This is a genomic window from Algoriphagus kandeliae, from assembly GCF_004571135.1.
Classification (GTDB): domain Bacteria; phylum Bacteroidota; class Bacteroidia; order Cytophagales; family Cyclobacteriaceae; genus Algoriphagus; species Algoriphagus kandeliae.
In genome coordinates this window covers 1-57,671 of record NZ_SPSB01000005.1, presented here as the reverse complement: position 1 = coordinate 57,671, position 57,671 = coordinate 1, and the positions used below count along the sequence as shown (strand labels likewise).

44 protein-coding genes (1 of these 44 running past the window's edge) are annotated in these 57,671 nt (G+C 39.3%); 22 read left to right on the top strand and 22 right to left on the bottom strand.

Annotated features, from left to right (window positions below; translation table 11 throughout):
• The 6 genes from E4S40_RS16110 to E4S40_RS16085 form a co-directional block, all read left to right on the top strand.
• Positions 1–829, top strand: the 3' portion of a protein-coding gene (locus E4S40_RS16110) for a hypothetical protein (protein WP_135076642.1). The gene continues 59 nt to the left of window position 1, outside the view; only the last 829 of its 888 coding nucleotides appear in the window; its start codon lies off the left edge, out of view; it ends in the stop codon at positions 827–829.
• Positions 802–2,907 carry a glycosyltransferase family 87 protein gene (locus E4S40_RS16105; RefSeq protein WP_135076639.1) on the top strand — a complete coding sequence of 702 codons (2,106 nt, stop codon included), beginning with the start codon at positions 802–804 and terminating at the stop codon, positions 2,905–2,907. Before E4S40_RS16110 ends, E4S40_RS16105 begins: the two co-directional genes overlap by 28 nt.
• The gene (locus E4S40_RS16100) at positions 2,904–3,644 is read left to right on the top strand and encodes a DUF6503 family protein (RefSeq protein WP_135076636.1); all 741 of its coding nucleotides are present in this window, start codon (positions 2,904–2,906) and stop codon (positions 3,642–3,644) included. The genes E4S40_RS16105 and E4S40_RS16100 overlap by 4 nt, the downstream gene beginning before the upstream one ends.
• A gap of 5 nt (positions 3,645–3,649) precedes the next feature.
• The gene (locus E4S40_RS16095; protein ID WP_135076633.1) at positions 3,650–4,867 is read left to right on the top strand and encodes a bifunctional alpha/beta hydrolase/OsmC family protein; all 1,218 of its coding nucleotides are present in this window, start codon (positions 3,650–3,652) and stop codon (positions 4,865–4,867) included.
• Between the two features lie 176 nt (positions 4,868–5,043).
• Complete coding sequence (locus E4S40_RS16090) at positions 5,044–5,253, top strand: YgaP family membrane protein (RefSeq protein WP_135076630.1); 210 nt, start codon at positions 5,044–5,046, stop codon at positions 5,251–5,253.
• A gap of 138 nt (positions 5,254–5,391) precedes the next feature.
• Positions 5,392–6,804, top strand: a complete 1,413-nt coding sequence (locus E4S40_RS16085) for a Gfo/Idh/MocA family protein (protein ID WP_135076627.1) — start codon at positions 5,392–5,394, stop codon at positions 6,802–6,804.
• On the opposite strand, the gene E4S40_RS16080 is transcribed toward E4S40_RS16085, so the two are convergent.
• The 4 genes from E4S40_RS16080 to E4S40_RS16065 all read right to left on the bottom strand — a co-directional run bounded on the left by E4S40_RS16080 (position 6,801) and on the right by E4S40_RS16065 (position 15,979).
• Positions 6,801–11,939 (bottom strand): adenylate/guanylate cyclase domain-containing protein, encoded by a 5,139-nt coding sequence (locus E4S40_RS16080; RefSeq protein WP_135076624.1) that lies wholly within the window; start codon positions 11,937–11,939, stop codon positions 6,801–6,803. The two genes, E4S40_RS16085 and E4S40_RS16080, sit on opposite strands and share 4 nt — an antisense overlap.
• The gene (locus E4S40_RS16075) at positions 11,940–14,138 is read right to left on the bottom strand and encodes a carotenoid oxygenase family protein (RefSeq protein ID WP_135076621.1); all 2,199 of its coding nucleotides are present in this window, start codon (positions 14,136–14,138) and stop codon (positions 11,940–11,942) included.
• A 183-nt stretch (positions 14,139–14,321) separates the two neighbouring features.
• Entirely contained in the window at positions 14,322–15,170 is an 849-nt protein-coding gene (locus tag E4S40_RS16070) for a 3-keto-disaccharide hydrolase (RefSeq protein ID WP_135076618.1), read from the bottom strand.
• Positions 15,167–15,979, bottom strand: a complete 813-nt coding sequence (locus E4S40_RS16065) for an endonuclease/exonuclease/phosphatase family protein (protein ID WP_135076615.1) — start codon at positions 15,977–15,979, stop codon at positions 15,167–15,169. Before E4S40_RS16065 ends, E4S40_RS16070 begins: the two co-directional genes overlap by 4 nt.
• 49 nt (positions 15,980–16,028) lie before the next feature.
• Between E4S40_RS16065 and E4S40_RS16060 the strand changes: the two genes are divergently transcribed.
• Both E4S40_RS16060 and E4S40_RS16055 read left to right on the top strand, forming a co-directional pair.
• The gene (locus E4S40_RS16060) at positions 16,029–17,660 is read left to right on the top strand and encodes an AsmA family protein (RefSeq protein WP_135076612.1); all 1,632 of its coding nucleotides are present in this window, start codon (positions 16,029–16,031) and stop codon (positions 17,658–17,660) included.
• An 88-nt stretch (positions 17,661–17,748) separates the two neighbouring features.
• A complete protein-coding gene (locus E4S40_RS16055) occupies positions 17,749–20,007 on the top strand; it encodes a helix-turn-helix domain-containing protein (protein WP_135076609.1) in 2,259 nt (752 codons plus the stop codon).
• A 29-nt stretch (positions 20,008–20,036) separates the two neighbouring features.
• On the opposite strand, the gene E4S40_RS16050 is transcribed toward E4S40_RS16055, so the two are convergent.
• Positions 20,037–21,677, bottom strand: a complete 1,641-nt coding sequence (locus E4S40_RS16050) for a carboxylesterase/lipase family protein (RefSeq protein ID WP_135076606.1) — start codon at positions 21,675–21,677, stop codon at positions 20,037–20,039.
• An 87-nt stretch (positions 21,678–21,764) separates the two neighbouring features.
• Between E4S40_RS16050 and E4S40_RS16045 the strand changes: the two genes are divergently transcribed.
• Positions 21,765–22,469 (top strand): NUDIX hydrolase, encoded by a 705-nt coding sequence (locus tag E4S40_RS16045; protein ID WP_135076603.1) that lies wholly within the window; start codon positions 21,765–21,767, stop codon positions 22,467–22,469.
• Positions 22,470–22,471: 2 nt separating this feature from the next.
• Here the strand turns inward: E4S40_RS16045 and E4S40_RS16040 are convergent, their stop codons facing one another.
• The 9 genes from E4S40_RS16040 to E4S40_RS16000 form a co-directional block, all read right to left on the bottom strand.
• Complete coding sequence (locus tag E4S40_RS16040) at positions 22,472–23,992, bottom strand: M20/M25/M40 family metallo-hydrolase (protein WP_135076600.1); 1,521 nt, start codon at positions 23,990–23,992, stop codon at positions 22,472–22,474.
• A gap of 218 nt (positions 23,993–24,210) precedes the next feature.
• Positions 24,211–25,143, bottom strand: a complete 933-nt coding sequence (locus tag E4S40_RS16035; RefSeq protein WP_135076597.1) for a UDP-glucuronic acid decarboxylase family protein — start codon at positions 25,141–25,143, stop codon at positions 24,211–24,213.
• A 75-nt stretch (positions 25,144–25,218) separates the two neighbouring features.
• A complete protein-coding gene (locus E4S40_RS16030; protein ID WP_135076594.1) occupies positions 25,219–26,994 on the bottom strand; it encodes an acyl-CoA dehydrogenase in 1,776 nt (591 codons plus the stop codon).
• 2 nt (positions 26,995–26,996) lie between these two features.
• On the bottom strand, positions 26,997–27,557 hold the full coding sequence (locus tag E4S40_RS16025; protein ID WP_135076591.1) for a sugar O-acetyltransferase: 561 nt from the start codon (positions 27,555–27,557) through the stop codon (positions 26,997–26,999).
• Positions 27,550–28,728, bottom strand: a complete 1,179-nt coding sequence (gene uxuA / locus E4S40_RS16020; protein ID WP_135076588.1) for a mannonate dehydratase — start codon at positions 28,726–28,728, stop codon at positions 27,550–27,552. Before uxuA ends, E4S40_RS16025 begins: the two co-directional genes overlap by 8 nt.
• 26 nt (positions 28,729–28,754) lie before the next feature.
• Positions 28,755–29,573 (bottom strand): SDR family oxidoreductase, encoded by an 819-nt coding sequence (locus E4S40_RS16015; RefSeq protein WP_135076585.1) that lies wholly within the window; start codon positions 29,571–29,573, stop codon positions 28,755–28,757.
• A 2-nt stretch (positions 29,574–29,575) separates the two neighbouring features.
• Complete coding sequence (gene uxaC / locus E4S40_RS16010; protein ID WP_135076582.1) at positions 29,576–31,015, bottom strand: glucuronate isomerase; 1,440 nt, start codon at positions 31,013–31,015, stop codon at positions 29,576–29,578.
• A 107-nt stretch (positions 31,016–31,122) separates the two neighbouring features.
• Positions 31,123–32,472 carry a Gfo/Idh/MocA family protein gene (locus tag E4S40_RS16005; protein ID WP_135076579.1) on the bottom strand — a complete coding sequence of 450 codons (1,350 nt, stop codon included), beginning with the start codon at positions 32,470–32,472 and terminating at the stop codon, positions 31,123–31,125.
• Between the two features lie 11 nt (positions 32,473–32,483).
• Positions 32,484–33,869: a 3-keto-disaccharide hydrolase gene (locus E4S40_RS16000; protein ID WP_394345429.1), complete on the bottom strand. Its 1,386-nt coding sequence runs from the start codon at positions 33,867–33,869 to the stop codon at positions 32,484–32,486.
• A gap of 159 nt (positions 33,870–34,028) precedes the next feature.
• On the opposite strand from E4S40_RS16000, the gene E4S40_RS15995 reads away from it, so the two are divergent.
• Positions 34,029–35,186: a THUMP domain-containing class I SAM-dependent RNA methyltransferase gene (locus tag E4S40_RS15995; protein ID WP_135076817.1), complete on the top strand. Its 1,158-nt coding sequence runs from the start codon at positions 34,029–34,031 to the stop codon at positions 35,184–35,186.
• Between the two features lie 105 nt (positions 35,187–35,291).
• Here E4S40_RS15995 and E4S40_RS15990 read toward each other — a convergent pair whose 3' ends face one another.
• The 4 genes from E4S40_RS15990 to E4S40_RS15975 form a co-directional block, all read right to left on the bottom strand.
• On the bottom strand, positions 35,292–36,803 hold the full coding sequence (locus E4S40_RS15990) for a DUF4301 family protein (protein ID WP_135076576.1): 1,512 nt from the start codon (positions 36,801–36,803) through the stop codon (positions 35,292–35,294).
• 158 nt (positions 36,804–36,961) lie between these two features.
• A complete protein-coding gene (locus E4S40_RS15985; RefSeq protein WP_135076573.1) occupies positions 36,962–37,834 on the bottom strand; it encodes a 5-oxoprolinase subunit C family protein in 873 nt (290 codons plus the stop codon).
• On the bottom strand, positions 37,831–38,523 hold the full coding sequence (locus E4S40_RS15980) for a 5-oxoprolinase subunit B family protein (protein ID WP_135076570.1): 693 nt from the start codon (positions 38,521–38,523) through the stop codon (positions 37,831–37,833). Before E4S40_RS15980 ends, E4S40_RS15985 begins: the two co-directional genes overlap by 4 nt.
• Complete coding sequence (locus E4S40_RS15975) at positions 38,517–39,233, bottom strand: LamB/YcsF family protein (RefSeq protein ID WP_135076567.1); 717 nt, start codon at positions 39,231–39,233, stop codon at positions 38,517–38,519. The genes E4S40_RS15980 and E4S40_RS15975 overlap by 7 nt, the downstream gene beginning before the upstream one ends.
• Before the next feature lie 118 nt (positions 39,234–39,351).
• On the opposite strand from E4S40_RS15975, the gene E4S40_RS17330 reads away from it, so the two are divergent.
• Positions 39,352–39,477: a 30S ribosomal protein THX gene (locus E4S40_RS17330; protein WP_135076564.1), complete on the top strand. Its 126-nt coding sequence runs from the start codon at positions 39,352–39,354 to the stop codon at positions 39,475–39,477.
• Positions 39,478–39,672: 195 nt separating this feature from the next.
• Positions 39,673–40,827, top strand: a complete 1,155-nt coding sequence (locus tag E4S40_RS15965) for a methionine aminotransferase (RefSeq protein ID WP_135076561.1) — start codon at positions 39,673–39,675, stop codon at positions 40,825–40,827.
• A 60-nt stretch (positions 40,828–40,887) separates the two neighbouring features.
• On the opposite strand, the gene E4S40_RS15960 is transcribed toward E4S40_RS15965, so the two are convergent.
• On the bottom strand, positions 40,888–41,916 hold the full coding sequence (locus E4S40_RS15960; protein WP_135076558.1) for a sugar phosphate isomerase/epimerase family protein: 1,029 nt from the start codon (positions 41,914–41,916) through the stop codon (positions 40,888–40,890).
• A 233-nt stretch (positions 41,917–42,149) separates the two neighbouring features.
• On the opposite strand from E4S40_RS15960, the gene arfB reads away from it, so the two are divergent.
• A complete protein-coding gene (arfB, locus tag E4S40_RS15955; protein WP_135076555.1) occupies positions 42,150–42,581 on the top strand; it encodes an alternative ribosome rescue aminoacyl-tRNA hydrolase ArfB in 432 nt (143 codons plus the stop codon).
• A 2-nt stretch (positions 42,582–42,583) separates the two neighbouring features.
• On the opposite strand, the gene E4S40_RS15950 is transcribed toward arfB, so the two are convergent.
• A complete protein-coding gene (locus E4S40_RS15950; protein ID WP_135076552.1) occupies positions 42,584–43,249 on the bottom strand; it encodes a metal-dependent transcriptional regulator in 666 nt (221 codons plus the stop codon).
• 133 nt (positions 43,250–43,382) lie between these two features.
• Between E4S40_RS15950 and E4S40_RS15945 the strand changes: the two genes are divergently transcribed.
• Positions 43,383–45,665: a TonB-dependent receptor gene (locus tag E4S40_RS15945; RefSeq protein WP_135076549.1), complete on the top strand. Its 2,283-nt coding sequence runs from the start codon at positions 43,383–43,385 to the stop codon at positions 45,663–45,665.
• 340 nt (positions 45,666–46,005) lie between these two features.
• Here the strand turns inward: E4S40_RS15945 and proC are convergent, their stop codons facing one another.
• Positions 46,006–46,806, bottom strand: coding sequence for a pyrroline-5-carboxylate reductase (proC, locus tag E4S40_RS15940; protein WP_135076546.1), 801 nt, complete (start codon positions 46,804–46,806; stop codon positions 46,006–46,008).
• 184 nt (positions 46,807–46,990) lie between these two features.
• Between proC and E4S40_RS15935 the strand changes: the two genes are divergently transcribed.
• From E4S40_RS15935 to rfbB, 6 genes are all read left to right on the top strand, one after another.
• A complete protein-coding gene (locus E4S40_RS15935; RefSeq protein ID WP_135076543.1) occupies positions 46,991–47,413 on the top strand; it encodes a hypothetical protein in 423 nt (140 codons plus the stop codon).
• Between the two features lie 10 nt (positions 47,414–47,423).
• On the top strand, positions 47,424–47,879 hold the full coding sequence (locus E4S40_RS15930) for a hypothetical protein (RefSeq protein ID WP_135076540.1): 456 nt from the start codon (positions 47,424–47,426) through the stop codon (positions 47,877–47,879).
• The gene (locus E4S40_RS15925) at positions 47,876–48,082 is read left to right on the top strand and encodes a helix-turn-helix transcriptional regulator (protein ID WP_135076537.1); all 207 of its coding nucleotides are present in this window, start codon (positions 47,876–47,878) and stop codon (positions 48,080–48,082) included. Before E4S40_RS15930 ends, E4S40_RS15925 begins: the two co-directional genes overlap by 4 nt.
• Positions 48,083–48,191: 109 nt before the next feature.
• Entirely contained in the window at positions 48,192–49,358 is a 1,167-nt protein-coding gene (locus E4S40_RS15920; protein ID WP_135076534.1) for a glycosyltransferase family 4 protein, read from the top strand.
• Positions 49,359–49,396: 38 nt separating this feature from the next.
• A complete protein-coding gene (locus E4S40_RS15915; RefSeq protein WP_135076531.1) occupies positions 49,397–50,458 on the top strand; it encodes an NAD-dependent epimerase in 1,062 nt (353 codons plus the stop codon).
• Positions 50,455–51,507: a dTDP-glucose 4,6-dehydratase gene (gene rfbB / locus E4S40_RS15910; RefSeq protein ID WP_135076528.1), complete on the top strand. Its 1,053-nt coding sequence runs from the start codon at positions 50,455–50,457 to the stop codon at positions 51,505–51,507. Before E4S40_RS15915 ends, rfbB begins: the two co-directional genes overlap by 4 nt.
• A gap of 129 nt (positions 51,508–51,636) precedes the next feature.
• On the opposite strand, the gene E4S40_RS15905 is transcribed toward rfbB, so the two are convergent.
• The gene (locus tag E4S40_RS15905; protein WP_161971819.1) at positions 51,637–55,626 is read right to left on the bottom strand and encodes a hybrid sensor histidine kinase/response regulator transcription factor; all 3,990 of its coding nucleotides are present in this window, start codon (positions 55,624–55,626) and stop codon (positions 51,637–51,639) included.
• 272 nt (positions 55,627–55,898) lie between these two features.
• On the opposite strand from E4S40_RS15905, the gene E4S40_RS15900 reads away from it, so the two are divergent.
• Positions 55,899–56,405 (top strand): hypothetical protein, encoded by a 507-nt coding sequence (locus tag E4S40_RS15900; RefSeq protein ID WP_135076522.1) that lies wholly within the window; start codon positions 55,899–55,901, stop codon positions 56,403–56,405.
• A gap of 148 nt (positions 56,406–56,553) precedes the next feature.
• The coding region (locus E4S40_RS15895) for a right-handed parallel beta-helix repeat-containing protein (protein WP_135076519.1) at positions 56,554–57,671 on the top strand (1,118 nt) is incomplete at its 3' end.

Sequence of the window (57,671 nt, the reverse complement as noted above, 5' to 3'; positions counted from 1 at the left end):
TGGTCCCAATACCCGAGAAAGTATTGATGAAGAACGATTCGGTGCCTATTGGTATCAGGGAAAAGCGGAGATTAATGTTTTTGATTTGAAGCAAAGCCGATATGGCGAGGAACGGGAGGGAACATCAGTAATGATTTTTGTGACGGAGGATTTTTCTAGAAGAAAACAGGTAAAATTAGATAAACCGGAAAGTGCTGGAGGAGATGCCCGAAAAGTCCTTAAGCTGAATATGACCCGGGACTTCGTCACAGGTATTTACCCATATCATACCATGTTGTCGGTATTTACACCCGTTAAAGATGAAGTTCCATCATTTAAGATTACTCATTCGGTTTCGGAATGGTGTGGCCAAACCTTCGCTCAATTGAACTGGAAAAATGCTGCATATCAAGCCAAGCTCTATTCTTATTTTGAGTCTGAGGGAGATCAAGAACTAAAGGTGGATGCTCCGTCCGAAGATGAGATTTTTAATCTAATCCGTTTGAGTCCGGAATTAGTGCCTCAAGGAGATGTTCGCTTAATTCCATCCTTGACTTTTCAGCGTTTTGCCCATATTCCATTTAAGGCTTATAGAGCAAAGATTAGTTTCGAGGAATTGGGACAACAGACAAGTCAATTTGTAGTTGAATATCCTGAGTTAAACCGAACCCTACTGATTCAATTTATCAAAACCTTCCCTTACGAGATTGTGAGTTGGGAAGAGGTTCGAATTAGCCCAAGTGGTCGAGAGGAGCGGTCTATTGCCACGCGAAAGGAAAAAATGCTGGTTGATTACTGGACTAAAAATGGGGTAGAGGATGAATGGCTAAGAAAGCAATTAGGCTTGTGAAAGAAAGGAATAATCATATTCTAATTGCGATTTTTATTTTACTACTCCTTGGAGGGAACTATCTTTTAGGTTACCATATCCCTCGAGAAGATTTCCAATTTATCCTTCCTGTTTACTTTTTAAGTTTCTTGGGATTGCTAGGGCTTTTTTGGAAATGGAAGGGGTTAAAAAATTGGCTGGGTGTATTTATTCTAGGGCTTTTCCTTCGATTAATTCTTGTAAATGCCACGCCACTTTGGTCAGAGGACTTTGCCCGATTTCTTTGGGATGGAGAAGTGGTCTTGTCGGGTGAAAACCCCTATGAATTCACTCCAAATCAATGGATGCTCAATGAAGAGTTGGTTGATTCTACCCGATTTTTTGAGAAGAGTCTCCCTTTATTGAATTCACCTGATTATTTCTCGGTCTATCCTCCTTTAAATCAGCTGCTTTTCGCAACAGCCGCTTTTTTCTCAAAAGGAGATATCGATACTGGCATTAGAGCATTGAGGGTCATTTTATTGGTTGCTGAAATAGGCGTTTTTTTATTGTTTTTACGAATATTCAGACATTTAGCCATACCTGCTAGGCGGGTGATATTTTATTGGCTGAATCCTTTTGTGATACAGGAAATTACAGGAAATCTTCATTTTGAGGGTTTGGTTCTTTTTTTTCTTCTGGCATGTATTTGGGCTTTGACCCGGCATAAAAAATTTCTTTCAGGCACTTTTTGGGGACTTGCGGTTAGTACCAAATTACTTCCATTGATTTTACTTCCATCGCTATTTCTTTTTAGAAGAACCCGAGCTCATGCGTTTTTTTGGATAGGAGCTATTCTAGCTATCAGTATTTCATTTTTGCCATTGATTTGGGAAGATGCCTGGGGAAATTTTATTCAAACACTTCAGCTATATCAGGGGAAATTTGAATTCAATGCTTCTATTTACTATCTGGGAAGGGAAATCGGTTATTGGATCGAGGGATACAATACGATATACTATTTGACCAAAATTTTATCGGGAATAACTCTTGTTTGGATTCTCTACATGAGTATTAAGCGCAGGCCTCAGCGATTGATTCCTTTGATAGATCTTTGGGTAGGAGTTTATCTGCTGTATTTTTTATTTCAGCCTGTAGTCCATCCTTGGTATGTGTTACCTCTATTGGGGCTTAGTTTATTTGTCGATCGTATTTCGCCTCTAGTTTGGAGTTTTTCCTTGATTTTTTCCTATCAGGCTTATGGCGAAATGCAAGTTGAAGAGAAACCTATTTGGCTTTTCTTGGAATATGGTATTCTTTCAATTGCTCTTGCATGGGATTACTTCCCTATCTTCAAAGAAAAATTATCAAATAGCATGCATTTCAAAAAGCTGGTTGGTGGTCTTTTGGTGATGACTTTAATTGCATTTTGGGGATGTGAACCGAAAGAACAGCGGGACGCAAGAAGAATTATTGAAGAGGCAATTGAAGCACATGGAGGTCAGGAAAATTGGGATGGTTTGGCGGAAATTTCTTTTAGAAAATGGACCCAATTGTTGTTGGAAGATGGTTCTGTAGAGAAAGAGACAGACCAGTCGATCAGCTTTACATTTCATCCGGAGTTTTCAGGAAAAATATCCTGGATCCAAGATTCCGTAGAGCATGTGCTTTCCTTTTCAAATAGTAAAACTCATTATTCCATTGCCGGTAATCCTATTGAAAACCCTGATTTCTTGGCTTCCAAGAAAAAGGATTTTGATGCAGCATATTATGCCTTCGCTCAACCCTGGAAATTATTGGAAGAAGAGGGGTCTGTATTTAGTTCGGAGGGAATCCGCCAAACTCCTTTAGGGGAGGCGGCGGTGGTTCGTGTAGAATACGGAGAAGGAAATGATGTATGGTGGTACTATTTTGACCCCGTTACCAAGAAAATGATCGGAAATGAAATCCAATTAAGTGACCATCGAAGTTTGGTTGAAAACATTGATTTCAATCAGGTCTCACCTTTTACTTTTTATAGGACAAGAAAGAGTTATCGAATCAATCAAGCTGGAGAAAAGTTATATTTGAGAGCGGATTATCTTTATGATAACTTTGAATTTAAATTTGTAAACAAATGAAAATCAATAAATTAATAGTTTGTTTTCTGGGGTTGTTAATTGCCTGTTCACCTAGAACAGAAGCAGAAAAAATCGTTGATGAAGCTATTGAGGCTCATGGTGGAAAGCTATATGAGTCAGCAAGAATTGATTTTGATTTTAGGAATATCCACTATCAAATTTTCAAAAGCCCCAATCGATACGAGTATTCTCGGGAGTTTTCTGATTCTATTGGTCTTGTTCGGGATGTATTGAATAATGAGGGTTTCCTCCGTACAGTAAATGGTACTCCAATCGATACGTTGACAGATGAGCGAATTGGAGCATTTTCCCGGTCAGTTAATTCAGTCGCCTATTTTGCCTTTTTACCCTATGGCCTCAATGACCCAGCTGTAATCAAAAATTATTTGGGAGAAACGGAATTAAAGAGCGAGCCATATCACTTGATAAAGGTTACTTTCCAGAAAGATGGTGGAGGAGATGATTTTGATGATGAGTTTCTCTACTGGATCCATAAAGAGACATATTTTGTGGATTATATGGCTTATAGTTATCATACTGATGGAGGAGGAATTCGTTTTCGGGAAGTAAGTTCTGCTCAAACTGTGGGAGGTATTCGTTTTCAGAATTACCTGAATTATAAACCTGAGAATAAGGATGCTTCGGTAGAGGAGATGCAGGCGCTTTATGAGCAGGGAAAATTGGAATTACTTTCTGAAATCAATTTGGAAAATATTAAAGTGGAGATGGTAAAATAACCTGCATGGACCCTAAAGAAATCATTTTTAAAAATCGAAATGGTATAAACTTAAAGGCCAATTTGTACCACCCACTTGACAGTCAACCTTTATTTTTTGCCATTTTCGCTCATTGTTTCACCTGCTCTAAAAATTTTTCTGCCATCAGTACGATTTCAAGGGCTTTATCCAACGAAGGAATCGCTGTTTTAAGTTTTGACTTTACAGGGATCAAATCTCAAGAAGAAAATGGTTCCGGAACTGAATTCAGTTCAAATATTTCAGATTTGATTGATGCTGCGACCTATTTGGAAAGGCATTTCGATGGACCAAAATTATTACTTGGTCATTCCTTAGGCGGGACCGCTGTTTTGCATGCGGCAGCCTCGATCCCATCAGTTTCCGCTTTAGTGACCATTAGTGCCCCGGCAGATCCTGATCACGTGAAAGCTCTTTCCTCCAATTCAGAAAAAAATAAATTTCCAAAAGAAAAAATTCCTGTTTCAATTGGAGGTAAGCCTTTTTTTGTGGGGAATGATTTCGTGAAAGACTTGGAAAAAGAACCTTTAAAGGCACTACTTAAAGGACTTAAGAAATCCCTTTTGATTTTACACTCTCCTCAAGATAAAGCGGTTGAAATTGCAAATGCTCAAGAGATTTATGAATCAGCATTTCATCCCAAAAGTTTTGTTTCATTGGATGGGGCAGATCATTTGATTTCCAAAGAATCGGATGCAATCTATATTGGCCAATTGGTGGCTTCCTGGAGCATGCGATATGTGCCCTTGAGCCCAAAGAAGGAGAATGAAACCCAAGGCCATCCCGTTATGGTAAGGTTAAGTGCAGGTGATGGTTATACGACTGAAATTAAAACCCCACACCATCACTTGATTGGGGATGAACCGATTGAAGTAGGGGGTAAGAATTTGGGTCCTACTCCCTATGATTTTTTGATGGCTTCTTTGGGAAGTTGTACAGCGATGACTTTAAAAATGTATTCCGAGCGTAAAAAATGGCCCTTGAAGGAAGTTACTGTTTACCTTAACCATGAACGAGTTCATCGGGAAGATTCTGAACATTCAGAAAAGCCTGAATCCAAGGTTAGTCAGTTTACCCGTCGGATTTCATTAGAAGGAGATCTTGATTTTGAGCAGCGGCAAAGGCTACTTGAGATCGCTAATCGATGTCCTGTTCATCGGACTTTGGAAGATGATATTTTAATAAAAACAGAATTGATCAATTGATACATTTTTCTGCCAAACAGAATTTTTCGAAGGAATTTTTTAAAAGAGAGATAGAATTTTTTGCATGAATTTGAAAATCAGTTCTATCTGTGACTTTTGTCATGGTATTACCATAGGAAATTGTGGACCTTCAACATATTATTTAATTCATTTCCAATCATTTAACCCAAAAGGCCATGAAAAAAAATATGGGTAATACCGATAGAGCTGTTAGACTTGTTATAGCAGCGGTGTTAATCGGGTTATACTTCTCAGAAGTACTTGTAGGAACAGTAGGAATAATTGCACTGGTAGTTGGTGTTGTATTTACCTTGACCAGTTTTGTGGGATTTTGTCCATTATACAAGCCATTAGGATTAAATACTTGTAAGCGTACAGGCGAATAGACTTAGATAATGCGTAATAGTTTTGGGAAAGGCCGGAGATAAGTTGTCTCCGGTTTTTTTGTTTGGGTATTGGTCAAATAGCATTTAGACTTTTACAGTTTTTTTCTTAAATAGATCGCTAAACCAATCCAAATCACTATGAAATCCAATCGAAGAAGGGAGTTTCTAAAATCTGCTAGTGCAGCTGGCATGGGATTTTTTGGGCTAGGAAATGTAGTCTCTCAGTCTTCATCTCTTTTGCCTTGGGAAGCGCAATATGGAAATTCGCGTGAACAGGTATTTAATATGTGCGGCTATGCAGCTCCCAAACTCGAGACCGTACGAGTTGGTATTGTGGGGCTTGGTATGCGAGGACCAGGTGCTGTAGATAGGCTTAGCAAAATAGAAGGTGTGGAGATCAAAGCTTTGTGCGATCTCTTACCCGAACGGGCAGAAAAAGCCAAGCAGTCACTCGCCGGAACAGTTCATCAGCCCGAGCTTTATTCAGGGAGTACTTATGCCTGGAAGAAAATGTGTGATCGTCCAGATTTGGATTTGATTTATATCGCTACACCTTGGGAATGGCATACTCCGATGGCAGTATATGCGATGGAAGCAGGAAAGCATGCGGCCGTAGAGGTTCCGGCAGCTCGGACTTTGGATGAGTGCTGGCAATTGGTAGAGACCTCAGAGCGAACCAAAAAACACTGCATGCAATTGGAGAATTGCTGCTATGATTTCTTTGAATTGATGACCTTAAAAATGGCTCGAGAAGGATTCTTTGGGGAAGTGGTTCATGTGGAAGGTGCCTACATCCACGATTTGCTTTGGTTGAATTTTGATAAGGATACTGGCTATCAAAATATGTGGAGACTTCGCGAGAATTACCGTAATGGGAATTTATACCCAACCCATGGATTAGGGCCCATTTGCCAAATTCTAAACGTGAATAGAGGCGATCAAATGGACTATTTGACTTCCTTGAGTTCCAATGATTTTCAGATGAAAAGGAAAGCCGAGGAATTGGCAGAACAGGATATTTTCTGGACAGAATTTGCTTCTAAGTCCTATCGTGGAAATATGAATACCACAGTGGTAAAAACTAAACTGGGGAAATCCATTATGATTCAGCATGATGTTACCTCCACTCGTCCGTATAGTCGCTTACATGTAGTGAGTGGGACGGAAGGCTATGCTCAAAAATATCCTCAACCGCGAGTAGCAAAAGGTCATAGCTGGATGAAAGAAGAGGAAATGAAAGAATTGGAGAAGAAATATACCCCTGAAATTGTTCAAAAAGTCGGTGAATTAGCTAAGCAAATTGGGGGACATGGAGGGATGGACTTTATGATGGATTGGCGATTGATAGATTGTTTGAGAAATGGGCTTCCATTGGATCAGGATGTTTACGATGCAGCATTGTGGAGCTGTATTAGTCCATTGAGCGAGTGGTCGGTTGCCAATCGTTCGAATTCCATTGATGTGCCAGATTTTACAGGTGGTAGTTGGAAATCTAATCAACCGGTTCCGGTTACTTTAGCTGGAGGAGGTACTACCAAAGTCCGGGTTTAAGTCTCAACATGGTTAGAATCTTTGGGGTGGTGAATGAAATACATATTCATCATCCCTTTATTTTTTACATCTATTTCGCCTCGGAACTCACAGCTGTATTTATCCTTAATAGTGTTATAAAAATCCTCGGAAACGTTGATTTTTCCAGTTTCAGAATTGCTTTCCATTCGGGAGGCAATATTCACTGTATCTCCCCAAATGTCGTAAGCAAACTTACGATGTCCTACTACTCCAGCTACCACCGGTCCGATATGAATACCTATTCGTACGTTAAAAATGGGTTTGTTTTCTAAAGCACTTTTCTCATTGAATTCCTCTGAAAAAAGAAGGATTTCACGGGCTGCTTCTGTAATTTGATAAGCATGATCTTCCGTCGGGCTAGGGATACCACCTGCAGCCATATAGGCATCACCGATTGTTTTGATCTTTTCGATGCCATACTTATCCATGATCTCGTCAAACTTGGTAAAGAATACCTGAAGATTTTGAACCAACTCATCCGGATTCATCCGTTGAGCAATGCGTGTGAAGTCTTTAATATCCACAAACATCACCGAGACTTTTTCATGTAGTCTTGCAGATGCTTTTCCTTTTTCGATCAATTCAGACGCGATTTCTTTTGGAAGAATATTAAGGAGCAAGGAATCACTTTTTTGCTTTTCCACTTCCAATTCCCGGGTTCTTTCTGCCACAAGCCGCTCCATGTTCTCATAGAGAAGGGCATTTTCGATAACTCCACCTATTTGTGCTGCCATCAAGCGCATGAGCGAAATCTGTTCCTTGGAAAAGGCATTTTTTGTCAAAGAGTGGGTTAGATAAATAATACCTGAAATTTTCGACTGATTGATAAATGGAATACACAAGACCGACCGTAGGGATTTTTCCCTTACAATTGGATCAGTGTCAAATGGCTGAGAAAGTAAAGCATCTTCAATTAAAAGAGGCTCCTTACTCGCTTTTGAATAGTTGATTATGGCAGCGCTTACTTCTGTTGTCTCTTCCAGTTCAACTTTTGGAAAATGAGTGTGTAATTGATGATTGGCAATTGTAGAAACTTCCAAAATCCATTTTCCTTCCCGATTGATCAAAAAATGTCCTTCTTGGGCGCCTGTATTTTCCATGGCGTAGGTGATCAGTTTTTCAAGCAAAGCTTCTAGCTTGATTTCGCTCACCAATGCCTCCATGGTTTTGACCAAGGTTTTAGTGTCTATCTGCCCAATTTCACTGGAAGATACTGATCCTCTTTTGATTTTTTCTTTTACTGCGTGCTGTCCTGAATCTTCATCCTCCTCTTGAAGCAATCGAATGGATTTAGCCTCTACACCGATCCTTCTTGATTCAGAAGCTGCCTGATTTCTCCAATACTCATGGCGGGGATTTTTCTCATACTTGAAAAGTATGCTAAGCAATTCTGCAAAAAGGATATAATACCTTGGGTGGTGCAATTCTTTAAGCTGACTGATACTGTTTTCCATAGTCTCTACATCCAATTGCTGATGAATCTGATAATCCATTCCAGCTTTAAGTAAAGACATGTATGGTCCGTAAGAGACAGGGTTTAATTTGGAGAGGTATTTAAGCTCATCAATTGTTTCACTGACGATGTCTTTCAAATTAACTCCACGGAATTTTTCATCCCGGATTTGATTCATCAAAAAGACCGCGTTGATAGCCCGGTTGATCTTGTAATAGTTTATAAAAAAAGAGTTGGGTTGATCCTTAATATGAAGAGGTAAATGCTCATAGTATTCAAAAGCCTCACTGTATTTACCAAAAAACAGATTCGTCGCGCCAAGGTATCCAAAATAGGAAAGGAGATAGATATGATTGGATTCTCTTTCAGCTGTTCTAAAATTCTCCTCCAGTTTTTTCGGAAGTCCTTTTAATTCTGCTTCGATTTCTTTTTCATCAGAAATATGCACTGCCAAGCACTTTTCGATTACTTGAGTAATTGCAGCTTGATTGGAAAAATTGTATTGGATAGAAAATTTTTCGGTTTCAATGGCTTCCTCTAATTGGGCTCTATATTCAAAACCCACATGGAATTTAATTGCAGTACTGAAAAAGAGATTCCAGCAAGCATATTCCATATTTCCATACTCTAATCCTTTTAGATATCCTTCGTAGGTGAGCGGAATACTATCCACGATATTGTTTTTGATATGGGAGGTGAAGGACACATACATCATGTTAATCGTAGCTGCATATTTCATCCGATCCGGCATATTCAGCAATTCCATGGAGTTATTGACCACCTCATATCCGTCAGCAGGTTTTTTCAGTGCTGTAGTCAAGATTAATCCATAGGAGGCGATCCCCACTACAGATTCTGGCGCCATCCCTTTTTTAATCGTGAGTTTTAGCATCTGAAAAATCAAAATTGGATAGGTTGAAATATTGACAAAAAAGTAGGAGGAAAGCGCCGCAAGCAACAGTTTAAAGGTGGCTAATGCCAATGGATCTTTGGTTTCTGGAATATCTTTGATTTTCAATAGTTTCTTCCTCGGGATCAAAACCTGAATCATGATCGCATGATACATGACCTGAAGTTTGCTGGCCTTTTCAGGAATAGTAATCTCAACTTCTGCCAAGGCTTTTTGAGCGATTACAACCGCTTTTTTAGGTAAATTTGCAAACCCAAGACAGCGAACAATTACTTCATTGACTAAGACTCTTTCAACCAGGGTTTCTGCTTCATCGAAGGCTAGTTTTTCGAATTTTTCCTGTTTTTCAGTGTCTTTTAAAAGGTAGGAATACTCTAATCCCTCCAATAAAAGTTGAAATTTCTGGGATTTCTTCAACTTCTTACCAAGAAGTTCAAAAGCGATCTCAGTGAAATTTAATGCGCCTTCAAAAGAGGCGGATTCAGCTGATTTTTTACCTGCCTTCAGGAGCAGCCATCCGATTTCTTCTTTATTTTTTGATTTTGAGATTTCTTTATACCCCAAAGAATAATGAAGAGCAATTTCAATGGGGCGCTCCTCAATTTCCTTTTCACTTAATTTTTGAAGGTAAATCTGACCTACTTCAAAGTGAAAACGTGATTTTTCTGATGATTCCAATAATGCATAAACTGCTTGTTGGATTCTGGCATGAGCAAAGCGGAAATGAAAATCCCGATTTGTTTCACCATAGTATTCCGGAATGAATTTGTAGTCATTTCCTAGAGGAATTAGGGATCCTTCCTGAATTAATGGCCAAAGGAATGAGTGGATCTCTGTAGTGGATTTCCCTGTGATAATGGCTAATTGATGGAGGGAAAATTCCATCCCAAAGACAGAGGCAGCCTTTATTACTTGTAGCTCATTTTCTGGTAGTTCTCGAATTCTAAGTAGGAGTAATTCTACGATATCATCACTTAAATTCTGAGATTGAATTTTTTTGATACTCCAGGTCCATTTGTTTTTGGTGTAGTCAAACTCCAGTAATTTGTTTTTGTAAAGTGATTCCAAAAACTTATTAATGGAAAATGGATTCCCCTTGGTTTTTGAATAGATCAGTTCTGCCAATTCAGCAACCTCTAAAGACTCCAACTTGAGGGTGTCAGATATCAATTTTCCAACATGTTGTTCACTTAAAGGTTGAAGGTGAATTTCTTCAATCCGGAGATGATTCTCATCGAGGTTGTTGGATTTGATTGTCCGAATTGCCTGAGAAAAAGGGTGGAATTCCGGCGTTTCATTATCCCGGTAGGCCACCAAAACCATTAAATGGGTCAAATTATAATTATTGAATAGGCTTTTCAATAACTCAATAGAAGCCTCATTTGCCCATTGGTAATCATCTAGAAATAGCACCAAAGGGGTGTCTTCTGAGGCTAGACTTTGTAGAAAGGCATTGATGGTAAACTGAACGCGCTGTTGATTTTCAAAACCGGTCAAGCTAACGAGCTCAGGTTGTGGGGGAAGAATAAAACGCATCTTAGGAGCCATATCGACGATAATTTGCCCTAAGCCTTTTAAATCTCGATTTAGTTTTTTGGCCCAGTACTGCTGCACTCCCTGGGATTCTGCCATCAGCCAATCGGCAAATTGACGGAAAGCCTTGATAAAGGCTAAGTAAGGAGTTTGACGATCCAATACATCGAAAGCTCCTGAAAGAAAAAGCCCATTCTGTACAGAGACTTCTTTATATAGTTCTTGGCAAAGTACACTTTTTCCTACTCCGCTGAAGCCTCCAATTGTCATCAATATTTTTTTACCTAGACAGGCATCGGCAAAGTGGGCTTTCAAAATTGTTACCTCTTTGTCTCTTCCGTAAAGGTGCTGACTTATATGAAGCTTGGAAGCAATATCAGTAAGACCTGGTTGGGCATCCTGAATTTTTCCATTCTTCTTCAACTGAAGTTCACAAAGATTTAAATCCGCCAAAAGTCCAGGGATGGATTGATAGCGTTCCTCTGCATTTTTTGCCAAAAGTTTTAAAACAATCTTATCTATAAATGCAGGGACCTCTGGGTTTAGCTTGCTTGGAGGAATGGGCTGAATAGCTAAGTGGCAATGGATGATTGCCAAAATATCATCCCCTTCAAACGGAGGTTGTCCCGTAAGCATTTCATAGAAGGTTGCTCCCAGAGAATAGTAATCACTTCGCTGATCGAGTTTTCGATTCATTCTTCCTGTTTGTTCAGGAGAAATGTATTCGATGGTTCCGGAAATAGTGCTTAGGGGTTCGAATTGTAATTCTAGATTTTGAATGGATGTTCCAAACTCAAAATCGATTAACCTACACGAATCTTCCTTCTCATCTATGATGATATTCCTAGGGTTCAGATCATTATGAAGCGTCCCTGTTGCATGGATTTCCTGAAGCTGATGACAAATTTTGATACCATAATGAAGAAAGCTGTCGATGGATAAGGGCTTTTTTTCAATGATCTCATTGAGTGATTTTCCCTGTAGAAATTCCCGGACCATGACAACCCGGCTATTGTATAGGATTACTTGAGGATTGAAACCTGCATGAGTCGATCGATTGGCGATCATTGCCTCGTTATGCAAGCGCCCCAAATCCCCTGTTAGATCCTCTTTAATCAAAATATTTTCACCCCCTTCATTACTTCCGGTGAAGAGTTTACTGCGGTTACTTTCATAAAGCAGTTTCAGGGAATGGATATCACCAATTTCTTTTAACATTTACTTGAAATGAGGGTAAATATTTTCTTCAAAGAATTCCTTCAAGAATTTTTTTTCAGCTTTAATTCCGAGGTTATTGATTACTTCATCGTAATCATCCCGGGTTGATATTTTGTAGCTTTGATCGGAAGGACCACTTTCCGGCATCCAAGAAGTATGAAGGGTAAAAGCGAATTTGATATCATCGCTTGCTAGCTTGCAAATAGGGCCTTTTGAAATGGAGGTAGCGTCGAAAACCCAAAACTCACTTGTATACTTCCAATCCCCATCGGTCTGTTCATGTCCTACTTGAGTTGGGCAGAAAAGGTATCCGTCTAGTTCTTCAGGAACAGAAGGGGTAGGAGTTTTCTTTGGAATGAAATGAATTCCTCTGATGTAGGTTTTCTTATCGCATTGGTAATAATCCTCAGGTTGCATGCTTTCTAAATTGACACGCGTGATGCTGAAAGGAAGTTCTCGTCTCGTTGCATCTTTGATTTCATCCAAGGAAAGTTTTCGGTGAGGGTATTTTTTATAAAGATTGTAAACGAACTCTGTTAAAAGGTCAGGTTGCGTCCCATCACTTACATACCAAAATTGCTTGATAGTAGGAACTACTTTTTCGGCGGAAAGGATATCTCGATAGGTATAAAGAACAATAGTCCAGGTATTTGGACCTAAATTGGCTTCTTTATAATTCCCAGGATCCTCATACACCTGACTCTCTTCTTCAATTACTTTTAGAGTTTTGGAGTCGATTTTCCACTTACCTAATCGGCTTATATCCATACTGCCTACTGCAAATAGGGAATAGTAATCAGGATCAACAGGTTTCTTATCTATTGCTCTACGATCAAAGGTTCGTACCCATTCGGCAATACAAGTTGCTGCATTATGTACCCCATAGAGGGTGATGACTCCATCAGGATTCGAATAATCACAACTATAGTGAATTGTTTCCAAAGGAATAGGTCCTTCAAGTCGGTATGCCGTGACCTTTTCTTTTTTAGGATCTAAATCTGCCCGCTTAACGAGATAAACAGTCGTAAATGGTTCCATTTTCACCGTTCCCAATCTCCGAATCAAGCGTTCAATTAATTTGCTTTCAGGGAAAGGATTGTCAAACAAAAGATCCAAAGCAAATTTGAATGAACAGTCGGTCAGGATAATAAAATCTTTGGTGATTCCCATCTGATGCATGCATTCATAGATGGCTAGTTTGTCTCCATTTTGATCTTCAAGATCCCAATGAACGACAGGACCATCCCCATTCCAACCCAATAAATACATAAATACATCACCCTTAGGCTCGTCTGTATCATGTGGATTTCCTTCTACATGTGTATTTAAATCTTGGAAAAAAGTACTGACTTGACTATGTACATGCTTGTCATCCTCATGATCGACAAGGTCATTCGCCAATTTTTCGAGTTTTTCTTTAAATGAATCTCTATTGTGCTTAAGATGATGGAGGGTTTGTTCAAGATGGGTAAAGGATCCTTTATCCCGCGAATAGTTCACTGTAAAAACTTCTTGGGTAACAGGATCAAAAATTGGATGAGCCGAGGTTTGAACGATCCCAAATGGCCAAGGAACCATAGGAGGTTCTGCAGTCATCCATTCACTGCATTTTCCCATGGGAGTAATCAATACCAAAGACTGGGAATCCAATAAGTAAGGACGGCCAACATCATAGGTTGCCATTAGACTTCCAGTTTTTTGACCTTTAAATTTTACAGGCTGTGTGGCAGTGTTTAATTCATTTCTAGCACCAAAGACCATGCTCATTCGGGTAATCCCCATATTGTGGAAGCCCATCAATCCATGGTGTGGTGTTCCTTGCTTGGTGGCTAGATCTGCATAGTAGCAAGGGGTTTTCATTATTTTGGATTGAATGAATGGTTCCGCTTGATTGAAGTCTACTTGAATCACCATTCCATCTCCATTCATAATGGGGGAACCGTATTCCGGATTATGTTTTCCTTCTTTAGTTTTTTCTGGAAAAGGCAGGCCTTCAGAATTAACTGAACCAACAGGAAGTGAAACATTGAATACCCCATAAATATCAGAAGGTAAATTGCCTTCGATAACTTTTAAAGTACCTTTGATCTCCTTGTTGGAGGTTTTTAGTAAAGGTTCGTGTGTAGGGGAATGGGCTGGTATGGACGCTCCTTTTCCAAAAATGCGAAGGAAAGCATTCCAGATTTTTTTGAAAATCATTAAGAATCAGGCTAGTGTTAAGAAAAATTTCTAGTAAAATCTAGCCTAATTTTTGGGTAAATTGAAATTTTACTGCTAAAAATTTTCAATCAGTAAAATCAAATTTTCTAAAATGAAGCCTTGAATTCTTTGAAAAATATAATTGCAAATAAGAATTTGATAATTATTGAGTAATACTAATCATCATTTTAAAGTTTTTATTGATAAAGCCCGATTAACCAGTTCGTTCATTTTTTCTCGGTCATTTTTGTAGGGAGAAAGGTCTATTATTGCCACTCTTCTGAAATCAATTGGGTGACTTTCGCTTTGCAAAGCGATGTATCCTGATTCCAAAAGTTTTCCATCTTTTTTGACTGATGAATCTACAGGATTTACCATTCCACCTCCAATTTGGGGTTGGAAATAGCTGAAAACAGTATCTATTCCAACCAAGTGTTGAACTTCTTCAGATCCAAGGACAATGAAATTTGCCTGAACCCACTGATCACCGTGATAGGTTTTTGAATTTGAATTGATGCAGTGTGGAGTGAATAGGGTGTCAGCCAATACTACATTTGTACCTGGAGTGCAAAGATTACAAGTCGATCGCTCATCGGTTCCGTTTCCTCCTAGGAATTGACCCTCGATGGAAATAGGGAAATCCTGGCTCTTTAACATGGTCGCCGGGTCTTGAGAATGAAGCATGGCACCGCTATTTCGCCAAGCCCAACCTTCCCCTCCTGAGGCTTGATCTCCGATAAATCTGTATTCTACCTGAAGTAAATAATAGGAAAAAGGCTCTTTGTAGAAAATATGGCCAAACTGTTGATCAAATGCCTCATAACCATCATATCGAACACTAAGAAATCCATCTTCCACTCGAAAGGTGTTTGCAAAATTTTCATCCAAATCATGATTTCGGATTTTAATACGCCAATCCTTTAAATCCTTCCCATTAAAGAGTTCCTTCCATTCAACTCCAGTTTCTTTAGCAGGCTGAGCGCAGGCAATTGTTATCAAACCCAATAGGATTAGGCTTAGAGTATTTTTCATGGGGTGATTAATTTTAATTCTACTAGGATAGGGAAATGATCTGAATAAGGTACATGGATAACCTCGTATCGTACAAGTTCAAAGTGGTTTTTAGAGAACCATACGTAATCAATACGTCCTTCTTCAGAAGATGATTGATAGGTTGGGGATTCATTATCAGCAATTTTTGCTGCGTCCTGCCATTTGTCGTTAATCAACTGATATTCATTGTTCTGTGGGGAGAAATTTAAATCTCCCATCCAAATAGTTGGAGTGTTTTTACTTTCCGCAAAATCCAAAATTGATTGGACTTGGGCTGATCGATTGGCTTCAAATTGATGGCAAAGATGTGTGCCTCCCATCCAAATGGTTTGATTCCCTAGTTCGATGGAAGTCCATGCTGCTGCTCTAGGTTCGCCTCCCACAGGAATAGGTAGGGGTTGACGAAGAAATTGCATGGAGTTTTTTACAAGTAATCCTTCTCCATAACCGCCTTGGGAATAATCCATAGCTTTGGCGAAAAATCCTTTCATTCCGGTTTTTTGAGCTAATTCATCAACCAGGTTCACTTTTCTACCATACAAACTTTCTGATCTTCCAGTCATACTATCCACTTCCTGAAGAGCCACGATATCAGGATTTAACTCCTTAATGAGCTTGGCGATGGAGTCTAAATTAGTCTTGCCAGGAGCATAGGGGTTTTCTCCATGGTAAATATTATAGGTAAGAATACGAAGGCTTTGATCTTGAGCCATGAGAGAAAGAGAGAATCCAACTGTGAAAAAGAAAATTAAAAATAAGTTAATGAAATAGGGTGGTTGGTTCTTCATCTCTCTGATTAATAGCTTGCTTTTATAAATATCTGATTAAATTTTATCCATGAAAAGAATTCTTTTTGGGCTAGGCTTATTCTTAGTGATCTTTTTTGGGGCTGGTTTTTATATTTCCTCGACGATTAGTGATCGAATACAAACTGAAATCAATAAAAATCCTGATCGGTCTTATGACTTAAATTTTGAAGATATTGATGTGAGCCTTTTGAGGCAGCGTGTCCAATTAGAAAGGATTACAGTAATTCCCTTGAAACCTGACGAAGCCTCTTCGATTCAGGGAAGTTTGGAGAAAATCCTGTTAAATGACTTCCACGTTTGGGACTATTTCTCCTCAAAAGAATTAATCATTGGTGAAATCATTCTTTACAATCCAGTTTTTCAATTGACCTTGAAAGACAGGCAATCTGATGGAAAAAAAAGCTCTCAGGCATTTCAATCTTTTTTTGGAGATATCGTAAGGCGGGGTGAGATCAAAAATCTTCATTTAATTAATGGAAAAGCTGATTTGTATGATGGGGAAGAAGAAATGAGACGAATAGGAGGGTTTACCGATCTGGATATTTATGCAACTGGTATACAAACTGATAGGAGGATACTGACCCATCTTGTTCCATTTGAATTGGAGGAGATTAAAACCAGTTTGAAAAATCTTGAATTAGAACTGGGCGAAGACAAAATGCTTCGGATAGGAGAGATGAGTTTTGATCTTTTGGGACAATCAATACAAGTAGAAAATGTTTCGTTTAAATATTCCGATGACCTCATTGATGTATCAAAGCGAGTAGAGCACCAAGAAGACATTTTGAATTTTGATTTGAAAAGTTTGAGCCTTCATGAAATTGATGCGAGTAGTGATGTTTACGGACAATGGTCTGTCATAGCGAAAAAATTAACCTTGGATAGTTTGGTTTTTGTGGATTTGAGGAATAAGAATAAACCACGGCCTGTGGAATCCACTAAAAAACTTTTTGTCGGTTTAATGGGAAGTATCCCTTTTCCAGTTGATTTAGATACAGTTTTGATTAAAAACAGCCGTTTGGATTATTTGGAAATTGGAAGTGGAAAAGAAATGCCTGGTTTAATTCGGTTTGATAATTTAAATGCCCGGATTGAAGGCTTTGTAACTGTAGATTCCCTTCGAAAGCAAAGGGAAATGCGAGTTCAGCTTCAGGCGGATTTTATGGGACATACTCCTGTCAATGCAACTATTCATGTGCCATATGATAAGGAAGAATTTCGCCTGAATTTATCTCTGTCTCCTGTTGATTTAAATAAGCTGACTGAAGTAACGGAGCCTCTTGCAGGAGTAAAAATTAACTCGGGGATGCTTCACAAATTTGAACTTCAAATGGAGGCCACAGAATATTCAGCTCAAAATACCTTAACCTTTGATTATGAGGATTTTCAGATTGAGATTGGGAAAAAAGGAGAATCTGGTAATGTTAACAAATTTGCCACTTTAGCCGGTAACATGGCTTTGCGCACGAACAATTTGCCCGATGCGAAAAATTATAGAATAGCTACCTATCAATCGACTAGGAATGTTTATCGAGGTCCATTTAATTTCATTTGGGAAACAAGTAAAGAGGGCATTATGGAAATCATTCCTTCTGGTGTGACGAGGATATTTTTAAATGAAAATCAAGGGAAGAAACCAAAGACAAAATCTAAAAAGTAATAGGGCTTGGTTCTAATCTGAGGCTTATAAAATTTAAATTTGTCAAAAAAGATTAGTTTGTAATGACCCTCGTTTTTAAATTAGTTCTATGAATGATTTTTCAGAGGACAAACTAAAGATTGCCGCACAATTTATCAATCAAACTTCAGCACCGATTTTTCTGACAGGAAAAGCCGGGACAGGAAAAACTACTTTCTTACGGGAACTTGCCTCTCATACCTACAAAAACTATATCGTAGTCGCTCCAACAGGGATAGCTGCTTTGCATGCAAAAGGAGTGACAATCCATTCTCAATTTTTACTTCCCCTAGGAAGTTTTTTGCCAGTTAGAGAGCCTGAGGGCAATTTCACTGATCAATATGGGTTTTATACTCAGAGCACGCTTGCTAGGAAACACCCCTTGAATCAAATTAGAAAGAGCGTTCTACGGTCATTGGATCTTTTGGTGATAGATGAGGTGAGTATGTTGCGGTCAGATGTGCTAGATGCGATAGATTACCGAATGAAAAGTGTCAAAGGGAATTTCCGCGAACCTTTCGGAGGCGTCCAAGTCCTGTTGATAGGGGATTTGTATCAGCTCCCTCCAATTGTAAAGGATCAGGATTGGCAGATTCTTCGGAAGTTTTATCCATCAATGCATTTTTTTGAAGCAAAAGCGCTTCAGCAATCCGGGATGGTTTACTTGGAGTTGGATAAAATTTTCCGTCAGGAAGACGATGAATTTATCCAAGTGCTCAATCACCTGAGAGAGAATCAAGTCACTTCCGAGGATATTCGGCTATTGAATAGGCATTATCGGTCTGAAAAAGAAATTCAATCTATTAGCGATTGCATTACACTTACAACGCATAATTATAAGGCAAATCAGATTAATTCTCGGGAACTTCAGAATTTGTCCGGAGGATCTTCATTTTACTCAGCCGAAATTTGGGGTGATTTCCCTGAATCTTTATTTCCCATTCCTGAAAAACTGGAATTACGGGTGGGTGCCAGAATTATGTTTATCAAAAATGACAGCTCGGGAATGGGCCTGTATTTTAATGGGAAACTAGCCACGGTTACCTCCTTGGATGAGGATTCAATAAATGTCAAAATGGATGGAGAACGAGGGCAGTTTACTTTGCGAAAGGAAATCTGGGAAAATAAAAAATATGTCATCAATTCATCCACGCAGGAATTGGATGAGGAAGTGATCGGAACTTTTAGTCATTATCCAGTCAAATTAGCTTGGGCTGTGACAGTGCATAAAAGTCAGGGGTTGACATTTGATAAGGCAATCATTGATGTTGGAGAAGCTTTTGCTCCAGGGCAAGTTTATGTAGCTCTAAGTCGATTGAGAAGTTTAGACGGCTTAATTTTACGAAGTAGGGTTCAATCTGATTTATTGTTTTCTGATCGGGCGGTAGTTGATTTTTCTATTTCAGCAAAAGCTCAGAAAAGACTCAACGAATTATTAGAAATTCATCGCGAGCGATACTTACAAAAAATCACTCAAGAGACCTTTGATTTTGAGCCTTTCCTGAAAGAATTAACCCACTTTCAAAAGGATCAAGAGTCGAGTTTTGAGTTTGAGGATGAACAAATGCAGACAGCCCTTCCTTGGGTAAAGGAACAAATTCAGAGTGAATTAGTGAACTCTAGCCGTTTTCAAAATCAACTTTTGCATTTACTCTCGGCAGGAAATAAGGAAATGCTTTTAGAAAGATTACAAAAAGGCTCAGACTATTATGAAGAAAAGCTATTAGCCATATTAAAGCGTCTCATTGAACAGATGGCGATGGTTTCTCATTTTTCCAAAACCAAAAAATACTTCCAGGGCTTGGAATCGCTTGAGCAGTTTTGCTTTCAGAAAATCGGACAGATCAAAAAAATCAAACTGATTTTAGATGAGCTATTTTCTGGAAAAATCTCCTCAAAAATGGAAACTGTTGAACAAGATTTGGTTAGAATCCGAAAGAGGTTAATCGAAGATGCAAAAGTTTATGCCGATGAAAGACTTAAAGAGATTAAGTCCAAAACGGGAAAAAGGAAAGCAAGCAGCCCTAAACCAAAAAGACAAAAAGGGGATTCCCTTGAAATTACGATGGAGCTTTTCGAATCAGGGAAATCAATTCCTGAAATCGCATTGGCGCGAGGGCTTGCTGAATCAACCATCAAATCACATTTAGCAGAAGGAATTGCTTTTGGACGAATTGATTTGGAAGATTGCTTGCCTACTGAGGTGATTTTGGAGATTTTGGGTAGTTCGGAAAAAATAAAGGGGATGAAGGAATTAAGAGAGCATTTCAAAGGGAAGTACGATTACGGGACCTTGAAAATGGTTTTCGCTGGAACAAAGAATACCTAAAAAAAGGAGCCTAAAGCTCCTTTTTCTGTTTATTTGACATTTCCATAAAAACGGTCATGAAAGTGATAACGTTCTTCGACAGTTGATTTTTCCAACTTAGTTACCACATCAATATTGATGAAGCTTGGGTTACTGGAATTCTTTTTAACCTTTTCCCATTTAGGTAGGTTTTCGCCATTTGGATTTCCTGTTTTGATGAAGTTGGCGAAGTAATTCTGGAAAGTCTCAGATACGATGTAGTCATCTTTTTCCCAAGCATAATCCTTTACGATGGGAAGATTACCCATAGCATATTCAATTTCACAGGCATGAGGGGCACCAATGGCTTTGGGAGCTTCCTGTCCATTTCTTTCCATGGTTCCTCCAGCCAATCCGGGCATTAGGTTAGCGTCTCTCAAAGGGGGACGTAATTTGCTGTAGAGATAGCGATAGACAGGTTGATCCGAATTTTTTGAATGAAGGTCCAGCCATTTCCAAGTGCTATAGGCAATAAATCGGTCTGAAGCCAAATCAGTTGCTGACTGCTCCACCTCTTGCATTGTTCCATGTGGATGAAGCGCCAATACTTCTTCCCAGCTTTCTGGATATACTTCTTTCACTTTCTCAATGAAGGCTTCTTTTGTGTAAGGCTTTCCTTGCATAAAAGCCATGCCTGGAATTTCTGCTGAATTCCATCCAGCTAGGAGGGGTACTTGGGCTTGCTCACCAGCTTCAAAAATTTCAGGAAGAGTTTTAGGTAGAAAATATCCATCAATCACGACTGGAAAACCAAATCTTCCGGATTCTTGATAGATTTCATACAACTCTTGCGTAGAGAGATTTCTCAATTCAGCCAAGGAAGAAATTCCTGCCTTTTCTAAGAATTCCTTTCCGGTAGCTTCCGCCTCTTCCAATGAAACTGGAGCTAGGGTAGGGTTAATTCCTGCACCGCTTTCACCAATAGCCCCGGCAATTAGATCTCTTGAAAGGGGAGAAGCCATTTGGTAGCTGACTGAAATAGATCCTGCCGATTCCCCTGCAATGGTTACTTTTTTGGGATCACCCCCAAAGGCGGAAATATTTTCCTGAACCCACTTTAAAGCCAAGCTTTGATCCATGAGTCCGTAATTTCCGGAACCTTTGTAATCAGTTTCAGCCGATAATTCAGGATGAGCAAAGAACCCGAATAGCCCTAAGCGATAATTCACTGTCACGACTACAATGCCTTTTTGGGCCATACTTTCCCCATCATATCTAGGCTCACTTCCATCTCCAGCTACAAATCCCCCTCCATAGAAATAAACCAAAACAGGAAGTCCAGATTCATTTCTTTTTGCTGGGCTCCAGACATTTAAATAGAGACAATCTTCACTGATTCCATCTGATCTGAAACTCATATCACCAAAAATGGGAGCTTGAATAGCTCTTGGCCCAAATCCCTTTGCTTCCTTTACTCCATTCCAACTCTTCGCTGGTAAAGGAGCTTTCCAACGTAATGGACCAATAGGAGCCTGCCCATAGGGTATTCCCAAATATTTTTGTATGCCGGTTTTTGTATCGAAAATTCCTTCAATGGTACCGGCTTTGATGGTTTTTTGTACAGGAAAACCATTGCTTCCTTGGCTAAAGCTTGGAAAGTGAAGTGTCATTTGCGTAAGCACGAGGATAAACACTAGGATTGTCTTTTTCATCCTTGCTGGGTTTATTGTTTCTGTTTGAAACAATAGTAATTGCATTTTGGCTGAAATCCTATTTATTTGAGGAAATTTTCAATCTTCATGGCATTTAATACATCGGGATATCTCCCGCATATAGCATATGATTCTGTGATTTTTGGTTTTTCAGGTGAAAAGCTGAAAATTCTTTTAATTGAATACCATAAAACTGGTTGGCTAGCACTTCCCGGTGGTTTTGTCAAAGTAGATGAACCTCTTGATGAGGCCGTAAAACGAGGGCTTCGCGAACGAACCGGATTAGATCAAATCTTTTTGGAACAGTTTTACACTTTTGGTTCCTTGGAGCGAGTTCAACCTGAAATCATGAAAAAAATTCTAACTGCTCATGATAAAGATATTGCCGATGATCATTGGTTGCTGGATCGATTTATTTCGGTTGGATATTATGCTTTGATAGACTACGATAAAGTTGAACCTACGCCAGATGCCTTGTCAGATTCCATAAATTGGTATGGTGTAGATGAAATTCCTGAACTACTATTTGATCATAATTTCATCGTAAAAAAGGCTCTTGATCATCTTCGCACTCACTTGGATCAAAAGCTATTATCCGTAAATCTCCTTCCAGAACGCTTCACCATGAAGGAATTGCAGCAAGTTTATGAAGCTATTTTAGGGGAGAAGCTAAATCGAGCTAATTTTCAGCGGAAAATTCTTAGTCTTGGGATTTTGGAAAGGCATGAAAAGCTTTATTCGGGAGGCTCCCATAAAGCTCCATACCTTTACAGTTTGAAGAAGAAAGTTTAATTCTAATTCAAGGGTTGGGTCAAAACACTCAAAATAGTTTGAATTCCTTCTCGGTAGTTTCCTAGGCGAATATTTTCATTAGGGCTGTGCTGATTATTGTCAGAATTGACAGTTGGTATCGTCACTGCTGGGATATTGAGTGCATCCACAAAGGGTGAAATAGGAATACTTCCTCCTGAAATTCTGATTTGAACAGGCTCTTCACCGAAAGCCCGGTACATGGCAGACCGTAGCCATTCTCCCGCAGGCGATTCCATAGAAGTTCGGAAAGCTTGATAAGAGATTTTACTTTCCATTTTTACGATCTTGGGATATTTCATCCGCTCTTCATCGCTTGGATCATGATCCAAAATTTTGAATCCCTGCTGTTCAATGTGGTTTTGGATCAAAGTAAATAATCGCTTTGGATCTGATTCTGGGACTAATCGAATATCAATTTCAGCCATAGCTGTAGCTGGTACGATGGTACGGGCCTCAGGTCCTACCCATGCCGATTCCATTCCTCGAATATTCAGGGAAGGGTATTGAATGCTTTCTTGATAGGTATTGCCTACTTGATCGGTACGACCTATTCCCAATCGTGTTTGAATAGTTTTTTCATCATCCGGAACGGCCTCTAAAATGGCTTTTTCTTTTTCCGTAAACGCTATTCCATCATAATATCCAGGAATACTTACTCGTCCATTTTCATCCTTCATACTGGCCAAAAGTTGAGCAAGTAAGAAGGCAGGGTTCGGGGCATAATTTCCAAAATGCCCACTATGTTGGGGTAATTTAGGACCATAGGTAGTCAATGTCATCTCAGCAATTCCCCTCGCACCATAAGTTAATGTAGGTTGATTGGAAATGTGACGTGGGCCGTCCATAATTAGCATGATGTCGGCTTGAAGTTTTTCCTTGTAGTCTAAAACAGCTTGAGGAAGTCGTGGTGAGCCTTGTTCTTCCTCAAAGTCCAAGATGATTTTAATGGAATAATCTGGCTCAATGTTTTTATCAACAAGTGCATCCCAAGCAGTTAAAAACATAGCAAAAGGTCCTTTGTCATCAGAAGTAGACCTCGCAAAAATTCTCCATTCTGGGTTGTATTCAGATTGAAGTCTTTCAATATCTATCGTTTTCCATTCCCCATTTGCATCTCTTTCTTTCAAAACTGGTTTGTAAGGATCAGGCTGATCCCATTTGCTTCGGTCAACTGCTTGGCCATCAATATGAAAATAGAATAAGATGGTTTTATTTGATTTTGGATTTTCCTTTTTAGCCAATAAAATGGGAATACCTCCTGTTTCCAGTCTTTCTGAGGTCCAGTTTCTGGTTGAAAACTGTTCCTCACACCACTTGATATTTGCTTCGATCTGTTCCGGGTAAAAGGCATCATTTGGGATTTGGACAATCTCTTCAAGGAGATTTAAGCCGTGTTGCCAATGCTCATCGGTCCAAGATTTTAGAATATCTTTTGAAGGGATTGTTTGAGAAAGACCTATGGAACAGATAGGAAAAAGGAAGAGTAAAACCAGTTTTTTCATCTGATGGATAGTTATGTTCGATGGTTGAATTTTATCAAGCAAAGTTTATGAAACTCACACTTTCATGCTTTTTTCGCTTAGCTCGATTTAGTGGGTGATAATTTTTGGAAATTAGAAAAATCAAAGCTTGGTACAAAATGATTTGTTTAGATGGAGCTTGAATTCAATAAAAAATCCTGCCTCGGGAAAAGCAGGATTCTCTATTTATTCTTGTGGGATTAAATTATCCCTTTGAAGTATTCAATTGTTTTTACAAGTCCTTCTCGAAGTGGAATAGTAGGCTCCCATCCCAATTCTTTCTTTGCCAAATCAATCACCGGCTTTCTTTGCATTGGGTCATCTTGAGGTAGAGGAAGGAATATGAGTTTACTCTTGCTATCTGTAAGTTCAAGTACAAGGTTTGCCAATTCCAACATGGTGAATTCTCCTGGGTTACCGATATTCACAGGTCCGGTAAATCCATCTTTGGAATTCATTAACCTATACATCCCTTCGATTAAATCGTCTACATAGCAAAAAGACCGGGTTTGCTTTCCGTCACCATAGATTGTGATGTCTTCTCCCTTTAGAGCCTGAACAATGAAATTGCTGACTACCCGTCCATCATTTGGGTGCATTCTAGGCCCGTAGGTATTGAAAATTCGCATCACTTTGATAGGGACTCCATGTTGTCTATGGTAATCAAAAAACAAAGTTTCAGCACATCGTTTTCCTTCGTCATAGCAAGCCCTTGGACCAAGGGTATTCACATTGCCTCGATATGATTCAGGCTGTGGATGAATTTCAGGATCTCCATAAACTTCTGAGGTACTTGCTTGGAGAACCTTGATTTTTAGTCGCTTAGCCAAACCAAGCATATTCATGGCACCTATGACCGAAGTCTTGGTGGTTTGAACAGGGTCAAATTGATAATGGATAGGAGAAGCAGGACATGCTAGATTATATATTTCATCAACCTCCACAAATAGGGGGTGGGTGATGTCATGTCTTAGAAGTTCGAAGTTTTTATTGTCTAATAGATGGTGGATGTTTCTTCGATTACCTGTAAAAAAATTATCCACACAAAGTACTTCATTTCCCTCTTTGAGCAATCGCTCACAAAGGTGGCTTCCTAGGAATCCTCCACCACCACTTACTAAAATTCGTTTCATTAATCTTTTATCTTCAAAATTTCTCAGCCAAAATAAATAAATGTTTTTAAATAGATGAATAGTATTCAGGATATGTCAAAACCAATAATCACGCATTTCAAGGGTAGGGTAGGATTCCGAATGAATTCTTTTTGAAATCGCGAATAATTTTGGGCACTCATATTCCATGAAATACCTCGCTGTTTCAATTTTTCCAGAGAAAAACGCAGTATCTGCATTTTCTTTTTTGAGATTACCATGTGCTATATGTGCCTGTCTAATCCACATCCACCCTACGCAGAGGATTCCACATAATTCCAAGAAAAGGGTGGCATCAGCTAAGAATTTCTCTGGTCCCTCCTGAGCTTTTTGGAGGATGGTGGCAGCAGCATTTTGTCCTTCCTTCCAAGCTTCCTCAAATAGAGTCCGGATATCTTCAGGGCCTTCATATTTTTCTAAATCTTCTTCTATATGCTGATAGAGAACCTTCCAGCCCAGTCCATCATTTAAAAAGATTTTCCTGCCCAATAAGTCCAATCCATGGATTCCGGTCGTGCCTTCATGAATCGGGTGGATCCGTGCCTCTCGGTAATACTGTTCCACTGGAAAATCCTGGGTGTATCCAGCTCCTCCTAAGACTTGAACAGCCGCTGAAGTACTAAGAATCCCCATTTCAGAAGGATAGCTTTTAGCGATTGGAGTTAATAACTCCAATAAGGCATGCTTTTGCTTTTTGATGATAAGGTCTGCCTCATGAACAGACTCATCCATTAATTTGGAGCTGAAAAGTAAAAGCGCCAGGGAACCTTCAGCGATACTTTTTTGGAATAGTAGCATACGCTTTACATCTGCATGCTCAATTATAGGAACCTGAGGCTTGGAAAGGTCTTTTTCTGAAAGTTTTCTTCCCTGAGGTCGTTCTTTTGCATAGGCAAGCGAGGATTGAAACGCAGCTTGAGCAATTGCTACTGCATTCATCCCAACTCCAATTCTAGCCTCATTCATCATTTGAAACATATACCTGAGTCCTTGATTTTCCTCACCGACCAGGTATCCTAAAGCTCCTTTTTCCGAACCTATCATAAGATGAGCGATAGGAGCACCTTTGTATCCCATTTTGTGGTATAAACCTTCAGTGAAAACTTCATTGGGTTTATTGGTTTCGGGAATGATTTTAGGAACGACAAACAAAGAAATACCTTTGGTGCCTGCTGGAGCTCCTTCGATTCGAGCAAGCATCAAGTGAATGATGTTTTCGCAGGCATCATGGTCTCCACATGATATGTAAATTTTTTGACCTTTGATACGGAAAACTCCTGATTCGGATGTTGGATGGGCAGTTGTGGTTAAATCAGAAAGTGAACTCCCCGCATCAGGTTCTGTCAAGGCCATAGTCCCTTGCCAAGCTCCGCTATACATGGAAGGAGTGAAGCGTTGAATTAAGTCATTGCTTCCGAAAGTTCGAATGAGGTTAGCCGCTCCTGTGGTGAGAAAGGGAAAAACTGATGCTGAATAATTTGCCGCTTGTAAAATGTACCCAGCTGCCAGATGAATTGTCCAAGGTAATTGCTGTCCTCCTTCTTCGTATGGAAAGGTAGCATTGATCCAACCATCCTGCCCAAATTGCTGCACAATGGCTTTCATGCCTGGGTGAATTTTAATTTGACCGTTCTCGAGTGTAGGCTCCTGTCGGTCCATCTCTGTTAATAGTGGACGAAGGGATTTGTGGGCTATCTGATCAGCTGCATCCAAAACCAATTCAAACGTCTCCTGATTATGATCTCTGAAAAAAGGAAACCGATTGAGGTCTCCTACTCCCAAATGTTCAAAAAGTTGGAAGAAAAGGTCTTTTTTGGAATAAAATGGAGTCATTGCTACAAGGATTTATTTTCACGAATTACTTTACCCGGATTTCCACCGAATATCACGTCTGAAGGAACATCTTTAGTGACTACTGTACCTGCTGCAATAATTGCCCGATCTCCAATAGAAACTCCAGGACAGATAATACTTCCTCCTCCGATCCAAACATCTGATCCTACTTTGATCTCCTTTCCAAATTCCCATAGTTCTCCACGGGTTTTTGCATCAAGAGGATGGGTTGCTGGGTAAAACTGAACATTCGGGCCAATTAAAACCCGATCACCGAAACTAACAGGAACCACATCTAAAATCACACAATTGAAATTAAAAAAGACATTGTCCCCGCAGCTGATATTGTACCCATAATCGCAGTAGAAGGGAGGCTCTATCCACAAGTTATCACCGGTTTTACCCAATAATTCTCCAAGAATGCTTTTCCGAAATTCTTTTTCCTCAGGATCTGAATCATTGAATTTCTTCAAAAGTTTGCGAGCTTGAGTTCGCTCAGCCTCTAAAACAGGATCGCCAGCTTGATATAATTGGCCGGCGATCATTTTTTCCTTTTCAGTCATGGGATTTCATGTATAGAATAGCTTCTTCTAAACCTCTTATTTCTGCTAACCCCTTCAATCTTCCAATTGCGGAATAGCCCGGATTGGTTTTTTTTCCTAAATCATCCAGCATTTGATGACCGTGATCAGGTCGCATAGGGATTCGCTTTCCTCGTTTTTCCTGAACATTTAGCAATTCATGAACGACTGCGGCCATGGGTACATCCCCATCCAAATGATTTTCTTCCATAAAGTTGCCTTCAGCATCCCGCTTGGTACTTCTTAAGTGTATGAAATTGATATGGTCGCCGAATTCACGAACCATGGCCACGAGATCGTTATCAGGACGGACCCCATAGCTTCCGGTACAAAAACAAAGTCCATTGTGGGGACTTGGGTTATCTTGGATAATTCTCCTAGCATCCGTAGCTGTTGATACGATTCTAGGAAGGCCGTAAAGCGAAAATGGAGGGTCATCAGGATGAATAGTTAGGAAGACTCCGACTTCTTCGGCCACTGGAATTATTGCATCCAAAAATAGCCGTAAATGTTCCTGAAGTCTTTTTTCGTCAATCCCATCATAGGTTTTGAGCATCTCTCGGAATTCATCCAATGTGTATCCAATCTCCGAACCTGGAAGACCTTTCAAAATATTATCGATGATTAATTGCTTTTTCTCAGGAGTCAATGCATCGTAATAGGTTCTCAGTTCTTGAATTTCTTCTTGGCTATATTCTTTAAATGCTTCGGGTCTTTCTAGGATGAAAAGGTCGAAAGCTTCAACGGCTTTCTTTTCGTAGTAAAGTGCTTTGGCTCCATTTGGAAGTTCTTTGTACAATTCTGTACGAGTCCAGTCCAAAATCGGCATGAAATTATAGCAAACCGTGAAAATCCCTTCAGAAGCTAAATTCCGGATGGTTTGTTGGTAATTTTCAATCAATTGGGCATAGTTTCCAGAACGGGTTTTTATCTGTTCATGGACTGGAACAGACTCTACTACCGACCAAGTCAGGCCAGCATCTTCGATGAGTCTTTTTCGTTTTTTTATTTCTTCAACTGACCAAACTTCTCCATTTGGGATGTGGTGAAGGGCGGTAACTACGCCGGTAGCTCCTGATTGGCGGATATCCCGAAGGCTGACCGGATCATTCGGCCCGTACCAGCGCATGGTTTGTTCCATTCTTGGTGTCATAGGTTTTTCTTTTTTTAGGCAAATGATTAAACGCCGGAATAAGCACTAAAACCCCCATCCACTTCCACAATTGTCCCGGTGACAAATGCCGAAGCATCTGAGCAAAGCCATTGAACGGCACCCAATAAGTCTTCAGGATTCCCAAAGCGATTCATGGGAGTATGGGTAATGATTTGATTTCCTCGAGTCGTCAAAGATCCATCCGTCTCAGTAAGCAAGGCTCTATTTTGTTCGGTTAGGAAAAAGCCCGGTGCTAATGCATTCACTCGAAATGCAGGGCCGTGCTTAGTGGCAAGTTCTACTGCAAGCCACTTGGTGAAATTATCGATAGCAGCTTTGGCAGAGGCATAGCCCATTACTCGCGTCATGGGGCGAGAAGCTGCCATGGAACTAATATTTAGAATATTTCCACTTTGATTTTTTAGCATCAAAGGAAGAAAAGCTTTCACTGGCAAGACCGATCCGAGATAATTTAAATCTATGACATCCTTCAGGGCAGAAAGATCTAAATCCAGAAAATCTTGATCCGGTCGAATTACCGCTCCTGGCATATTTCCTCCTGCTCCATTAATTAGTACATCGATAGATTCATGGTCTGCCTCAATTTGACAGGCAGCATGGGAGACACTTTCCCAATCAGTTACATCGCAAATATATCCAGAAGCTTTCCCTCCGGAATTCTGAATGTCTTCAATCAGTTGTTGGATTTTGGAAGCATTTCTTCCCAGAATTACCAATTCGGCTCCTTCTGCTGCTAAATGTAGGCTGATGGCTTTTCCCAAGACTCCAGTCGCACCTGAAAATGCAATCCGCTTGTTTGATAGGTCAAATAGGTTAGAACTCATGGTTAAACTTGGAAATTATCAGGTGAAAAGTCAAAGTAATTTTTTGCATTGAAGTAGCAGATATCTGATACAATTTTGCCTAGCCATTTTTCATCAGCTGGTAAAAGGCCCTTTTCTACATCCGCTCCGATTAGGTTGCACAAGATTCTACGGAAATATTCATGTCTTGGAAATGAAAGGAAGCTTCGAGAATCAGTCAACATGCCAATAAAGCAGGATAAAAGGCTCATATTGGATAGGGCATTGAGTTGCTTTTCCATCCCATCAATTTGATCCAAATACCACCATCCTGAACCAAACTGGAGTTTTCCTTTCACACTTCCATCATTGAAATTTCCTACCATCGTCGCAAAAACCTCGTTGTCTCTTGGGTTTAAATTGTAAAGGATGGTTTTGCATAATTGGTCACTTTGATCGAGGGAATTTAAAAAACCAGCTAAAGCCCTCGCTTGGTCAAAATCCCCAATGGAATCATACCCCGTATCCGGTCCAAGCTCAGTAAGTTTACGAGTATTGGTATTTCGAATGGCTCCCAAGTGAAACTGCTGAACCCACCCTCTAGCATGGTATTCTCTGCAAAGGGCTTGAAGGATTTTAAACTTGAAAAATTGAATTTCTTGGGTATTTAAATTTTTATTGGAATGAACTCTTTTGAATAACTCTTCGATATTAAATTCCTCTTTTTCAAAGAAATACAATTGCTCCAAACCATGGTCAGCCAGCCTGCATCCTGATTGATGAAAATATTCGATTCGCTTTTTAAGAGCTTCCAAAAGGTCATCGTAGGTTTTTATTGAAATGTTGGAAGTCTGCTCTAATCTTGAAAGATACTGGTTATAGCTTTCTGGATTTTCTACAGCAAAGGCCTTATCCGGTCGAAATGCCGGAAACATAAGTAGTTCTGAATTTTCTTGATGGAATTTTAGATGATCTTCTAATGAGTCTATGGGATCATCCGTGGTGCATACCACTTCCACTTTCATTTTTTTCAATAATCCACATGTTCGGTATTCTTCCTTGGTTAAATTATGATTACAAGCTTCATAAACAGCCGTGGCAGATTTCTCGGAGAGATATTCTTCAATCCCGAAGTATCGCTGTAATTCTAAATGAGTCCAATGGAAAAGCGGATTTCGAACAGTGTATGGAACAGTGAAAGCCCATTTCTCGAATTTTTCCTTATCAGATGCTTTTCCAGTGATATATTTTTCAGAAACTCCCAAGGTTCGCATGGCTCTCCACTTGTAATGATCTCCTGCTAGCCAAGCCTGAGAAATAGTTTCAAATTGTCGGTTGGAGCGAATCTCATGTGGAGGGAGATGGTTGTGGTAATCTATGATGGGAAGATCTTTCGCATAATCATGATAGAGTATTTTGGCAAACTCTGATTGAAGCAAAAAATCCTCTGTAATAAATGATTTTTGGGATGAGGTTTGACTCATAAGTAGATGCTTTTTGAGGTATCAGCTCATAGTTATTTCTGACTCAATAATATCTTGTTGGACTCAAAAAAGGCCGTTTTCTTATGTGAATACGGCCTCTTTAAGATTTAGACTTTCGGAGGTTCCCAACCTTTTTCATATTCTCTGGACCAAAGTTCCATTGCTTTTTTGGAATTGGTAATGCGACCGCTTGAACTATCGCAGGCAAGGGTTTCGCCTGTGCGATAAGAAATATTGGCAAGGTGACAGAGCAAAGTACTAATGGCTCCCTCTTCAATGTTGGAGTTTTGTTTTTCTGTTCCTCTAACCGCATTGAAGAAATTTACCACATGGCGGGTACTCATGTCTCCGCCACCGCCCAAAGCAGTACCGGCTTCATTTCCAGCTGAAGAGCTGTCTTTGATGAGTTTTCCGCTTCGATCATAGTGTTTATATCCGTTTCGATTTACAAAAACACTACCCTCAGAACCAAAGATGATAGTCCCTCGATCGGCTCCATAGGTGTTGTAATTGTTTCGGCTTTTGCCATCCCAAACAATGGTTGATCCATTAGAAAATTTGAAAGTGGCCTCCATCGTATCATACATGGTCCATCCATCATCGACGAAATGATATTTTCCTGCATCAACCATTACATGGCTTGGATAAGTAACTCCCAAGGCCCAACGGGCTACATCTAATTCATGGGTAGCATTATTGCCCGTTTCCGCAGTGCCATAATCCCATCCATACCAATGCCAATTGTAGTCCCATGTATCGTGCATGTAGGGTTTTCGGGGAGCAGGTCCCTGGAAAAGCTCCCAGTCCAATCCTTCTGGAATAGGGGCAGGAGATGGATTTATAACTCTTCCTCTAGCATTGCTGTAAAAGGCAACTGCTTTATAGGTCTTGCCAATAGCTCCATCATGGATGGCTTTGATGATTTCGCGGCTTTCAGGTGCGGATCGTTGTTGGTTTCCCATTTGAACAACCTTCCCATATTTTTTCTGAAGCGCAATCAAAAGCTCTCCTTCTCGGGGATTGTGAGAACAAGGCTTTTCTACATAGACATGCTTTCCATGGTCCAAAGCAAGCCAGGTTCCTGGAGCATGCCAATGGTCTGGAGTAGCATTAATTAATATGTCTAAGTCATTGTCTTCTAATACTTTGAGTATACTTTTTTCAAGCTTAGGTTGATAGTCGATATGATTAGAAAAGTTTTCTGCAGCTCGAGTCAATTGCTTGTCCATGACATCACATAAATAGAGAAGTTGGACATTACTAGATTTCAAACCAATAGGCTCATAAAAAGCTCCTAATCTTCTTCCCAACCCGGCAATAGCTACATTCAGTCTGTCATTTGCACCGAGGATTCTTCCATAAGATTTGGCTGAAAAACCGATTGCACCTAATGCGGATACTCCGATTCCTGCTGCTGTACTTTTCTTGATAAAGGTTCTTCTGGATTGCTTGCTCATGATTTGCCAGGTTAGTTTAGGGTTTTGATTTTGATGTTTTTGAAGCTGACTTGATCCCCATGATCTTGGAGAAGAATATGTCCCTCAGGTGCCTCGCCGAAGTTTTCCCAAATCTTGTATTTTGAGATGGCTACCAAGTCCCGGAACTCTTGAGAGCCTCTGACATATTCGAGGACTTTTACTCCGTTTAAATAATGCTCCACTTTATTGTCCGGATATACTACAATTCTTCCTTTATTCCATTCTCCTGGTTTTTTGACAAATCGACTTTGCTTTTGTGCCGTGATAAGATCATATAAGGAAGCAAGGGTTCGGTTACCTTCTCTTCCCATTTTTGCATCAGGATGTCTTTCATCATCCAAAATTTGATATTCCAAGCCAATAGCAGATCCGGAATTATTTTCACTTAATGTGACAAAATACTTCACACCACTATTAGCACCTTCTGAAAGGTTGAATTCAAAAGCTAAATCAAATGCGCTGAATTTCTCTTTTGTCACAATATCACCCGCAAAAGTTGATTCTTCGCCTCCGGAAGAGGCTATGGATAAAATGCCATCGGTGACGCTCCAGCCAAAATCAGGAAAGGAGTCTTTGTAAGCACCAACCCAGCCTTCAGAGTCTTTTCCATTGAATAACAATCTCCACCCGTGGGCTATCTCGTAATCTATCAATTCATTCTTTCGATTATTGACTACGAAAATGTCTTGGTTGAATGGTTTTGGATCCAGGTTTTCGGTTTTGATTCGAATGTTTCTGAAATAAGTTTTTCTCCCAGCATCTTCTGGGTTTTGTATGCTATGTACTTGCAGTCCGATGAAGCCTTTTGGGTCCATATCATCCACGACATAGGCGACTTCCTGACCATTTACCCAGGTTTTGATTTCATCCCCAATTACCTCAATTCGGTACTTATTGTATTCTCCAAGTTTGAATGCTGACTTTGCTTTTGGATTTAAATCCAAAGGATATAGCCAACCCCGGCGAGCCTCATCATAAACTCCACCTGACCAAGCGCGATCGGTTGGGTCGGCTTCTATCTGGTATCCATAAACCAAGCCCTTTCCATCTCTAGTAGCAGGATCGAATTGTCCTCTAGCCATAATGCCTGAGTTGGATGAAATATGCTCAACTTTCAGTTCAAGTTCTAAGATGAAGTCTCCAAAAGCCTCTTCAGAAATCAGGAAGGTATTAGGAGAACCTTCTACAGCGGTTCCGATGATTTCTCCATTTTCTACTGAAAAGGTGGCGTCTCCTGCTACCGCCTTCCAACCAGAAAGGTCCTTTCCATTGAATAATTGTCTCCATCCATCGGACTGATCTTCTTTAGGTCCTTGGCATGACACAAGAATTATCAGGGTTAAAAATAAGGAGACAAGAAATCGCATCCGTATCATAAGGTGTAGGTTTTTTAGGGTTTGTTAAAGGGAATAATCTAGGTGGTACTTGCCGATAAAGACCTTCTCAAGATAAGGAATCGTCAGCGATCTTTCCAGAATAAATTCTTTAAATGGGAGGTTAGAAAATTATTTCTTTTGAAATATCTACTTTTGCGCATGCTTGATTTCAATGAACGAAGAACGGTATTCGTAACCTGCAAGGACCGTTCGGTCCCTTACTTGGAGCAGGAGATTCGAGACCTTGGATTTTTTCCTGATAAAATCCATCGAACTGGGGTAGAACTTACCGCTTCCTTGGAAGATTGCATGGATTTAAACCTTCATCTTCGGACAGCCTCTCAAGTTCTTTTTGAGATTCGTTCAATCTACCTCAGAAATGCCTCAGATATCTATCGGCGAATCAAAGCTTTGCCTTGGGAAGAGTATCTGGATGTGGATGGGTATTTTTCTGTTAATTCTGTGGTCGAAAACGAATCGGTCAGCACACCCTTAATCGTCAATGTAAAGGTAAAAGATGCCATTGTTGACCGCTTTCGTGAAAAATTTGGAAGAAGACCTGATTCAGGTTCAGAGTACAAAGGATTGGTTGTCCAGATTTACTGGAAAGATACCCACGCTCAAATCTATTTGAATACCACGGGGGAAACTTTGGCCAAACATGGCTATCGAAAAATTCCCGGAAAGGCTCCCATGATGGAGGATTTGGCAGCGGCGACTATTTATGCCACTGAATGGAATACCCGAGTTCCTTTTATCAATCCCATGTGTGGATCCGGAACATTGGCCATCGAAGCTGCCCTCATGGCTTCTAATAGATATCCTGGACTTTACCGCGATCATTATGCATTTATGGATATTCTAGGCTATTCATCAGAAGCTTATGAAGCCAAGATGCGAAAGTTGCGGAATAAGATTATCGAAAATCCTGGAGTGAAAATCGTAGCTTCAGACATCTCTTTACAAGCAATTACTTTTGCAAGGGAAAATGCAGCTATTGCTCAAGTGGAGGACTTGATTGATTTTCAGGTTTGTGATTTTGCTGAAACAGAAATCCCTGAGAAACCCAGAGGAGTAATCATGTTCAATCCTGAATATGGAGAGCGCTTAGGAGAAGTGGAGGAGTTGGCTGAGACCTACAAGCGGATTGGTGATTTTTTAAAGCAAAAATGTGCAGGTTATCGTGGGTATATTTTTACTGGAAATTTGGAGCTTGCCAAAAAAGTAGGATTAAGAGTAAGTCGGAGAATTGAATTTTGGAATGGTACCATTGATTGCCGACTTCTGAAATATGAGCTATACGAAGGAAAAAAATAAAATTAATCTGTCAAGCTGAGCGGAGTCGAAGCCTGTAATTTTTTTATCGACTAAATGTCGACTCCGCTCAATTTGAAAGAGAGTTTTTAAAAGATAACTTTTCTTTTATTGATGCTCATCTCGCAACAAATCATTCACTGTTTTGACAGGATTGAAAGTGATGAGCGGAACTTCCACAAATAGGGTATTCCAGCCTGACATGGATCCGTTCCATAGTCCTGGAAGTTCCAAAGCCTTCAACTCCCGTCCACTTTTTGACTTCTCAGTGATAAATCCTGTTTTCATATCTCGGAATTTGAGCAGGTCAAATTTCTCACCTTTGTAATTACGAGTTCCGCAAACCAAATCCACGGGATTGAAGTGGGTCGCAGCTTGAAGATGTCGCTCAGAATCCGGATCAGCCAAGTTGATTTGAGCGGTTTCGAGAATTTGTAAAGATTGAGAACCATCGTCTTCTAAAATCCAGAATGGACCACCTCCGGGTTCCCCAGTATTTTTTACCATACCACAAACACGGATCGGACGATCTAATTTGCCTTTGATAAATTGATATTGCTCCATCAATGGCAGCGTATCAAAATGCGATGGAAGTTTTCCTTCCAAGTCATCTACAAATACATTTTTAGCATTGGCAATACTATCGCTTGATATTTCTTCATCGAGCTGACGGAGTGCGTCGAAAACCTTTTCTTGAATTTCTAACAAGAGCCCGCCAATGGCCTGTTTATATTGTTTGGTAGGTCCTTTTAATCGATCTGGGACTACGTTGTCAATGTTTTTTATAAAGATTAAATCAGCATCGATATCGTTTAGGTTTTCTAAAAGAGCTCCGTGTCCGGCTGGTCGGAATAAAATGCTACCATCTTCTTCCAAAAATGGCTCATTATCCATGGTCACAGCGATGGTGTCTGTGGATTTTTTCTGCTGAGAGTAGCTGACTTCGAAAGTGAATTCCGACTCCTCTTCTAAAATTGGAACAATTCCATCAATTTCCGCTCTGAACTTTTCTTCATGTTCAGGAGAAACGGTAAAGTGAATTTTAACTTTTTTATCCTTACCTACTGCATATTGCATGCCTTCGATCAAATGTTCATAGGCAGGAGTTCTCGTATCGTTTTCATAACGATGAAATTTGAGAAGGCCTTTTGGCAAACTCCCATATCCCAATCCGTCTTCCAATAAAAGAGCCGCTAAAATTTCCTTGTAATCTTTTCTATCCAAACAATCTGAGATGCTTGTTCCACGGCTTTTTAAAACCTCATCGAGATCGTCGAAGAATGCAAATTTCTCAATTTGGTCCATGAATTTTTGGACGAATTTGCTTTTGCTTAAGTCACCGTCTCCATCTAAAAAAGCAAAGAGATCCTTAAACATTCGGGAAGCGGCTCCTGAGGCAGGAACAAATTTGACCACTTCAATTTTTGAGGCTTTTTCAGGATAAGTTTGATGAAAATGCTCCAAATCCTTTTCCTCCATTATCCGGATTCCATGACCTGGAGTAGCTGGCCCAGTGATTTCTAAAAATGGAAAGCCGTTTTTGAAATTCTCAATTTGCTGGAGAACAAGTTCAGGGTCCATACCCTGTTTTTTGATTTTTTCTATCAATTCTGCATTCATGGAAATTAGGGTTTCAAAAGTTCCTTTCAAGATAGCAGTCTATCTTCCTTTGCTCAAATCAGAAGCTGGTTTTTTCAAAAAAATATCATTAAACGGATTTAAAGAAAGGTTCAATTGGTACTTATTCTCTGGATAAATAAATTCTATTTCAAACGATTTTAAGATTTAATCAGCTGAAATCGAATCTGTTGATTGGGGTTTTTCTGGGCTAGTATTCTCAAATCATCTTGGTGAATCTGAAGGATTCGTGGATACCCCCCCGTCACCTGTGCGTCCTGAAGCAAGCAGATTAACTTGCCGCCATGGGTCAATTGTACCGTTCCAGGAAATACAGGTGCTGTGTAAATACTTCCCAATTCATTCAGGATAAGTTCTTCCAATTGAACAGCCATCCCGTTTTTTAATTGGGATAGGGTAAACCTCTGGTTTTTGATCTGATGTTTTTGATCTTCAGAAAGTAAATCGAATTCCGGGCCGGTATAGGCTTTTATTTTTTCTGATTTTAAATATTCCAAATCCCATTTTGCCCGACTATTGAGTTTTGAAGGAGACTTTTCAGAATAGGAAAAATAAATGATTTGATCACCTGATCTGATAAATTCCTGATCTGTAATTCCCCTCGCAAAGCTTCTTGATCCTAAGCGAACCGGGGTTTGAAAACCCAAATGAATTCCCAAATAAAGAATGGACCCTAATTGAAATTTTCCTACTTCAAGTATTGAAAGAGGTGGAATTTCCAAGATGCCGGAAGAATTCACAAGCTCTCCATTCAATTTTATTTCCGCTTTTGCTCCAGCAAGACAAATCGTAGATCTGGACTCAAACTGAAGTTTCAACCCAGGTTGGGTGATTTCAAGAACCGCGTCATTTGGATGGTTTTTTAATAAATGATTAATCCATACCAAAGCTTGAAGATCGGCAGGCCCACTTTGAGGTACTCCATATTTAGCATAGCCCATCCTTCCCAGATCACGAATTTTCGTTCCCGGGCCTGTTTTGATTACCTGAATAAATGACTGCTTTTTGCTCATACCTTTTTGAGTGAAGGAGCTTCATTTTTCAATTGCTCAAATTCATCCTCAGATATTGGGACAAATAGGATATGATCTCCAGCTTGAGGTTGTACAGGGGGGGAGTCAAATGGAGAAAATACCGAAACAGGAGTCCTTCCAATAAGTTGCCAACCACCTGGGCTATCTATGGGATAAATCCCGGTTTGATTTCCACCAATTCCTACCGAACCTGCTTCCACGACTCGTTCAGGAAACTGTTTTCTGGGAAAACAGATTGATTCTCCTAAACCTGACAAATACATGAAACCTGGTAAAAAACCGTAGAATTCAAGCCTATAGGAGGTTTTTGAATGAAGTTCAATAAATTCGATTTCGGGGATCCCTTTTTCTTCGCAAAGCCTCTTTAAATCTTTCCCGTATTTGCCTCCATAGCAAACAGGTATTTTCCAAGTTGATATTTCCTTGTTTTCAATAGGGATGATAGAAGGAAGAGATAATTTAAATTCCGGAGAGGGTGGCTTGTTCCAGATTAAGGATAAACATTGATAGCCTTGCCTGACTTCCAGCAAATCATTTCCGTACTGATCGGTCAGCCACTCATTGATTGCTATACGTGTTTTGAGTAGTTGTTCAGATGGCTCCTCTTTCCATTGAATTTCCCACCAAGTCGGAGTAATTTTCTTAAGTGTTGGGATTAATTTCACCATCTTTTTCGGACTTGTGGTAAAAAGCTTAAAATTCCAGGATTATCGCCATGAAAACAGATGGTTTCGGCATGTATTGGAATCAATTTTCCACTTTGCGTTTTGATTTGTGAATTTTCTAGAATGGAATTCAGGTGAGAAGAAATGGATTCAAAATCTGTGAATACAGCGTTCTTGTCATTCCTGGATACAAGCTGCAATGCGTCAGTATAGGCCCTGTCTCCAAATATTTCCAACCGAATAGGCATTTCGATTTCTTTGGCAATTTGTTCAATGGTGGAATGAGGAGGTACAAATAATGAGGTACTCGGGTAATTCTCCGAAATAAATTCACAAAGTGCCTGTGCTAAATCCGGTTTGGCTGCAGCATCATTATAGAGAGCCCCATGAAACTTAATGTGGTCCATTTGAGCTCCAGTAGCATTTGCAACTTTTAGAAAAAGCTCAATTTGTCGATGAATTGAATCCAAAAGAGATACTGTGGAAATGGATAGGGATTTTCTGCCAAAATTTTCACGATCTGGATAGGAGGGATGGGCACCGACTTTCTTTCCCAAAGAAGCACAGGCTGAAATCGTTTTTTGGATCGTTTCCTCATTCCCATAATGTCCACCGCAAGCCACACTTGCTGCATCGATAAAGGGAATAATTTCACTTTCATGAGCAATTCCTTCACCAAGGTCACAATTGATTTCCAAGTGAATTTGATTCATGTTCTAAATTAGAAAATCGGAGGATTTTATTTATCCCAACTTTTCAGATTTGCTCGAAATTGACTGAAAAAGCAGATTTTTCTAACTTCGCTTTATTATTAACTAAACCTAAAATCTTATGGGAAAAGGAGATTTGAAATCAAAACGAGGGAAAATCAATCGTGGAACTTTCGGAGCAAGCAGACCCAAAAAAGAAGCAAATCGCAAATCGCGTAAAGCTAAGTTGGGTTTGGAAAAAAAGTAAGATTGATCATTGAGGGGCTTCGGCCCCCTTTTTTCTTCGTGGCAATTTTTGATTTTTCAATAAGTTAAGTAGCAGGATTTGAAAATTGAATTGGAGAAGGCCTCGTCTTTGAAGATTTTTTCTCAAATTATAAAGAATTCAAGGCTTTGACTTTTGGAGTGAAGTTTCCTGATTTTCCAGAAAAAAGAATTTCCTATGTCTTTTCATTCAAAATTACCACGGGTAGGTACAACGATTTTTACGGTGATGTCTCAAATGGCAAAGGACTTCCAAGCCATAAATTTATCTCAGGGATTTCCTGGTTTTGGAGCCGATCCCCATTTGCTGGAATTGGTGGCTAAGTACACTCAGGATGGTTTTAATCAATATGCCCCTATGGCTGGAATTCCTGAATTACGGGATGTATTGGCAGTGAAAACCCAGCGTTGTTATGGGTATCTGCCCGATCCAGACGAGGAAGTAAGTATTGTGTCTGGAGCAACAGAAGCGATTTTTTGCGCAATTACTGCGGTGGCCCAACCTGGAGATGAGGTGATTTTATTGGAGCCTGCCTATGATTCCTATGAGCCAGCAGTGCTTTTAGCTGGAGCTAGCCCTATCCACGTAAGTCTAAAGCCGGGTGATTTTTCTATTGATTGGGAGCAAGTTCGGCATGCGGTAAATTTCAGGACCAAGGCAATCGTAATCAATACACCTCACAACCCATCAGGATATGTTTGGACTGAAGAAGACTTAAAACATTTATCCGCACTTGTTCGAGATCGGGATATTTATGTAATCAGTGATGAGGTGTATGAGCATATTGCCTTTGATGGTAGAAGTCATCTCTCTTTGGCGGGGCAGGAAGAATTGCGAGGTAAAAGCTTTGTTTGTGGTTCATTCGGGAAGACCTTTCATGTGACAGGATGGAAAATTGGATTTTGTATTGCTCCCAAGGAATTGATGAGAGAATTCAGGAAAGTCCATCAATTTGTCACTTTTAGTACAGTAACTCCGATTCAATATGCTTTAGCTGAATACCTACAAAACCCTTCGCATTATGAATCAGTTTCAGATTTTTATGAAAAGAAACGGGATTTCTTTTGTGATGGACTAAAGCATACGGGATTAGACTACGAGCCAGCGCAAGGAAGCTTTTTTCAAATGGCTTATTTTGGTCATTTGTCGAATATTTCAGATCGGGAATTGGCTAAGCGTATGACTCAAGAATTAAAAGTTGCCTGTATTCCTGTTTCTGCATTTTATCATGATCATCAAGATCCTAAGTATATCCGTTTTTGCTTTGCAAAGGAGGAGAATGAATTAGCTGATGCCTTGGATAAGCTTCAAAATCTTTCAAAAATCTTATAAAAAAACCGGCAACGTTTCCGCTGCCGGCAGGCTGTGTTAAGTTATTCCTCTTTCAAGGAATCAGGCAAGACTTTTCTGGCAAAACTCCAGACATTTTTGAACTTCTTTTATAGGATCGGATCCTTCAGGAACCTGATATTCCAACTCGATGGTAGCTGGGAAGTTGTATTTATTTCTTTGAATTAGTTTGAGTACATCCCCAATCGGTGTATCTCCAGTTCCCCAAACAACATTTCCTTTTCCATTAGCTGGAGTTTGTCGGTCTTTGGTGTGCATGCTAAGAATGTGGGAATGTTGCTTCTCGATAAGCTGAATTAAATCGGTATGACCAGCAGCGATGTAATGTCCCATGTCCAAATTGAGTGCATTTCTTGGGCTTTGCTCCAAAGCAGTATCCCAAAAATCAAAGGTTTGCTGTTCGTGTCCATGGTAGGCTACAGACATTCCGTATTGTTCACCCATTTTTCCCAATTTCAGGGTATGCGCATCATTGGAGGGATGTTCTAAAGTTACATGTGAAGCTCCCAATGCTTTAGCAGCTCGCATTCCATAAGCTATTTCAGCATCTGTATTAGACATACCAAATGCACTAGGTTTGAAGGCATAGATACTTACTCCGGCATCATTGTACATTTTTCGAATAGTTTCAAAGGGCTTCATATCCACCTTTGCTCTCCATTCAGCTACTTCTTTAGAATAGGCATCAGCTTGAGCCCGAATTTCAGCCATTTCTTTTTGTTCATCTGCCGTCAGTTCTTCTCCTCCTCGCATTTTTCGCCCAAGTTGAAACATTCTCCTTCTGTCGAAATTTGATTGCGGTATTCCTGCAAAGCTTTCTGCGGGATCTCCCATTAATTCGATAGCTGAAATTCCACACTCCTTCACATATTTAAGTGTGGCTTCAGCACTTTGATCAGGAAGGGATCGGAAAGAGTAAGTAATACAGCCGATTTGAACTCCGTTGATTAGACTATTGGGGCGGTTGTAGTTCCGAATAATAGCAGGAGCTCCGCGAAGTGCAAGGGGAGACAGTGAAAGCGCAGCAGCTCCCATTATGGATTGGATTAAGAACTCTCTTCTATTTTTCATGACCGAATCGATTAAAGGGATTAATTTCTATTGTGTCAATTTAAAAGAATAGACTCATATTTCAGAAATTTTTAAGATGAATTTTCTGTATTGTTTTTTAAACGGAAAATTGAAACTGGGTCAGCTTTGGATCTTTTGTTTTTTTCAATGGAAAAATAAATCAATTTGAACAAGAATAAGGATGTAGAGAGTTAGATAAGCTCAAGGTTTAATGACCAAGTGGTGCTACAATTATGGAAAAAAGACCATTGCTTGAACGTATTCAATCAGGCGAATTCGAAAATGAATTACAATTTAAAACTTCCCGAAGTTCGGGACCGGGAGGTCAGCATGTCAACAAAGTTGAGACTAAAGTTGAGTTGCTTTTTAATATTGGTTCTTCAATAATTCTTTCAGACGAGGAGAAAAATACCTTAAGGTCTAAAGTGGCAAACAAGATTGATCAGGAGGATATCTTACACTTGACAGCCCAAGAGAAACGTTCCCAAACTCAAAATAAGGAGCTAGTAATTCAGAAGTTTTATGATTTGCTTCGCAAAGCCTTTCAAAAAAAGAAAATCCGGAAGGCAACTAAGCCAAGTAAATCTGCGATAGAAAACAGACTGAAAGAAAAAAAAGCTCGAGGAGAGAAAAAGTCAAATCGGGGTTGGAAACCTGATCTTTGATTTTAATTAGTTTCAAAAATTTTCACCAATAATTTTTCACAAACCTTCTGACTGAGCGTTTCTTTTTCAACGCTTCCATAACTTACAATCATACTTTGGTCAAAAGGTTCTTTAGATAGGATTTTCAGTTCTGTTCCCAACTTTAAATTTCTACTGTTCAGGTATTGTAAAAAATCTGTAGACGAATCAGCCAAAGCGGAAAGCACAGCTTCTTGTCCAGGATTGGCATCAATTAAGCTCTTTAGTTGTAGGTTTTGGATTCTTCCTTGTTTATCAGGAATAGGGGAGCCGTGTGGGTCTACTGTGGGGAAACCCATCATTTCATCCATTCTTTCAAAAAGCTTGGGTGAATGTATATGTTCTACCTGCTCTGCTATTTCATGTACTTCCTCCCATCCAAAACCCATTTTATTGACTAAAAACATTTCGGTTAACCGGTGTTTGCGGATGATCAAAGCTGCTTCCTTTTTGCCAACAGGCGTAAGTTTCACCGGCTTGTATTTTTCATACTGTACCAAACCTCTTTTTTGAAGGTTTTTTACCATTGAATTGGCTGTTGGCATGCTTACTTCCAATTGCTGAGCCAGTTCAGAAATGTTGATTTCCCCTTCTTGGTTTGCCAAGTTGAATAAAGCTTTGAGATAATTCTCTTCTGTTTGTGATGCCATAAGAATTTTTGATGATTCAAATATTAGAAAAAAATCTGATTAAATTATTTGTTAGAATACTCTAACAATTTATATTTTTGTAATCTAATTTATGATGGCTGATTTGATGAATAGTTCTCTTCCTTTGAAATTGATGAGTATCGGAAAAAGATGGTTCTTTTTTCAAGTTTTCTTGATCCTCTTATCTCCAATCGCTTTTTCTCAAGAGAATTTGGAAGGAAAAATTGTTTCCAATGGAAAAGGATTGGAGTTTGCAACCATCTATCTGCCGGACATATCTAAGGGTGCAACCTCTGATTCTTTGGGATATTTTTCTGTTCAAGGTATTCCGAATGGAATTCATCGACTTGAAGTTTCTTTACTTGGTTTTAAGAAAAAATCATTGGAGGTTTCAATTCCTTCAAAGGGCTTTTTTGAGATAAATCTTGAAGCATTGGATAGTTCCTTAGATGAGGTAGTAATCAGCGGAACGCTTCAGGAGGTTTCTCGATCCAATAGTCCAGTTCCTATTGAGGTTTTCAAAGAAGGCTTTTTTAAAGCTAATCCAGCGCCATCCCTTTTCGAGTCGCTAACTACTATCAATGGAGTCCGGCCCCAAGTCAATTGTAATATTTGCAATACAGGAGATATTCACATCAATGGCCTTGAAGGTCCTTATACCATGGTTTTATTGGATGGGATGCCTATAGTAAGCGGTTTGGCAACGGTTTATGGTCTAACAGGTATTCCCCAATCACTTATTGATCGAATAGAGGTGGTCAAGGGACCTGCTTCTACCTTGTATGGCTCAGAAGCCGTTGGAGGCCTGATTAATATTATTACCAAACATCCTGATTCAGCTCCCTCTTTGGCATTTGAATCCATGGGAACTAGTTGGGGAGAAGTAAATCTTGATTTGGGTCTAAAGTCTTCTTGGGGCTCTCAAATCCAATCTTTGACTGGGATAAATGGATTTTATTATGATAATCCCATCGATCATAATCAAGATGGAATGACAGATTTGACCCTTGCCAAACGAATTTCTGTTTTTCAGAAGTTGGACTTCGAAAGGACTAGTAGAAAGGGATTTTCAATAGGTATGCGATACCTGTATGAAGACAGATGGGGTGGACAGATGAACTGGACTCCTGCCTATCGGGGAGGAGAGGAAATATATGGAGAAAGCATATTCACGAGTCGATGGGAGCTTTTTGGAAATTATGAATTACCTCACCTAAATGGGGTAAATCTTCAATTTTCTGCTAATGGACATAACCAAAATTCAGTTTATGGAAATGTCGAATATCTAGGTGATCAGCGAATCATTTTCAGTCAATTAACTTGGACTCAGGAAGCAGGAAATCATCAATTTTTATCCGGTATAGCTTATAGATACACGTTCTATGATGATAATACGCCTGCTACCGCAGGGACAAATTTGGATATAAATCAGCCTTCGATTTTTCACCTACCAGGAGTTTTTGTACAGGATGAAATTCGAATTCAAGGCAATACAAGTCTTTTGCTAGGTTCACGGGTAGATTACCACTCTATTCATGGACTGATTGCATCTCCAAGGGCCAATTTGAAAATTAGTTCTGAAGATCAAAGCTTGACCTTTCGACTATCGGCTGGGAATGGGTTTCGGGTGGCAAATGTATTCACCGAAGATCATGCAGCACTTACAGGAGCAAGGCAGGTGATTTTTAAGGAAGAGCTTCAACCTGAGCGATCTTGGAATGGAAACGCCAATTTGGTAAAGAAATTCTACACGGATAGGGGAGTGTTTTTAAGCCTGGATGGGTCATTATTCTATACTCATTTTTCAAACCGAATAATACCCGATTATGAAACTGACCCCAATCAAATTATTTATGGCAATTTGAATGGATATTCCGTTTCTAAAGGCTTATCGCTGAATTCTGCTTTCGCTTTCCCGTCAGGCTTGGAAGGAAACCTTGGATTTACCTTGATGGATGTTTCATTTGAAGAAAATGGCGAAATTGTCCGTCAGCTTCTTACAGAAAATTTTTCTGGAGTTTGGAATATTGCTTACACCTCTCCAAAAGGTTCCTGGAAAATTGATTACACGGGAAATGTTTATAGCCCGATGAGATTGCCATTATTGGGGGATTTGGATCCCCGATCTGAATATTCTCCATGGTGGAGTATTCAGAATATTCAGATCACAAAACGTTTTAAAAATGGGTGGGAATTATTCGGAGGAGTCAAGAACTTATTGAATTTTACCCCACCTGCTAATAGTATAGCAAGGGCATTTGACCCATTTGATCGGCAAGTTCAATTTGCTCAGGATGGTTCGGTGATTGCCACGCCTGATAATCCTTATGCGCTTACTTTTGACCCCACTTACATGTTTGCTCCAAATCAGGGGATCAGAGGGTTTTTAGGAGTGAGATTGATAATGGGGGATTGAAAAGGCCTAAAAAACTAACTCCGGTTATAGAACCGGAGCCAGACAGAGCAGAAGATCATAAAGAAAGGAAGGAGAAAAAATACCAAACAACCCTTCCTACAAAAGTTGTTTCTTTCAAAAAGGAACAGTAAAAGTTGTTTATCACCCAAGACAAATCTAGTAAAAAGATTCAAAAAAAAAACAATCCTCAAATAATTGTTTTTCAGATAATTATGATTTTTAGGATAAAAAATTGAATTATTTTACTTCGCATACGATTGCAAGGCCTCTGAGGGCAGATAATTCCCCTAGATTATTAAATCGTTAAATCCGATTGAAAGTCTCTGAAGTGTAAGTGAGTTTACTTTTCGATTTTTTCGTAGCTGGCTAAAACCCCTTTTACCATGGCAGAGCTGAATCCTTGATGTTCCATTTCATTAAGCCCAACAATGGTACAACCCTTTGGTGTGGTTACCTTATCAATGGCTTCTTCTGGATGCATGTCCTTTTGAATCATTAATTCAGCTGCACCTTTTACGGTCTGATTGACAATTCGACTTGCAGTGACTGCATCAAATCCAATTTGAATTCCTCCTTGTATCATAGCCCGCATGAAGCGTAAAACATACGCAATCCCACAAGCTCCTAAAACTGTGGCAGCCTCCATTAGTCCCTCATCGATTTCTACCGTCTGCCCGATTGAGTCAAAAAGTTGGGTGATTAAAGCAACTTGGTCTGTATTAGCATTTCTAGAACAAATGCAGGTAATGGATTCTTGAATGTCAGCAGCAATATTGGGCATTGCTCGAAAAGCAATGGTTTCGGAACTGGTATTTTCTAATATTTCTGCAATTGTCACTCCTGTTGCCAAGGAGACAATGATTTGATTTTTGGGATTAATGGAAGGATTTATTTCCATCAAAATGGGTGCAACGTTGTATGGTTTTACTCCTAGAATAATAATATCAGCACCTTGCGAAGCTTGACTGTTATTGCTTGTAATTGCAACTCCTTTCTCTGAAAATTCCTTCAAGGAATTCACATTTCTTTTGGTTAAGGTGAGGTTTTGAGCTTTAAATCCTTCAATTGATAAAAGTCCTCTGGCGATGGCCGTACCCAAATTCCCACAGCCTATTACAGCAATTTTTGATTGTAAAATCATAAAAATGGCAAGTTTTCATGTGATCGATTAAATAAAGGTAAACAAAAGCCCTTCCTTTTTGAAAAAATTGAAAATTAATATCGGGTGTGTTTAAGTGTTGTATATCCTGATTTAACATTTTTTTGAAAAGAAATTTTGACATAAGGTAAAGTTTGTTTTACATTTGGTAAAAAATAATTGACATATGGAGAATCGATCTATTTTCAACGTACCGCTTTTATCTGTTGGCTGGAAAAAGGTTGCTTATGCCTTATTTCCATTGCCGGTTGTGTTGGTTATTGGTTTGGCCTTTGCCAATCCCAATATGGACCCGAATGAAGCAGCACAAATTCTTTATGGATTTTGGGCGATTGGATTTGGGATATTGAATCTGACAAGAGAGAAAGTTGAGGATGAAATGATCCGATCATTTCGACTTCAGGCATTTCAGACTGGATTCTTTTGGATGATTTGGGGACTCGGAGCGATTATGTTGATCAATTACCTTCGATATGATCGCCTGACTTCGGAGATGTTTACGGTTTACCTGGTTTTGTTTTTACTCAACCTTTACATCTTCGCTGCATTTCAGCTCCAAAAATATCAAGCCTCGAAAACGAATAACTAAACCTAAAACTATGAACTTATCTAAAATTCTCCTTCCGCACAGCTACCAAAAAATTGGATGGATCCTATTGCTGCCTTTTGCAATTTTGACCTTTTTATGTGCCTTTTATGAGTTTGAATTTTCTTGGCTTGAAATGAGTCCAGGCACTTTAAAGGATGTATTTAATTTTGAGGACCGGAATTTGACAAATGAACTTGCCATTATTGGCTTACTTGCTTCTTTGTTTTTGATCTCTTTTTCCAAGGAAAAGGAGGAGGACGAATACATTCAGAAACTTCGGCTCGATTCTATTCTATTGGCTTGCTATGGTTATTTCTTGCTGAATGTGATTGGAACAGTCGTCTTTTATGGAGTTGATTATCTCTCTTTTATCTTTTTCAATATGTTTTCAATTCCTGTTCTGTTTATTCTAAGATTTAGATGGGTCATGTTTAGGCAAGATCGGAATTTGGGTTTGAGCTTATGAAAAATACGATCAAAGTAGAACGAGCCCGGCATAATCTAACCCAACAGGATTTAGCTGAAAAAGTGCAAGTTTCCAGACAAACCATCAATTCCATTGAGGCCGGGAAATATGTCCCATCCACGGTTTTGGCATTAAAAATTGCCAAAGTGTTTGATATATCTGTGGAGGAAATCTTCGAATTAGAGCCTTCCGACTTTTCTTGAATTTATTGCGAAATACCGATCTTGGTAGAAAGATTCGATCCAATTCCCTTTTAAAAGGGACAATCTGGATTGAATCTTTTACTTTTGCATTTTTACTAATCTTTTGCTGATGCCCAAACTGATTCGAATCACTACTGTTCCGCTTTCTTTACAATTACTCCTTCAAGGCCAAATGGCTTATGCGAAGAAAAAAGGGTGGGAAGTACTGATGGTAAGTGCCGATGGCAAAGAAATTCCCAAAATTGAAAAGGCAGAAGGAGTATCACATCAGGTAATTCCTTTTACACGAAAAATAACACCAATTCAGGATGCTGCTTGTATTTGGAAACTGTACAAGCTTTTCAAAAAAGAACAACCCGATATCGTCCATACACACACACCAAAGGCTGGATTGTTAGGAATGATTGCTGCTAATTTAGCTGGGGTAAAAATCCGGATTCATACCTTGGCTGGAATGCCTGCCATGGCCGCAAAAGGGACAAAAAAAGGTGTACTTGAAAATGCTGAAAAGTGGACCTATGCGAATGCGACTGAAATTTGGCCCAATTCCGAAGGGTTGAGAAACTTCATTCTCGAGCAGGGATTTTGTCCTGCTGAAAAGGTTAGAATGATCGGTAAAGGCTCTTCCAATGGAGTAGACTTGGAAAAGTTTAACCGGAATGCCTTGAAAGAAAATCATTTGGTGGCTGCTACCATGCGAATCATGCCGGGTGAAGATGATTTTATCATTTTGGCAGTGGGAAGATTGGTAAAGGATAAGGGAATAGAAGAATTGGTGCAGGCTTTTTTGGGATCCAAAATTGCAAACCGCTCTAAACTAGTACTCTTAGGTTCTTTTGAACAGGATTTGAACCCTTTGAATTCTGAGATCATTCAGCAAATCAATGATCACCCTCGAATCGTGCAGATTGATTGGACAGATCATGTAGCACATTACATGGCTTTGGCGGATGTATTGGTTCATCCTTCTCATCGTGAAGGTTTTCCAAATGTTTTACTTGAAGCAGGCGCGATGCAACTCCCAATCATTTGTTCTGACATTATTGGTAATCGGGATATCATCACCCAACAAAAAACAGGTTTGATCTTTCCAGTTGGAAATGTGGAGATTTTGAAAGAAGCGCTAGAATTTGCTTTCGTCAAAAGGGATAAAATGGCCCAAATGGCAGATCGGCTTTTGGAGGAAATCCATGAAAATTATCGTCGGGAAAAAATCCAGGTGGAAATATTTTCCAATTACCTGCGGCTTTTGGATGAGGCCAAAAAATCTGAATAGTTTATATTTGACCCAAGTAGATCTTTTTACCTTCCTCTATGAAATATTTGGTAACCGGTACTGCCGGCTTTATAGGCTTCCACGTCTCTAAGCGCTTGATTGAGCAGGGAGAAGAGGTGGTTGGTCTGGACGTGATCAATGATTATTATGATGTGGATTTGAAATTTGCCAGATTGGCTCATTTGGGAGTCGATCAGGATCAAATTCAATATGGAGAATTAGCACCTTCATCAAAGCATCCCAACTTTAGGTTCATTCGTTTGGATTTAGCCCAAAAAGATCCCTTGATGAAGTTGTTTGAGGAAGAAAAATTTGATGTTGTCATCCATTTAGCTGCTCAGGCTGGGGTTCGATATTCACTTTCTCATCCGGAAGTTTATATCGAAAGTAACATTGTAGCTTTTTTGAATATTTTGGAGTGTTGCCGATTCCATCCTGTCAAGCACCTGGTGTATGCCTCTTCTAGTTCGGTTTACGGATCCAATGAGAAAATGCCTTTTTCAACTTCTGATTCAGTAGATCATCCCATTTCGCTTTACGCAGCTTCGAAAAAGTCAAATGAATTGATGGCTCATACCTATAGCCATCTTTTTGGAATTCCCACAACAGGTCTGAGATTCTTTACGGTTTATGGACCTTGGGGTAGACCGGATATGGCCTTGTTTTTATTTACAGAAGCGATCCTTGAAGGAAAACCAATTCAAGTTTTCAATTATGGAAAGATGAAAAGGGATTTCACCTATATCGATGATATCGTAGAGGGAATTTTGAAAGTTGCAGAAAGACCGGCAAAACCAAACCCTGATTTTGATCCTCAAAATCCTGACCCTGGAAGTAGCCGAGCTCCGTTTAAAATTTACAACATCGGTAATTCCGCTCCGGTGTTGCTGATGGATTATATTAAGGCCATTGAAAAGGGATTAGGTAAGGAGGCGAAAATGGATTTGCTTCCTTTGCAACCAGGTGATGTACCCGCTTCGCATGCGGATGTGGAAGATTTGATTCGGGATACAGGCTATAAACCAAATACGCCAATAGAGGAAGGAGTAAAAGCTTTTACTGACTGGTATTTAGACTATTACAATAAAGATATTAAATGAAAAAAAGAATATTGATAACAGGTGGGGCCGGGTTTATCGGTTCGCACGTAGTCAAACTTTTTGTTGAAAAGTATCCCGACTATTTGATTGTCAATTTGGATGCATTGACTTATGCAGGTAATCTTGAGAACCTAAAAGAAGTAGAAGGGGCAGCAAATTACAAGTTCGAAAAAGTAGATATTCAAGATGCTGAGGCCCTAGATTCAGTTTTCTCTAATCATCAAATCACTGACGTCATACATTTAGCTGCTGAGTCACATGTGGATCGTTCGATTACTGATCCTTTGGCATTTGTAAAAACCAATGTGATTGGGACGGTGAATCTTCTAAATGCTGCGAAGAAGGCTTGGAATGGTGAATTGGATCAACATCTTTTCTACCATGTTTCTACTGATGAGGTTTATGGCTCATTGCATGATGGAGGATTCTTTATAGAAACGACTCCTTATGACCCGCAGTCTCCGTATTCAGCTTCAAAAGCTGCTTCCGATCATTTTGTAAGGGCTTATGCGAATACCTACAAAATGAGGACGGTTATTTCTAACTGTTCTAATAACTATGGTCCGAATCATTTCCCTGAAAAACTGATTCCGCTTTGCATCAATAATATCAAGAATATGAAGCCTCTTCCGGTTTATGGAAAAGGGGAGAATGTAAGGGATTGGTTATTTGTAAAAGACCATGCAAGGGCTATTGATACCGTGTTTCATAAGGGAGAGCCAGGAGAAACCTATAATATCGGAGGCTTTAACGAGTGGAAAAATATTGATATTGTCCGATTGCTTTGTAAGAAAATGGATGAAAAACTAGGCCGAGAACCTGGGACTTCTGAGCAATTGATCACTTTTGTAAAAGATAGAGCAGGACATGACCTTCGCTATGCCATTGATGCTACCAAAATTCAAAAAGAACTAGGTTGGGAGCCAAGTTTGCAGTTTGAAGAAGGAATTGATTTGACGATTGATTGGTATCTCGAAAATCAAGACTGGCTAGACCATGTCACCTCGGGATCCTATCAGGATTATTACCGGGAGCATTATGAGTCTTAATAAATGGGGCTGTCTCAAATCTTATTTTTTGTCACGTTGAGCCGAGTCGAAGCGAAGCTAAACTAGTTGAAAATAGACTTCGACTTTCTGCCTACTGGCAAAGTAGGCGCTTAGCATGACAAAGGTTATTTATGAGACACCCTTATTTTTTTGTTTGCTTTCCTGGTATTCAGATGGTGTCATCTGGTAGGTTTCTTTAAAGCATTTAATGAAATAGGAGGGAGAAGAGAAACCAACTGAATAAGCAATCTCAGCAACCGTTTCATCGGTCTTTTCTAACTTTTGTAAGGATTTACGTAGTCTTTGATCCCGAATAAATGCTGAGGTAGCGAGTCCTGTTAAAGCAGTTAATTTTCTATGAAGCTGCATTCTACTCATCCCAAGTTTTTTGCTAAAATCATCCACTGAAAAATTTGAATCCAATAAATCAGAATCGACGATTTCCTGAACTTTTTGTAGAAATACTTCATCAGTGGAAGTGACAGCGATTTCGCTTGGTGATACCTCGGTTTTTCCTGAGTAACGTATTTGAAGATTTTTGCGAAGTTCAATTAGCTTTTCAATTCGAACCAGTAATTTCTGAATGGAAAAAGGCTTGATCATGTAATCATCGGCTCCTTCTCTTAACCCTTTTAACATATGTTCTTCTTCTGATTTTGCAGTAAGGAGGATGATCGGAATATGTGAAGTTTTCTGATCGGTTTTTAGAGAATGGCACAATTCAATCCCATCCATTTCAGGCATCATTACATCAGAAATAATAAGGTCCGGAATCTTTTTCAATGCTAAATACAGCCCCTCCTTTCCATTTTTGGCTTCAATGAGATTGAAATAGCCTTTCAAATTATCTTTCAAAAACTTCCTCAAATCATCATTATCCTCTACAATAAGTATCAACGGTGATTTTTCATTGGCCTGAATAGGAGTAGGGGATAATTCCTCTAAATTTTCCTCCGAACTATTCTCCCATACATCTTCAGGTGAAAAGAAATACTTGTCAATAGGTAGCCTTATTTCGACTTCAAATAGTTCTGTCTTTTCTAAATTTAATTGAATGGTTCCTTTATGCAATTCAACCAAATCTTTGATCATAGGGAGACCAATTCCAAATCCATCTGAGTTCTTATCTGCTTTAAAAAATTTATCAAAAAGGTGATCTTTTTCTTCTTGACTGTACCTTCTAGAGCTAGTATTATTGACCTTAAGGGTTACATAATTTCCGCTTCGTTCAGCTTCTAGTAAAATTTCCGTTTTGGGCTTACCGTATTTGATGGCATTCTGAAGAAGGTTTCCGACAATTTTTTCAACCTTGTCCGCATCAAACCAAATTTCACTTAGTAGCGGGATTTTGCTATTCAGCTTCATTCCTTTTTCAGAAGCAGAATAGAAAAAATTCATGGTAACCGTCTGAAGCAATAAACCAAGATTACCCTTTTGAATTTTGAGGTTTAATCTTCCGGTTTTGATTTTTGAAGCTTCCAATAATTGATCTACCAAATTCAATAATCGTGATGAATTGTGCTTGATCAGATTCAATTGAGATTTGAAAACAGGGTTTTCGGATTCTTGGAATAATCGCTGAACTGTACCCATCATCAAGGTCAATGGTGTCCTAAATTCGTGGGATATATTGGTGAAAAAATTGGTCTTAAACTGATCTATTTCATGCAATCGTTGTGATTCAGCTTCTTTTAGCTGAAGCTCATATTGCATTTGCCATTTCCATTTTAGGTAATTGATAAACCACCAAATCCCAAAAATCGTAAGCAATATATAGATCAGTTTTGCAAACAAAGTCCAATACCAAGGCTGTAAAATGGAAAAGTTGTATTGAACAATATCTTCTGTCCATATGCCATCATAATTACTGGATCGAGCAAAAAAGGTATAATCCCCGGGAGGAAGATTTGTGTATCGAGCAATATTAAAGGTTCCTCCATTTATCCAATCTTCATCATAGCCCTCTAAGTAATATTCAAATTGGTTTTTCTCGGGACTGGAAAAAACCAAGCTGGAAATTGAAAAAGTCAGGGTGTTTTGGTGATACTTGAAATTTTGATTTTCTGTCAATGGGAATTCATTGCCAAATACTTGAATGTGGGTTATTGCAGTTTTTGGCCGAATGGGATTAAAAGAAATATCTTCTGCATCAAACCAATACAAACCTTCCAAACTACCAAAATAAAGGGTTCCTGATGGATGTTTGAAATATGCACCTGTATTGAACTCTGTTGCCAAACCATCATAATTGGTGTAGTTCGTGATTTGGTATTCTGAATTTGAGCTTCGGATTTGGGAAATTCCTTTATTGGAGCTTAACCATAAATTTCCATTTTCATCTGGGAGAATAGCATAGATTACATCATTTGGAAGGCCATTTTCAGTGGTTATGTAGTCAAATTTCCTAGAGTTGATGTCAAAGATATTGATCCCTGAGCCATTAGTTCCTATCCATAGCTTGTTGTCAGGTGCTAGGTAAAGGGATTTGATGGAGTTATTACTAAGCGTATTTTCCTCACCTTTTTTATGCTGGAATCGTTCAAATGTTTTGGTTTTTAAATTGAATTTGGCGATCCCTTGATTTTCAGTACCAATCCAAAATTCATCTTCACCTGATTGTAGAATAGTTCGGATATTATTATCGGGAATGCTCCTTGGATCTCCTTCCTTGTGTATAAACTGCTCTACAACTCCTTTTTCAGGGTCAAATTGAATCAATCCGTCATTTCGGGTACAAAGCCAAACTCGATTTTTAGAATCATTTAGAATCTTCCAAATAGTGTTACTTGGAAGGGAAGGTTTAGAAGAATCATCATAGTGTCGGAAAATCCCGGATTTGGTGTTCAAAATGCTTAAGCCTCCATCTTGATAGCCGATCCAAAGTTTATCCTGAATTCCCAACAAACTCATTACCCGATCATTCCGAATAGTGTTGGGATTATTTTCTGTAGCATGAAATGTTTTCCAAATTCCTGTTTTTGGATCATAGGAGGTTAACCCTTTTCCAGAAGTTCCAATCCAAACTTTATCATCCGACCCCACATATATAGATCGGATTACATCAATATTAATTTCTTCAGGAAGCTGCTGATTATGGAAAAAGTTGAATTTCTCTAGAAAAGGATCATAAAAGCTAAGGCCTGCTCCATCTGAGCCCAACCAAATTGTACCTGTGTAATCCTCGTAGAGGCATAGAATATCATTATAGTGGATGGATCTTGGGTTTTGTTTGGAATAGGTGAAGTTCTGAATTTGTTGATTGTCAAAATCAATTAAAAAAGTGCCTTGACCATAAGACGCAATCCAAACCAGACCATTTTGAGCTTCCCAAATATCTAAGATCATGATGTCTTCAAATGGGTTGGATTCCAAATCTAAATAATCTGAAATGGGAATAGATTCCTCACCTAATTCAAGTATAATCCATATTCCTTTTGATAGAGTTCCATATAAAATAGAACCATTTTTCAGGGGTAAGGCTATTGAGAAAAAGGATTCTTCCCCAGCTCTTATTACTGGTTCAATTGATTGGGACTCCTTATTAAAAATTGAAATCTCATCTTTGAAAGTTAGAAGAAGCTGGTCCTGATATTCAGCAATATGATTGATCTCTTTTGTTGGATCATTCCATATTAGTTCTGCTTTTTGGGAATTTTCATTCCAATGAAAAAGTTGCCCAGATAGGGTGCCAATCCATATATTTCCTTCCGAGTCCTCGAAAATATGATTTGCAGAACTTACTCCTTCAATTGGGATGAATTCATTTGAATCTCGGTCTAATTTTTCAGGAACTGTAGAATCTGGAATAATCCAAATTCGATTTTTGGTATCCGAATATACCTTTCCCAAAATGACTTGAGTGGGTTGGGTAATATCATTGAATTTTTTGGGGTATTGGATAAATTCTCGGCCATCATATCGATTTAGACCTTCCTGAGTAGCTATCCAAAGGAATCCATCCTGATCTTGGGTAATGGATATGGCACTGTTTTGTGAAAGGCCATCATTGACTGACAATTGCCGAAAGGAAATATCATTTTGGGCAATTGATTCAGTGCCAATTAAAAAACAAGCTAAAAATAAAAAGCTTGAAAAAAGTGATTCCTTAAGCTTATTCACGATTAATTTAATTCTCGACAACTATAGAGTCCTTAAGATAATAAGATTTTGAAAATGAGGCTTTTTATTACTGATTTATTTAGGAATTAGTAAAAATCCAATTTTTACTTCTAATCTGTTACCTGTTTGTTATTCAATGTTACAATTCTTTCATCCTGTTTTATTTCCTGCCTCTAGCTTTGGTCTGAATAATAAATAGGCTTATTGTGGGGCATTGGTTTGCTGGATTTCTGTTTTTGCTTTTTCTACTCTTTTCTTGTCAAAATCCCAATTTGAAAGTTCAATCCTTTCAAAATGATCAAGAAATAGGAAAGTATGATCAATCTCTAGAAGATTTATCTCAAAAAGTTCCTTTGACAGGGGAGGAGTTAAAGAAAAAGGCACCAATCAATATAGGTTCATTCAGCCAAGTGGATTTGGTTATAGGTTCTCAGGAAGAAATAGGAATAAGCTCCATACAGTCAATATATCAGCATGTTATTGAGAATAATAAATTCTTTACCCTTGAAATAATGGATGGTGCCGGAGAAAGTGGAATTATCTTTTTAAAGCAAAGCTTAGAAAAGTTGAAATCAGACTTTGATCCAGTGACTTCCAAGGAGGAAATTTTTATTCGCGAGCATCAAGGATTTAGGATATTAGAAAAGCAATTAAAAGAGATGTCTCAAATCCATCTTGAATTTATTCTTGCCAAAAGATTCTTAGTGAAAGTTCGTTCAGAGAATCTTTCCAAAGAGGAATTAACCCGGCTTGTGCACTTACTTCCGACCTGGGATTAAGTGAGATTTTATTGCCTTATTACACTCAAAAAGGCATTTTTTTAACCTTGTTACAATATTTACATCATCTGATACATACCTGATATCCTTTATTAAGACAGTTTGGGATTTTTAGCTTGTAAATGCCAAGCAAAAAAATCTAGTTCAAATGGATACAGGTATACCAAACACTCAAAAGAAAATTGGAAGGCTCAAATCATTAATTTTCCTTCTTTCATTTTTCTATTTTTCGACTGCAGTCGCCTTTGCTCAACAACTTTCTGGCTCGTATACGATTGGAGCTTCAGGGAATTATGCAACATTTTCGGATGCTGTCTCAGATTTGACAAGCAACGGAATTTCCGGTCCGGTCACTTTTGAAGTTCAAGCAGGAACTTACACTGAGCAGATTCTACTCGGAGCTATTTCCGGTGCGTCGGAGACTAATACTATCACTTTTCAAAGCGAATCTGGTAATGCGGGGGATGTGGTCATTCAATATGCTGCTACTGGAACAGCGGATAATTACGTGATTCGATTGGATAATTCCAGTCATCTTATTTTCAGGAACCTGACTATACAATCCCAAGGAAACGGATATTCATGGACTATCTCGGCAATTAATGAATTGAATGATTTATTGGTTGAACAATGTGTTTTAAGTGCTCCTGATTGGAATTCCAGAAATTTTAATGCGGGTAACGTTCGCTTGAATCCGAGTCTGTCTAGCAATGTAAGATTGATCAATAACCGGATCAGTGGGGGTGATCACGGTCTTTATTATGTAGGTGGTTCCAGTAGTAGCCGTTCACCGGGTTTTGAGTTGCGGGACAACGAGATCGCGGGTCCTTTTGCCTACGGGGTTTATTTGCAGTACCTGACCGGAGCGGTAATCGAGGGGAATACGGTGACTATGCGTGGGACCTCATGGAGCAGTTCGTATTCCATGAAGATAGATCAGGTAGAAGATGCATTAAGAGTGGTTGGGAATCGGTTGAGGGGTTCTAATGATGAAGGTTTGGAGATTACCTACAGTAACGGGACGGCAGAAAGTCCGGGGTTGGTAGCCAACAATTGGATTCAGAACAAGGGTAACCGCCGTACGGTATTTTTGTATTACAATTCCCATTTGAATTTTTACCACAACAGCATCAATGCGATAAATGGCAGTGGTTCAGCCTATTCGATCCAATATGATGGAGCTTTTGGACAGTCAGGTAACCGGATAGTAAACAACATTTTCAAAGCCAATGTGGCCGAGGCGGTGTATGTGTCCAATTCCAATGC

Excerpts from the sequence above, each read along its gene's own strand:
- E4S40_RS15965 (WP_135076561.1), top strand. The coding sequence starts at position 39,673 with ATGTCTTTTCATTCAAAATTACCACGGGTAGGTACAACGATTTTTACG.
- E4S40_RS16080 (WP_135076624.1), bottom strand. The coding sequence starts at position 11,939 with ATGTTAAAAGAAATTGGTGATATCCATTCCCTGAAACTGCTTTATGAA.
- E4S40_RS15990 (WP_135076576.1), bottom strand. The coding sequence starts at position 36,803 with ATGAATGCAGAATTGATAGAAAAAATCAAAAAACAGGGTATGGACCCT.
- E4S40_RS15985 (WP_135076573.1), bottom strand. The coding sequence starts at position 37,834 with ATGAGCAAAAAGCAGTCATTTATTCAGGTAATCAAAACAGGCCCGGGA.
- arfB (WP_135076555.1), top strand. The coding sequence starts at position 42,150 with ATGGAAAAAAGACCATTGCTTGAACGTATTCAATCAGGCGAATTCGAA.
- E4S40_RS15980 (WP_135076570.1), bottom strand. The coding sequence starts at position 38,523 with ATGGTGAAATTAATCCCAACACTTAAGAAAATTACTCCGACTTGGTGG.
- uxuA (WP_135076588.1), bottom strand. The coding sequence starts at position 28,728 with ATGACACCAAGAATGGAACAAACCATGCGCTGGTACGGGCCGAATGAT.
- E4S40_RS16005 (WP_135076579.1), bottom strand. The coding sequence starts at position 32,472 with ATGAGCAAGCAATCCAGAAGAACCTTTATCAAGAAAAGTACAGCAGCA.
- E4S40_RS17330 (WP_135076564.1), top strand. The coding sequence starts at position 39,352 with ATGGGAAAAGGAGATTTGAAATCAAAACGAGGGAAAATCAATCGTGGA.
- uxaC (WP_135076582.1), bottom strand. The coding sequence starts at position 31,015 with ATGAGTCAAACCTCATCCCAAAAATCATTTATTACAGAGGATTTTTTG.
- E4S40_RS16040 (WP_135076600.1), bottom strand. The coding sequence starts at position 23,992 with ATGAAAAAACTGGTTTTACTCTTCCTTTTTCCTATCTGTTCCATAGGT.
- E4S40_RS16065 (WP_135076615.1), bottom strand. The coding sequence starts at position 15,979 with ATGAAGAACCAACCACCCTATTTCATTAACTTATTTTTAATTTTCTTT.
- E4S40_RS16100 (WP_135076636.1), top strand. The coding sequence starts at position 2,904 with ATGAAAATCAATAAATTAATAGTTTGTTTTCTGGGGTTGTTAATTGCC.
- E4S40_RS15950 (WP_135076552.1), bottom strand. The coding sequence starts at position 43,249 with ATGGCATCACAAACAGAAGAGAATTATCTCAAAGCTTTATTCAACTTG.
- E4S40_RS15915 (WP_135076531.1), top strand. The coding sequence starts at position 49,397 with ATGAAATATTTGGTAACCGGTACTGCCGGCTTTATAGGCTTCCACGTC.
- E4S40_RS16055 (WP_135076609.1), top strand. The coding sequence starts at position 17,749 with ATGAATGATTTTTCAGAGGACAAACTAAAGATTGCCGCACAATTTATC.
- E4S40_RS16015 (WP_135076585.1), bottom strand. The coding sequence starts at position 29,573 with ATGAGTTCTAACCTATTTGACCTATCAAACAAGCGGATTGCATTTTCA.
- E4S40_RS16085 (WP_135076627.1), top strand. The coding sequence starts at position 5,392 with ATGAAATCCAATCGAAGAAGGGAGTTTCTAAAATCTGCTAGTGCAGCT.
- E4S40_RS16070 (WP_135076618.1), bottom strand. The coding sequence starts at position 15,170 with ATGAAAAATACTCTAAGCCTAATCCTATTGGGTTTGATAACAATTGCC.
- E4S40_RS15960 (WP_135076558.1), bottom strand. The coding sequence starts at position 41,916 with ATGAAAAATAGAAGAGAGTTCTTAATCCAATCCATAATGGGAGCTGCT.
- E4S40_RS16105 (WP_135076639.1), top strand. The coding sequence starts at position 802 with ATGGCTAAGAAAGCAATTAGGCTTGTGAAAGAAAGGAATAATCATATT.
- proC (WP_135076546.1), bottom strand. The coding sequence starts at position 46,806 with ATGATTTTACAATCAAAAATTGCTGTAATAGGCTGTGGGAATTTGGGT.
- E4S40_RS16025 (WP_135076591.1), bottom strand. The coding sequence starts at position 27,557 with ATGACTGAAAAGGAAAAAATGATCGCCGGCCAATTATATCAAGCTGGC.
- E4S40_RS16075 (WP_135076621.1), bottom strand. The coding sequence starts at position 14,138 with ATGATTTTCAAAAAAATCTGGAATGCTTTCCTTCGCATTTTTGGAAAA.
- E4S40_RS16030 (WP_135076594.1), bottom strand. The coding sequence starts at position 26,994 with ATGACTCCATTTTATTCCAAAAAAGACCTTTTCTTCCAACTTTTTGAA.
- E4S40_RS16060 (WP_135076612.1), top strand. The coding sequence starts at position 16,029 with ATGAAAAGAATTCTTTTTGGGCTAGGCTTATTCTTAGTGATCTTTTTT.
- E4S40_RS15920 (WP_135076534.1), top strand. The coding sequence starts at position 48,192 with ATGCCCAAACTGATTCGAATCACTACTGTTCCGCTTTCTTTACAATTA.
- E4S40_RS15935 (WP_135076543.1), top strand. The coding sequence starts at position 46,991 with ATGGAGAATCGATCTATTTTCAACGTACCGCTTTTATCTGTTGGCTGG.
- E4S40_RS16045 (WP_135076603.1), top strand. The coding sequence starts at position 21,765 with ATGGCATTTAATACATCGGGATATCTCCCGCATATAGCATATGATTCT.
- E4S40_RS15930 (WP_135076540.1), top strand. The coding sequence starts at position 47,424 with ATGAACTTATCTAAAATTCTCCTTCCGCACAGCTACCAAAAAATTGGA.
- E4S40_RS16090 (WP_135076630.1), top strand. The coding sequence starts at position 5,044 with ATGAAAAAAAATATGGGTAATACCGATAGAGCTGTTAGACTTGTTATA.
- E4S40_RS16050 (WP_135076606.1), bottom strand. The coding sequence starts at position 21,677 with ATGAAAAAGACAATCCTAGTGTTTATCCTCGTGCTTACGCAAATGACA.
- E4S40_RS15925 (WP_135076537.1), top strand. The coding sequence starts at position 47,876 with ATGAAAAATACGATCAAAGTAGAACGAGCCCGGCATAATCTAACCCAA.
- E4S40_RS15945 (WP_135076549.1), top strand. The coding sequence starts at position 43,383 with ATGAGTATCGGAAAAAGATGGTTCTTTTTTCAAGTTTTCTTGATCCTC.
- E4S40_RS16035 (WP_135076597.1), bottom strand. The coding sequence starts at position 25,143 with ATGAAACGAATTTTAGTAAGTGGTGGTGGAGGATTCCTAGGAAGCCAC.
- rfbB (WP_135076528.1), top strand. The coding sequence starts at position 50,455 with ATGAAAAAAAGAATATTGATAACAGGTGGGGCCGGGTTTATCGGTTCG.
- E4S40_RS15975 (WP_135076567.1), bottom strand. The coding sequence starts at position 39,233 with ATGAATCAAATTCACTTGGAAATCAATTGTGACCTTGGTGAAGGAATT.
- E4S40_RS15995 (WP_135076817.1), top strand. The coding sequence starts at position 34,029 with ATGCTTGATTTCAATGAACGAAGAACGGTATTCGTAACCTGCAAGGAC.
- E4S40_RS16000 (WP_394345429.1), bottom strand. The coding sequence starts at position 33,869 with ATGATACGGATGCGATTTCTTGTCTCCTTATTTTTAACCCTGATAATT.
- E4S40_RS16095 (WP_135076633.1), top strand. The coding sequence starts at position 3,650 with ATGGACCCTAAAGAAATCATTTTTAAAAATCGAAATGGTATAAACTTA.